Genomic DNA, 56,811 nt, shown 5'->3' with positions numbered 1-56,811 from the left:
GAGCCGCCGCCCGCCCGCACCACGCCGGTGGTGCCCGCCGCGCGGGTCCCGCCGCAGGACGAAGGGCCGCACGACCTGCCGCCGTACAGCCCGCCCGCGCTGGACGAGCCGGTCGAGACGCCGCTCTACCACCCGCCCGGCCGCGCCGCCGAGACCGCGCACGTGCCGACGCCGCGTACCGCGCCCGACGCCGACGCCGACGCGCTCGACGACTACCCGTGGCCGCCCGACGAGCCGGCCGACCAGCTGTGGCGCCCCGGCGCAGACCCGCTGCCGCCCACCGTGGTCGGGCTCACCGGCGACGAGCCGGACGGCGTACGCCGGGTGCCACCGGCCCCGCCCGAGCCGCCGTCGCGCTACCTGCCGGTGCACGTACCCCGGCCACCGGCCGCCGAGCGGCGCACACTGCCCTGGCTGCCGCTCGTGGTGCTCGGCGTGGTGGTGGCGCTGCTGCTCGGCACCATCGCGGTGATCGCCGGAGTGTCCCGGGTGGACGACCGCCGCGACACCCCGCCACCGGCCACCGGCGCACCGGCCTCCAGCGCGCCGCCGCCCACCTCCGCCGGTCCCGCGCCGTCCACTCCCGCCGCCGCCAAGCCCGGTACCCCGCCCGGCAGCTTCACGCTCACCGACCGCCGCGACAGTATCGTGCTGAGCTGGACGTACCCGCCGGGCGCGGAAGGACCGGTGGTGGTCGCCGGCGGCCGTGCCGGGCAGCCGCAGGGCACGTTCGCCACGCTGCCCGCCGGGTCGGCCGACTACATCGCCTACGGGCTCGACCGCACCACCGACTACTGCTTCACCGTCGCGCTCGTCTGGTCCACCGACACCGTCGCCCGCACCGGCCCGGTCTGCACCACACGCCGCCGCTGACCGCTCACTCCGGCTCCGGCTCGGCCAGCGCGGGCAGCCGTACCGTCGCCCGCAGCCCCGGCGCGGCGGCGCCCGGCGTCGCGTCGGCCAGCTCCACCGCGCCGCCGGCCCGGCGCACCAGCTCACGCACGATCGCCAGGCCCAGGCCCGCGCCGCCCGCGTCGCGGGCCCGCGCGTCGTCCAGCCGGGTGAACCGGGCGAACACCCGCTCCCGGTCCGCGGCCGGGACGCCCGGCCCGTCGTCGGTCACCGTGACCAGGTGGTACGCCCCGTCCGGCCCGCTCACGGCCAGCTCCACGCCGGTACGCGCGTGCCGCAGCGCGTTGTCCACCAGGTTCACCAGCACCCGGCGCAACTCCCCCGCGTCCCCCTCGACCCACAGCGGCCCGTCCGGGAGCGTCAGCCGCAGCGGCGGCGACGGGTAGCGGGCCGCCACCGCGTGCGCCAGCTCGCCCAGCTCCACCGGGCCCACCGGCGCCGGCCGGGCGTCCTGCTCGTCCAGCCGGGCCAGCAGCAGCAGGTCGTCCACCAGGCGGCTGAGCCGCTCGGTGTCGGCGAGCAGGTCGTCGGCGACCGCCGGCCAGTCGGTGTCGTCGCCGAGACGCCGGGCCACCTCCAGCTCGGTACGCATGTTCGTCAGCGGGCTGCGCAGCTCGTGCGCGGCGTCGGCGACGAACGCCCGCTGCCGGTCCCGGGACGCGGCCAGCCGGTCCAGCATGTCGTTGAGCGTGACCGCGAGCCGGTGGATCTCGTCCTGCCCGGCCGGTACGGGCAGCCGCTCCGCCCCGGCCCGCCCGGTGATCTCGGCCGCGCCGCTGCGCAACTGCTCGACCGGTCGCAGCGTCGCGCCCACCACCCGCCAGGCCACCACGCCCAGCCCGGCCACCAGCAGCGGGAAGCCCACCAGCAGCAGGTTGCGGACCACGCGCAGGCTGTGCCGCACGTCGGTGAGCGACTTGGCGACCAGCACCGTACGCGGCTCCTGCGGCGTGCCGGCCGGCACCGTGACCACCCGGACCGGGCCGGGCATGCCGACGCGCCGCCCGTCCACCACCAGCCGCTGCCGCTGCCCGGGCCGCAGCTCGTCCGGGCCGAGCATCGGCACCAGGCGGTCCGCGTCGATCGAGGCGGCCCGGATCCGGCCCTGGACGTCGACCACCTGCACCCGCAACTGCCCGCCGGCCACCGGCAGCGGGTCCGGCAGCGCGTCCTCGGCGGTCAGCAGCGCCACCGCGTCGGCGGTACGCAGCGCCTCCTCGTCGACCGAGCGCTGCAGCGTCCAGCCCAGCGCGCCGACCAGCAGCGTCCCGCCGAACGCGAACCCGACCGCCAGCCCCAGCACACCGAGCGCGAGCAGCCGGGCCCGCAGGCCGAGGCGCGGCAGCGGCCCGCGTACCCAGCGGCTCACGTGGCCAGCCGGTAGCCCGCGCCGCGTACCGTCTCCAGCCGCTCCCGGCCGATCTTGCGGCGCAGGTAGCCGACGTAGACCTCCACCGCGTTCGGGGCGGTGTCGACCGAGGCGTCCCAGACGTGGTCCAGCAGCTCGGTCTTGGAGACCACCTCGCCGGGGCGGCGCATCAGATAGTCCAGCAGCGCGTACTCGCGACTGGTCAGCACCACCTCGGCGTCGGCCCGGGTGACCCGGCGGCGGGCCGGATCGAGGCGCAGGTCGCCGACGGTGAGCACGGTCGGCCGGCGGGGCGCGCCGCGGCGCAGCAGCGCCCGCAGCCGGGCCAGCAGCACCACGTACGAGAAGGGCTTGGTCAGGTAGTCGTCGGCGCCGCAGTCCAGGCCGTCGGCCTGGTCGTACTCGCCGTCCTTGGCCGACAGCATCAGCACCGGCAGCCAGCGCTGCTCGGCGCGCAGCCGGCGCACCACCTCGTAGCCGGACAGGCCGGGCAGCATCACGTCGAGGATCATCGCGTCGTACTCGCCGTGCCGCGCCGCGTCCAGCCCGGCCGGGCCGGTCGCCGCCACGTCCACCGCGAAACCCTCCGCCGACAGACCCCGGCGCAGCGCCGCCGCGAGCCGCGTCTCGTCCTCCACCACCAGCAACCGCACCGGTCCAGCGTGCCACCATGGGGTCACCCGTAGGGGATCTCCTCAGCGTGGTCACAGCGACGCTCGCGCAGCATGGTGCGCAGGAGGTGCACACTATGTCCGTGATGAAGAACCGCGCCGTGCTGCGCTGGCTGGTCCCGGTGACCGCGGGGGTCGCCGTGATCGGCGGTGGCGCCGCCGTCGGCACGTTCGCCGCCGGCGCCGACCCCGCGCTGCCGCCGCGCAGCGCCGCCCAGCTCCTGGAAGACCTGCGCACGTCCCGCCTGGACGGGCTCTCCGGCACCGTGGTGCAGCGCGCCGACCTCGGCCTGCCGCCGATCGCCGCGCTCGCCGGCCGGGCCACCGGCAACGACCTGGCCGGCCTGGTCTCCGGTACGCACACGCTGCGCGTCTGGTACGGCGGCGAGGACCGGCAGCGGCTCGCGCTGGTCGACACGCTCGGCGAGCAGGACATCCTGCGCAACGGCCGCGACGTGTGGACCTGGAACAGCCGGGAGAACACCGCCACGCACCGGGTGCTGCCGGCCGACGCGCCGGACCGGGCCACCGTGCCGGCCACCCCGGCCGACGCCGCGGACCGGGCGCTGGAGGCGATCGATCCGACCACGGCGGTCACCGTCGGCCGCACCGCCACAGTGGCCGGCCGGGACGCGTACGAGCTGGTGCTCACGCCGCGCGACAAGGCGTCCCTGGTTCACCAGGTCCGGATCGCGCTGGACGCGAAGGAGCACGTGCCGCTGCGTCTGCAGGTGCTCGCCGACGGGCAGGACGAGCCCGCGTTCCAGGTGGCGTTCACCCAGGTCGACTTTCGCACGCCGGGGGCCGACCAGTTCCGGTTCAACCCGCCGCCCGGCGTGAAGGTCACCGAGGCGACCGAGGGCGAGCGGCCCGGACCGGCGGGTAAGCGGTTCGATCGCAAGGACGCCGAGAAGGCGGACGTGCGTACCGTCGGCACCGGCTGGACCACCGTGGTGGTCGCCAAGATCGGCGACGCGGCGACCGGCGACGGCGCGAAGCCCGGCGCGGACGCGCCGGACGCCCAGATGCTCACGCAGGTGCTCGGTGACCTGCCGAAGGTCAGCGGCGACTGGGGCAGCGGCCGGCTGCTCAGCGGCAAGCTGTTCAGCGTGCTGCTGACCGACGACGGCCGGGTGATCGCCGGTCTGGTCACGCCGGAGCGGCTCTACCAGGCGGCCAAGGGCTGAGAATCGCCGTGCCCGGGGCCCGGTCGGCTGACGTCGACCGGGCCCCGAGTCGTGTCCGGGCTTGGTCGGGTGCCGGCCGACGCGCTATCTTTCTCAGTTCAGGCACAAAAAAGGAATGGCTTCTGAATGCCATTCCTGCGGCAATTTTAGTCAATGAGGAGCCGGATTGTCAACGCACTCCGACGTGTCGGCTGACCTGCGCCAGGACGACGAGATCGGCCGCGAGCAGGAATACGTCTCGATGCTGTACGACCGGCTGGACGGCATGCGGGAACAGGCCGCCCGGCGGCTCGACGAGGAGTTGCGTCACACCGGCGGCACGCAGCAGGCCCGCTCCCAGCGCGACTCGACCGTGGCGATGTACGCCGACCAGGTCGAGCAGTTCTCCGCGGTGGAGAGCGGCCTGTGCTTCGGCCGCCTCGACGGCGACGACGGCGCGGTCCGCTACATCGGCCGGATCGGGATCTTCGACTCCTCCGGCGACTACGACCCGCTGCTGATGGACTGGCGCGCCCCCGCCGCCCGGCCGTTCTACCTGGCCACCGCCGCCAACCCGCAGGGCGTACGCCGCCGTCGGCACCTGCGTACCCGCGACCGGAAGGTGACCGGGCTCAACGACGAGGTGCTGGACATCACCGCCGCCTCCCCCACCGCCCACGAGGAACTGACCGGCGAGGCGTCACTGCTCGCCGCGCTCAACGCCGGGCGGACCGGCCGGATGCGCGACATCGTCGAGACCATCCAGGCCGAACAGGACCGGATCATCCGCGCCGACCTGCCCGGCGTGATGGTGGTGCAGGGCGGGCCCGGCACCGGCAAGACGGCGGTGGCGCTGCACCGCGCCGCGTACCTGCTCTACACCCACCGCCAGCAGCTCTCCACCCGCGGTGTGCTGCTGGTCGGCCCGAACGCCACGTTCCTGCGCTACATCTCCCAGGTGCTGCCCACGCTGGCCGAGACCGGCGTGCTGCTGCGTACCCAGGCAGACCTGTTCCCCGGCGTGCACGCGCGCCGCGCGGAGCCCGCCACCACCGCCGCGCTGAAAGGCCGCGCGGTGCTGGCCGACGTGCTCGCCGCCGCGGTCCGCGACCGGCAGTGGGTGCCCGACGAGCCGGTCACCATCGAACTGCCGCAGCGGGAGGTGCTGACGCTCGACCCGGACACCGTGCGGCAGGCCCGCGACCGGGTACGCCGCACCGGCCGCCCGCACAACCTGGCCCGCGCCCTGTTCGACGTGGAGATCGTCCACGCGCTCGCCGACCAGGTGGCCGAGCGGATCGGCGCCGACCCGCTCGGCGGGGAGAACCTGCTCTCCGAGGCCGACCGCGCGGAGATCCGCCGTGAGCTGCGCGAGGAGCCGGAGATCCGCGCGGCGCTGGACGAGCTGTGGCCGGTGCTCACCCCGCAACGCCTGCTCGCCGACCTGTACGCCTCGCCGGAGCGGATCGCCACCGCCGCGCCCATGCTCACCGACGCCGAACGGGCCGCGCTGCACCGCGAGCCGGGCGGCTGGACGCCCGCCGACGTACCGCTGCTGGACGAGGCCGCCGAACTGCTCGGCGAGGACGAACGCGCCGCCGTCGCCCGGCGGGAGCGGATCCGGGCGCTGGAACGCGAGTACGCCGAGGGCGTGCTGGAGATCTGGCGCGGCTCCCGCTCCATCGACGTCGAGGACGAGGCAGACGGCGGTGAGATCCTCGGCGTCACCGACCTGATCGACGCCGACCGGCTCTCCGAACGGCAGGAGGAGTCCGACCGGCTCACCACCGCCCAACGCGCCGCCGCCGACCGCACCTGGGCGTTCGGGCACGTCATCGTGGACGAGGCGCAGGAGCTGTCGCCGATGGCGTGGCGGCTGCTGATGCGCCGCTGCCCCAGCCGGTCCATGACGATCGTCGGGGACGTGGCGCAGACCGGCGCGCTCGCCGGCACGCCGTCGTGGGGCGAGGCGCTCGCGCCGTACGTGGCGGACCGGTGGCGGCTGGAGGAGCTGACAGTCAGCTACCGCACCCCGGCCGAGATCATGGCGGTCGCCGCCGACGTGCTCGCCGAGATCGACAGGGCGCTGCGGCCACCCCGCTCCGTACGCGCCACCGGCGTACCGCCCTGGGACCGGACCGTGCCGGCGGACCGCCTCGTGACCGAACTGGTCGAGGCGACCGCCCGGGAGGCCGCGTCGCTCGGCGACGGGCGGCTCGGCGTGCTGGTGCCCACCGGGCGGGTGGACGAGCTGGGCGGCGCGGTGGTGGCGGCGCTGCCGGAGGCGACAGTGGGTGAGCAGCCCGAGCTGGCGAACCGGGTGGTGGTGCTGACCACCGAGCAGGCCAAGGGCCTGGAGTTCGACTCGGTGCTGGTGGTCGACCCGGCCCGCATCGTGTCCGAGTCCCCGAGGGGCCACAGCGACCTCTACGTGGCCCTGACAAGAGCCACCCAGCGCCTGGGCATCCTCCGCACCCCCTGACCGCCTCCGCCTCCGCCCCGTTGATCATGAAGTTGGCGGCCTTGTCGATCTCCAAGTCGGCCGCCAACTTCATGATCGACGGGGTCGAGCACGTGCTGCCCCATGTCCCGCCGTGCCCACTCTCGCCCCTCGCCCCGCTCCGCGATCATGGAGTTGCGGCCCCGGAAAAGCGCCATCAAACGGATATTTTTCGGGTCGGAAGTGCAAGATCGGCGAGTGCGGGCTTGGGGGCGGCGGACGGGGGCGTGTGTCCGGGTGGCCTGTTCGCGCCAGTTCGCCGGAGTGGCGGTCACGCGCACCAGATCGGGGAAGTTGCTGCATCACACCCGCCCCGACCACACCACCCCGCCGAACTGGCGACCCTCGCACCAGAACGGGGAAGTTGCTACATCATGGCCGCGCTGACCACGCCACTTCGGCGAAGTGGCGCAGTCAAGACGCGGGTGCGCGAGGGCGGGGGTGGCCGGAGGCCGCCCCCGCCCTCGCGTGCTGCCTCGGTCAGCCCGGATTAGGGCGATTGTTGGTGAAGTTGCCCACCTGCGCGCCGGTGGCCGAATTGTCGCTCGTGGAGCCACCGGCCGGGGTGCTCAGGCCACCCGTACCCGCGTCCCCGGTCGTCGTCGGGGCCACCTTGCCCGGGTGCTTCTCGGGCTGCCGGGCCAACCGGCGCACACTGGCCGGGCCGGCCGTGCCACCGGTCGTGGTCACCGCGCCCTGACCCCGGGTCGGTCCGCCGTCGCGCAGCACCGTCGGGTCGACGGGTACGTCCGCCGGGTCGTCCGGGTCGAGTTCCTGCCGCATCCGTTCCACGTCGGTCTGCGGCACGGTGATCTCGTCCAGCGCGCCGTCGCCGTACACGCCGCCGGCGACCCGCTGCTCGGCCCGCCGGGCGGCGTCCTGCCGCATGTCGTCCTCACGCACGTCAACCACCTCGCAGCTCTCTCGGGGTATCGGTGTTGCGTGCCCGAGGGTGGGTGGCTGAAACCGGAACCGGCGGCGGGAGGACCGGTGTGCGCCCTCGTGTCCGGTTCCGGCTGCAAGGCCGAGCGTGGTGGCCATTCGACGGCGACCGGCGGTTACCTTGTCTCCGGCCTCGGGTAGACCCAGGGTGCCCCCGCCACAGAGCGCGAACCGCGCCGTGGCCGACCTGCGGTAGCGGGGCGAGGGTGTGCAGGTTAACGACTCATCAAATCCTGAGGAGGACCAGATGAGCACGCAGGCTGCATCCACCAGGCCGATGAACCGGCCGATGTCCGACGTCCAGAACCGGTCGAGCATGCAGGACACGTCGACCCGGCACATGCCGTCGATGCACGACGGTCACCGGGAGAACATGCCGTCCCCGGGTACGGAGACGAAGCAGGCGTTCCTGACCACCGAGTTCTGGGTGTACGCCGCAGCGGTCGCGCTCGTGGTGATCGCCGCGTTCTGGAAGGGCACCACCGCCAACGGCCTGAACATCAACAACCCGAACCAGGCCTGGTGGTACCTGACCGCGCTGACCGGCGCGTACCTGGTCAGCCGTGGCCTGTCGAAGGCGGGCAGCGCGCGCCGCTCCGGCAAGGAGCGCCGCGGACGTTGATCCGACGCCGCGCGAACGGCGACGCCCCCGGGATCCGTCCCGGGGGCGTCGTCGCGTCTGCTCACTCCTCGCCGAAGTCCCCGAAGTCGTCGCCGCCGCCGTCGAAGGCGTCGTCGAGCATCTCGCCGGCGATCATGCCGCCGGCGACGCCCAGCGCGGCGCCCGCGATGACGCCGCCCATGCCCGGGCCGCGCCGCCCGTGGCCGGCGTAGCCGTGGTGACCCGGGTAGCCGTGGCCGCCGTGGTGCGGCATGCCGAAGCCCTGGGCGCGCATGCTGCCGTAGCGGCCGGTGGTCTCCCGCAGCCAGCCGTCGACGACCTGCACCCAGTCGGTACGGGCGGCGTCGGTGTGCGGGACCGAGTAGCGGCCGATCACGTCGTGCCCGGGGCTGAGGAAGCCGCCCCGCTTGTCGCACTCCAGGATCACCTCGACGCCCTGCGGGCTGGTCACGAACGTCAGCTCGACCTCGGTGACGGTCTGCGCGTACTGCGGCGCGGCGAAGAACTCGATCTCCTGGTAGAACGGCAGCGTCTGCGGCACGCCGTAGATGTGCCCGCGCTCCAGGTCGGCGTGCTTGAACCGGAAACCGAGCGCCTGGAACGCCTCCAGGATGCGCTCGTGGACCGGCAGCGGGTGCACCGACACCTGGTCCAGGTCGGACTTGTCGACGGCGCGGGCCACCGCCAGCTCCGTACGCAGGCCCATGGTCATGCCGTGCAGGCGCTGACCGTAGACGTCGGTGATCGGGGTCTCCCACGGCACCGGCATCTGGAACGGGATCGACAGCTGCTGCTTCGGCGCCAGATCGAACGCGCCGCTGACGGGCAGCCGGTGGAACTCCATGACGCCCGCGTACTCGTGGTTGCCGCTCTCGATCTCGACGCGGGTGACCAGGCCGAGGTTGATCTGCTCGATCCGCGCCGGGCTGTCGCCACCGACCAGGTTGACGTGACCGTCCAGGGTCAGCCCGGGCCGGGTGTTCGGGTTGGTGAGCACCGTGTCCACGCTCGGACCGCCCACGCCGAACGCGCTCAACATCTTCTTGAAGACCATCGGTCACTCCCGCTGAACTGCATTCCGACATGGACCGTCGGACGCTTCGTCAGGGCACCCTAAATGCCGCGACTGAGAAGTGGCTGTGAGGCGCACCGGATCACAGGCCCTCCTCCTGGTGCTCGGTCTCCAGCGTCGGCGGGCTGTCGGCGTCGGGGGTGATACGGATCCGGCTGGTCTTGATCCGGTCGTCGAGTTTCGCGTAGCAGAACTGCGGCAGGGGTTTGCCGACCGGCACCAGCGCGACCTCCGGGAACTCGTCGCACCGCAGGTCGCTCCAGCGGTTGTCGCTCGTGTACTGGCGGTGGAACAGGGCGAGCAGCCCGTCCCGGGTGACCACCGTCCGCTCGGCGGTCGCCGTCCACTTGAAGAGCTGGGAGCCCGACGGTGTGGCGACGACCGTGTAGACCACGTCGAGTCCGGCGTACGTGACTGTGCAGTCGAACGTCGCCGCGTGTTCGCCGGTGAATCCCTTGTTGTCGCAGGAGCTCGTCATCGGCTTCAGCACACCGGCGGAGTCGAGCACGTTCTGCTCCAGCGTGTGCCGGATGCCCGGATCGGGTCGGCCGTAGAGGAGGTTGGGCTTGGGCCAGGTCGGTTTCGGCGACTCGGGCACCGCCGGTGACGTCACCGGGCGGCCGAGGCCCTCCCAGTCGTCCTGGTTGACCACGTTGGTGATGAGCTGACCGACGCCGCAGAGACCGCCGCAGACGAGCAGCGCGGCGAGCACGCCGAGCAGGATCTTCCGCCTGCCGGGTCTCGCCTGCTGCGGGCCTGCCGGCTGGGCTGGCGCCTCGGCGTACTGACGATCACCGTCCATGTTGTCTCCCCCGTCGGTCATGGCGAGGGCAGAGGGTAGCCGACGGCGGGCCGGCTGTCAGTCCGCCCGGACCACCACCAGTTCGCCGACCTGCTCGCCGAGTTGGCGTCGGGCCTCCGGCAACAGGCCGCTGTCGGTGATCAGCATGTCGGCCTCCTCCAGCGGCGCGATGGTGGCGATGCCGATCGTCTCCCACTTGGTGTGGTCGGCCAGCACCACTAGCCGCCGGGCGGAACCGATCAGCCGCCGGTTCACCGCCGCCTCCAGCAGGTTCGGCGTGGTGAACCCGGTACGCGGGCTCATCCCGTGCACGCCGAGGAAGAGCAGGTCGACGTTGAGCGCGGCTATCGCCGCCTCGGCGACCGGGCCGGTCAGCGCGTCCGACGGGGTACGGATGCCGCCGGTCAGCACGACTGTCTGATCGGCGCGGGGGTTCTGGTAGAGCGCGTCGGCCACCGGGATCGAGTTGGTGACCACAGTGATCCCGCGTACCTCGGCCAGCCGCGCGGCCAGCGCGGCGGTGGTGGTGCCGGCGGACAGCGCCACCGCCATCCCCGGCTCGACCAGGCCGGCGGCCCGCTCCACGATGGCGCGTTTCTCGGCCTGCTGGCGGACCGACTTGGCGGCGAAGCCGGGCTCCTCGGTGGAGCCGGGACCGGCGAGCGTCGCGCCGCCGTGCACCTTGTCGATCAGGCCGCGTTCGGCCAGCACCTCCAGGTCGCGGCGGATCGTCATGTCGGACACCCCGAAGCGGCTGACCAGGTGACTGACCCGGACGCCGCCACTCTGGCGGATCAACTCCAGGATGGCGCTCTGCCGTTGCTGGGCGAGCATGTGGACCTCCATCGGCGCGAACGGCAGGGTTGCGGTCAGGCGCTCACGGGCGCCGGCGCGGGCTCCTCGCGGACCACCGCCACCTCCCCCGCCGGCACCTCCAGCTCGCCGTCGCAGCGGGCGCCGCCGAGCAGCTCGACGCCGGTGACCGGCAACCGTACCGGCTCGGTGGTGTGGTTGATCAGGAACAGCCAGCTCCGGTCCGCCGCGCGGCGGCGGACCACCTCCACCCCGGTCGGCGCGCTCACCGGCGGCCGGACGCCGGCCTCGGCCAGCAACCGGGCCACCAGCCGGTCGGTGGCCTCGTCGTCGAGCCGGGTGCCGACGTACCAGGCCGCGCCCGCGCCGACGGCGTTGCGGGTCAGCGCCGGCACGCCGGGCAGGGGCCCGTCGGCGTACGCGGCCAGCACCTCCGCGCCCTCGGCGTGCAGCCACTCGGTCCACACGTCGGCGCGGGCGCCGTCGTCGAGGCGTACCGTCTCGCCGGCCCGCAGCGGGAAGAACTCCTCGACGTGTACGCCGAGCAGGTCGCGGTACGCGCCGGGGTAGCCGCCGAGCCGGATGTGGTCGTGCTCGTCGACGATGCCGCTGAAGTAGGTGACCACAGCGGTGCCGCCGGCCTCCACGAACCGGCGCAGCGCGTCGGCGTCGGCGTCGCGGACGAGGTAGAGCGTGGGAACCACGACGAGCCGGTAACGGGACAGGTCGGCCGAGGGGTGCACCACGTCGGCGGTGATCCCGGCCCGCCAGAGCGCGGCGTGCAGCGCGGACAACCGGTCGGTGTAGGTGACGTCGACGCTCGGGTGGGAGTCGAGTTCGGCGCCCCACCACGCCTCGTAGTCGAAGAGGATGGCCACGTCGGCGTCGACGCGGCTGCCGCGTACCTCGGCGAGCGCGCGCAGGTCGGCGCCGAGCCGGCAGACCTCGCGGAACACCTTGGTGTCCGGGCCGGCGTGCGGCACCAGCGCGGAGTGGAACTTCTCCGCGCCGGCCCGGGAGGCCCGCCACTGGAAGAACAGCACGCCGTCGGCGCCGCGCGCGACGTGGGCGAGGCTGTTGCGGCGCATCTGACCGGGTGTCTTGGCCACGTTGCGGGGCTGCCAGTTGACGGCGCTGGTGGAGTGCTCCATCAGCAGCCAGGGCGCGCCGCCCGCCACGCCCCGGGTGTGGTCGGCCGCGAGCGCCAGGTTGACCTGTGGCTGCGGGTCGGCGGCGGTGAGGTAGTGGTCGTTGGCGACCACGTCCACGTCGGCGGCCCAGGAGTGGTAGTCCAGGTACTTGATGCCGGTGCCGATCATGAAGTTCGTGGTGACCGGCTGCGGGACGAGCCGGTTCAGCAGTTCCCGCTCGGCGCGCAGCTGGGCGCGCTGCTCGTCGGAGGAGAACCGCAGGAAGTCCAGCTGCTGGGTGGGGTTGGCGAACGTCGGCGCGGTACGCGGCGGGTTGATCTCGGCCCAGTCGTGGTAGCGCTGGCTCCAGAACGCGGTGCCCCAGGCGGCGTTGAGCGAGTCCAGGTCGCCGTAGCGCTCGCGCAGCCAGCCGCGGAACGCCTCGGCGCTGACGTCGCAGTAGCAGTGCACGTTGTGGCAGCCGAGTTCGTTGGAGACGTGCCAGAGCACGACGGCGGGGTGGCGCGCGTACCGCCGGGCGACCGCCTCGACCAGGGCGAGCGAGTGGTCCCGGAACACCGGCGAGCTGGGGCAGTACGCCTGCCGGCCGCCGGGCCAGAGCACCGTGCCGTCGGCGCGGCGGGGCAGCGTCTCCGGGTGCCGGTGCGCCAGCCACGGTGGCGGGCTGGCGGTGGCGGTGGCCAGGTCGACGCTGATGCCGCCGTCGTGCAGCAGGTCGATCGCCCGGTCCAGCCAGTCGAAGACGTACCGACCGGGGGTGGGCTCCAGCAGGGCCCAGGAGAAGATGCCGACCGAGACCAGATTGACCCCCGCCCGTCGCATGAGTTCGACGTCCTCGGTCCACGTCTGCTCGGGCCACTGCTCCGGGTTGTAGTCGGCGCCGTACCAGATGCCCTCGCCGTGCCAGTTCCGCATGACAGCAGAGGTTGCCCCCCGAACAGCACCCAAGTCAACACTTTCCAACATCGACTGAAGTTCCAACGTTTACCGGCTCTTTGCCCCGCCTAACCGCCGACGGCGTCGCCTTTTTGCCCTCTTGACAGCGCCGCGCCAAGGGGTAGCTTCAAGCGCCACCGGCTGTTTGTGTTCGGACGTGTGGATTCTCGGTGGATCTACCGCGACCGACACGAACACCGCTCACCGCCAACGATCACGGTCCATGAGCGCAGCGCACCTCTTCCACGCAGGAGGCACCATGTCCCGTCCCCGCTCGCAAGCCGAATACCTCGCCCGGCTCGTACCCCCGTCCGTCGCCGGCCTGAACCGGCGCTCGCTGCTCGCCGGCGCGACCGGCGCGGGAGCGCTGCTCGGCACCGGTCTGCTCGCCGGCTGCGGCGACTCGGACTCCGGATCCGGCGGTGACGCCAAGAGCGTCTCGGTCGGCTCGAACCAGTCGGACCCGAAGCCCAAGGACGTCGTCGCGAAGGTGATGGACGGCTTCAAGACGTCCTCCGGGGTGACCGTCAACATCAACACGGTCGACCACAACACGTTCCAGGAGAACATCAACAACTACCTGCAGGGCAAGCCGGACGACGTGTTCACCTGGTTCGCCGGCTACCGGATGCGGTTCTTCGCCGCAAAGGGCCTGGCCGGTGACCTCAGCGACGTGTGGGGCAAGCTCGACGGCTACTCCGACGCGTTCAAGAAGGCGTCCACCGGCGACGACGGCAAGCAGTACTTCGTGCCCGCGTCGTACTACCCGTGGGCCGTCTTCTACCGCAAGTCGGTGTGGCAGCAGCGCGGCTACGAGGTGCCGAAGACGCTGGACGACCTGAACACGCTCGGCGCGCAGATGAAGAAGGACGGGCTGAACCCGATCGCGTTCGCCGACAAGGACGGCTGGCCGGCGATGGGCACGTTCGACATCCTCAACCTGCGGATCAACGGCTACCAGTTCCACATCGACCTGATGGCCGGCAAGGAGGCGTGGACCTCCGACAAGGTGAAGAAGGTCTTCGACACCTGGGCCGGGCTGCTCCCCCTGCACCAGCCGGACTCGCTCGGCCGCACCTGGCAGGAGGCCGCGCAGTCGCTGCAGCAGAAGAAGAGCGGCATGTACCTGCTCGGCCTGTTCGTCGGCCAGCAGTTCAGCGGCGCCGACCTGGAGGACCTGGACTTCTTCACGTTCCCCGAGATCGACTCCACCATCGGCGCGAAGGCCCTGGACGCCCCGATCGACGGCTACATGATGGCCCGCAAGCCGAAGTCCAAGGACGCCGCGCAGAAGCTGCTGACGTACCTGGGCTCGAAGGAGGCAGCGGACATCACGGTGAAGAACGACCCGAGCACGCTCGTCGCCAACAGCGGCGCGGACACCGGTGCCTACACCGCGCTGCAGAAGAAGGCCGCCGAGCTGGTCGGCTCCGCCACCGAGATCGCCCAGTTCCTCGACCGCGACACCCGGCCGGACTTCGCCTCCACCGTGATGATCCCGGCGTTGCAGCAGTTCATCAAGGACCCGAAGGACATCGGCGGGCTGCTCACCAGCATCGAGAACCAGAAGAAGTCGATCTTCACCAGCTGACGGCGGAAGGGGGAAGGACATCATGTCCGACCTGCCCCTGATCCAAGCGGATCGCGCCGTGCCGCCGCCGGCCGCGACCACCAGCAACGGTGGTCGCGGTCGCCGGCTACGGCTCCTGTCCCGCACCGACCGCGTGGTCATCACGCTCATGGTGCTGGTACCCCTGCTGCTCGTCGCCGGCCTGGTCTGGCTGCCCGCGGTGGCGACGGTGCTGCTCTCCGGCACGAACTGGGACGGCATCGGCCCGGTCTCCGAGATCGAGTGGGTCGGCCTCAAGAACTACGACGACGTGGTGAACATCTACCCGCCGTTCGTCCCCGCGGTGCAGAACAACCTGCTCTGGCTGGCCGCGCTGTTCGTGGTGGCCACCCCGTTCGGCATGTTCCTCGCCGTGCTGCTGGACAAGGAGATTCGCGGCAGCCGCTTCTACCAGACCGCGCTCTACCTGCCGGTGGTGCTGTCGCTGGCGCTCATCGGCTTCGTCTGGCAGCTCATCTACAGCCGCGACCAGGGGCTGCTCAACGGCGTGTTCGGCGGCGAGACCGACTGGTACGGCGACCCGAACGTCAACATCTGGGCCGTGCTGGTCGCGGCCGGCTGGCGGCACGTCGGCTACATCATGCTGCTCTACCTGGCCGGCCTCAAGGGCGTCGACCCGTCCCTGCGGGAGGCCGCCGCGGTCGACGGCTCCTCGGAGACCAGCACGTTCTTCCGGGTCGTCTTCCCGGTGATGCGCCCCATCAACATCATCGTGCTGGTGGTGACGGTGATCGAGTCGCTGCGCGCGTTCGACCTGGTCTGGGTCATCAACAAGGGCCGCAACGGGCTGGAGCTGATCTCCGCGCTGGTCACCCAGAACGTGGTCGGCGAGGCCAGCCGGATCGGCTTCGGCTCCGCGCTGGCGACGATCATGCTGGCCGTCTCGCTCGTCTTCATCACCATCTACCTCTGGACCGTGATGCGGGAGGACAAGCGATGACCGCCGTCTCCGCCGGCCGCCGCCGCCCCGTGCGGCCCGCCCGGGTCGTCCTGCACCTCTTCCTGGGTACGGTCGCAGTGGGCTGGCTGTTCCCGATCCTGTGGGCGGTGCTCACCTCGTTCCGCTCCTACGAGTACACCGCCGCCAACGGCTACGTGTCGCTCGGCGGCTGGACCGTCGACAACTACGTCACCGCCTGGCGTACCGCCGAGTTCGGCAAGCACTTCCTCAACTCGGCGTACATCACGGTCCCGGCGGTGCTGCTCACGCTCTTCCTCGCCTCGTGCGTGGCGTTCGTGATCGCCCGGTTCAGCTGGAAACTCAACATCGCGCTGCTCGGCCTGTTCACCGCGGCGAACCTGCTGCCGCAGCAGGCGCTGCTCATCCCGCTGTTCCGGATGTTCACCGAGATCCCGCTGCCGGCCTGGATGAGCGACTCGGAGCTGCTGTACGACAGCTACTGGGGGCTGATCCTGGTCAACGTCGCGTTCCAGTGCGGCTTCTGCGTGTTCGTGCTCAGCAACTACATGAAGGCGCTGCCGCACGAGCTGTACGAGGCAGCGATGGTCGACGGCGCGAACGTGTGGCGGCAGTACTGGCAGGTGACGATGCCGCTGTGCCGGCCGGCGCTCGCCGCGCTGGCGACGCTGGAGGTCACCTGGATCTACAACGAGTTCTTCTGGGCCACTGTGCTCATGCGTACCGGCGACAAGTTCCCGGTCACCAGCTCGCTGAACAACCTGCGCGGCGAGTTCTTCACCGACAACAACCTGGTCTCGGCCGGTTCGGTTCTGGTCGCGATCCCCACCCTGGTGATCTTCTTCCTGCTGCAGAAGCAGTTCGTCCGGGGTCTGACGCTGGGAGCCTCCAAGGGATGACGATCGTCCACCTGCGCCGCGCGCGGACCAGCCTGGTGCTCGACGCACGCGGCCCGGGGCTGCCCCGGGTCGTGCACTGGGGCGCCGACCTCGGCCCGCTGCCCGACGAGGACCTGCCGGCGCTCGCCGACGCGACGGTGCCGCCGGTGGTGCCGAGCAGCTTCGACGCACCCACTGTGCTGTCGCTGCTGCCCGAGGCGAGCGCCGGCTGGAGCGGGCGGCCCGGTCTCGCCGGTCACCGCGACGGCCGGGACTGGTCGACGGCGTTCCGCCTCACCGGCCTCGACGTGCACGACGAGCCCGCAGCGCCGCCCGATGGTGCCGCCGCCGGCGGGCCCGCGCGGTTAGGAGGGGCCCCTTTACATGCACCAGGCGTTAACAAGGGGCCCTTCCTTTCCTCCGGGCGGGTGGTGGTGCGGGCGGCGGACGCGGATGCGGGGCTGAGCCTGACCGTCGAGATCACGTTGGACCCGGCGGGCGTGCTCACGCTGCGGCACCGGCTGCGCAACGACGGCGACGGCCGGTACGAGCTGCGGGAACTGACGCCCGTGCTGCCGGTGCCGGCGGTCGCCACCGAACTGCTCGACCTGACCGGACGGTGGTGCCGGGAACGCGCGCCGCAGCGGCACCCGTGGCCGATGGGCGCGTGGGTGCGCGAGGGGCGGCACGGCCGCACCGGCCACGACGCCACGCTGCTGCTGGTCGCGGGCACCGCCGGGTTCGGCTTCCGGCACGGCGAGGTGTGGGCGGTGCACACCGCGTGGAGCGGCGACCACGTCACCGCCGCCGAGCGCCGCCCGACAGGTGAGTCCACGCTCGGCGGCGGTGAGCTGCTGGCGCCCGGCGAAATAGTGCTCGGGCCGGGCGAGGAGTACGCCACTCCCCTGCTCTACGCGGCACACTCCACCGACGGGCTGGACGGGCTCAGCGAGGCGCTGCACACGCACCTGCGGGCCCGCCCGTCGCACCCGCGCACACCGCGGCCGGTGACGCTGAACGTGTGGGAGGCGGTCTACTTCGACCACGACCTGGACCGGCTGCGGGCGCTCGCCGACGCGGCCGCCGAGGTCGGTGTGGAACGCTTCGTGCTCGACGACGGCTGGTTCCGGGGCCGGCGGCACGACCAGGCCGGGCTCGGCGACTGGTGGGTCGACGGCGAGGTCTGGCCGGACGGGTTGCAGCCGCTGATCGACCACGTACGCGGGCACGGCATGCAGTTCGGGCTCTGGGTGGAGCCGGAGATGGTCAACCCCGACTCCGACCTGTTCCGCGCCCACCCGGACTGGGTGCTCCAGACGCCGGGCCGGCTGCCACCGCCGTGGCGGCACCAGCAGGTGCTCGACCTGGCCAACCCGGACGCGTACGCGTACCTGCTCGAACGGCTCGACGCGGTGCTGAGCGAGCACGACGGGATCGCGTACCTGAAGTGGGACCACAACCGCGACCTCACCGAGGCCGGGCACGCCGGGCGGCCCGGGGTGCACGCGCAGACCCTGGCGGTCTACCGGCTGCTGGACGAGCTGCGCGCCCGGCACCCGGGCGTCGAGATCGAGAGCTGCTCGTCCGGCGGCGCCCGGGTCGACCTGGAGATCCTGCGCCGCACCGACCGGGTGTGGGCCAGTGACTGCAACGACGCGCTGGAACGGCTGTCCATCCAGCGCTGGACCGGCCTGCTGCTGCCGCCGGAGCTGATCGGCACGCACATCGGGCCGCAGCGCTCGCATACCACGCACCGCGTGCACGACCTGGGTTTCCGGGCGGTCACCGCGCTGTTCGGCCACCACGGCATCGAGTGGGACATCACCGCGATCGACGCGACCGAGCGGGCCGAACTCGCCGCCTGGGTGGCGCTGCACAAGCGGCTGCGCCCGCTGCTGCACGGCGGCCGGGTGGTCCGGGTCGACCACCCGGACCCGGCCGTGCAGGCCCACGGCGTGGTCGCCCACGACCGCGACCACGCGGTGTACGCGGTCAGCCGGGTCGCCACCTCGGCGGCTCAGGTGCCGGGCGTGGTGCGGCTGCCCGGGCTGGACCCGGCCCGGCGCTACCGGGTCCGTCCGCCCACCGAGGCGCCCGAGCCGGCGATGTTGGAGCTGTCCCCGCCGGGCTGGCTGGCCTGGCCGGGCGACGGCATCACGGTGACCGGTTCGGTGCTGACCTCGGTCGGCCTGCAACTGCCGGCTCTGCACCCCGAACAGGCCCTCCTGCTGGAGGTGGTCGCGGCCTGACCCCGCGCCCCACCCCGGTGATCAAGGAGTTTGTGTCACCGCAGGCGTCCGAACGGGACACAAACTCCTTGATCACGCACTAGAGGGTCAGGCGGAGGTGCAGGTCACCGCGGGGGTGGAATTCGTGCCCTGCCAGCTGCCGATGAAGCCGAAGGTGGTGCTCGCGCCCGCGCCGAGGCGGCCGTTGTAGTCGACGTTGCGGGCGGTGTACGCCGACCCGCTGTTGCTGACGCTCGCGTTCCACGCCTGGGTGACGGACTGGCCGTTGGCGTACGTCCAGCGCACCGTCCAGCCGGTGATCGCGGCCGCTCCGGCGGTCACCTTGACCTCGCCCTGGAAGCCGCCCTGCCACGAGTTCGCGACGGTGTAGGTGGCGGTGCAGCCACTGGACGGCGGGGGCGTGGTGGGCGGCGGCGGGGTCGGGCTGACGGTCGGGCTGGTCGTCGGGCTCGCGGTGGGGCTGACCGTCGGGCTGGCGGTCGGGGTGGTGCTCGCGTACACCGACGCCTCACGGGAGGTGGCGGCGATGCCGTTGGCGCCGTTGAAGATGCGCTGCCCCCAGCTGGTGAGCTGGGCCGGGTTGAACGACGTGGTCATGTCCAGGTACTCCACGCCGCCGCCGTTGCCGCTCCACGACCAGCCGAGGTAGCCGATGCCGTTGGCCTGGGCGTACGCCATGATGGCGTCCTCGTCCGGGTTGCCGTCGGAGTGGTTGAACCCGAACTCGCCGACCACGATGGGCAGCCCGGCGGTACGGAAGCGGCCCAGGTAGTCGCTGATCTCGGCGGCGGTGTCGAACACGCCGTACATGTGGATGGAGAAGACGGTGTTGCGCTGCGGATCGGCGGCGAACACGGTGCCGGCGTTGTCGCGCATGGTGAACGACCAGTCCTGGCCCCAGTTCGGCGCGTCCACCATGATCGTGTGGGTCAGGCCGGCGGCGCGCAGCCGCTTGATCGCGTTCGACGTGTCGGTAATCCAGGCGCTGTAGCCCTGGTTGCCGAACGGCTCGTTGCCGATGTTGACGATGACGTACCTCTCCTGGCCCTTGAGCACGTCGGCGATGCTCAGCCAGTAGTCGGTGGCCTTGGCCAGCGTGGTGGCGGCGCCGTCCTCGCCGTACCCGGTGGTGTCGTGCACCTCCAGCACGCAGATCATCCGGTTGCCCTTGCACAGGGAGATCACGTTGGCCACGTCGGCGGCGCTGTTCTTCGTCCAGCGGTCGCCGCTGGACAGCACCACCCGGACGGTGTTCGCGCCGAGCGCCTTGATGTTGGCGAACGAGCTGGTCTGCTGCGGGTACCAGGTGTGCGCGTGGTTGACGCCACGCATGACGAACTCGACACCGTTGGCGTCGTAGAGACGCCCGTTGGAGACGGAGAAGCCGGTGGCCGCCTGGGCCGGCTGCCCGAGGGCGAAGACGGCGGCGAGGGCCGTCAGCAGGGCGGCGCCCGCGACGGAGAGCAGTTTCTTCATGGCTGTCCTCAGGGGAAGGATCCCCCGTGCCCGAGCGGGGGTGCGGTGACGGTGAGAGGGTGGTGGCGACTGAGCCCGGTAGCCGCCGCCCGGTTCCCGAACGGACGCAGGCATCAGCGTAGGACGATGGAAGGCGTGAGGCAACCGGTTAAGCAGGATCGGCCGGGAGGCGACACCGCTTGGCGCGCCGCATGAACTGAACCGGTTAAGAGACGAATGCGAAAGCGGACAGCAGGGTTGACCCGCGCCGGGCGGGGTATCCGGGGACGATCCGCCCGGGAAGGAGACGTGCCATGGTCAACGTCGGTTACACCCTCATGTGCGAGCAGGCCGGCCCGAAGGAACTCGTCGACCACGCCGTACGCGCCGAGGCCGCCGGCTTCGACCACCTGGTCATGTCCGACCACTACTACCCCTGGCTGGAGTCCCAGGGCCACTCCCCGTACGCCTGGTCGGTGCTCGGCGCGGTCGCGCACGCCACCAGCCGGGCCGAGCTGATGTCGTTCGTGACCTGCCCGATCCGGCGGTACCACCCGGCCGTGGTGGCGCAGAAGGCCAGCACCATCGGGGTGCTCTCGGACGGCCGCTTCACGCTGGGCCTCGGCGCCGGGGAGAACCTCAACGAGCACGTGGTGGGCGGATGGCCGCACGTGCAGCAGCGGCACGAGATGTTCGAGGAGGCGTTGCAGATCATCCGGCCGCTGCTCAACGGCGAGACGCTGACGTTCTCCGGCAACCACTTCGACGTGCCCGACGCGTACGTCTGGGACCGCCCGGACCGGCCGGTGCCGATGGCGGTGGCCGCGTCCGGGCGACAGTCGGCCACGCTCGCCGCCGAGTACGCCGACGCGATGATCGCCACCGACCCGCTGTCGCACCTGATCGACATGTACGAGGAGGCCGGTGGCGCGGGCCGCCCCCGCTACGGGCAGGTGGCCATCTGCTACGGCCCGGACGAGGACGAGTGCCGCAAGATCGTGCACGACCAGTTCCGCTGGTTCGGCCTGGGCTGGAAGGTCAACGCCGACCTGCCCGGCCCGGAGTCGTTCGAGGCGGCCACCCGGTTCGTCCGCGAGGAGGACGTGGCCGAGGGCATCTCCTGCGGCCCGGACACCGACCGGCACGTGGAGGCGTTCAAGAAGTTCGTCGAGGCGGGCTTCACCCACGTCGCGCTGGTCCAGGTGGGCGGCGACACCCAGCCGATGTTCCTCGACTGGGCCCAGGAGGAGCTGCTGCCCCGGCTGCGGGAGCTGTGACCGCTGAGGAGTTGACGCCATGCGTATCGGGAACACCGAGATCCGGCCCGCCGGGGGCGGGCTCGGCTGCCTGCTGATGATCCTCTTCTCGATCGTCGCCTCGGTGGTGCTCACCGTGCTGCTCAACCTGGTCCTGTAGCACCCGGCCCGGCGCGCTCGGCGGCGACACCAGAACGGGGTGGCTGCGCCCCCGGCCCACGTACGCCTTCGGTCTGGGCTGGCGCGTCGTTCAGCCGGCCGTGAGGTCCACCTCGGCCAGCACCGGATAGTGGTCCGACGCCGAGTCGGCGTCACCGTCGCGGACCACCCGCACCGCGCGTACCCGGTCGGCCAGCACCGGGGTGGCGAGCAGATAGTCCAGCCGCATCCCGGCGAACTCGGCGCCGCCGTGCCGGGTCGGCACGGTCCGGCCGCCGGGCTCGTCGCCGCCGGAGCGCGGCCACAGGTCCACCAGCCCGGCGTCGAGCAGCCGGGCCACCGCGCGGGTGTCCACGGTACGGCCGTCGCGGCGCAGGTGCCGCCGCCGGTACGGAGTGGCCAGCCCGGCCAGCCGGGCGGTGTGGTCGACGGTGGGCTCCAGCGTGTTCAGGTCCCCGGCCAGCAGCGCCAGCTCTCCCCCGGTCCGCCGCAGCGCGGCGGCGAGCCAGTCCGCCTCCATCCGCCGCCGCCCACCCGAGTAGGGGTACAGGTGCGTGCTCAGCACGGTCAGCGGTCCCGCGCCGGTGGCGACCTGCACCCGGGCGGCGGCGTGGTGGAACGGGCGGCGGACCCGGCCTGCGCGCAGCACCCGCAGCGGCGGGCGGACCAGCACCGCCACCGGCTGGCCGAGACAGGACCGGGCCAGGTACGCCGCCATCCCGAGCCGGTCGGCCAGCCCGCCCAGCGTGGCGTCCATGCCGCGCAGCTCCTGCAACGCCAGCACGTCGGGGCGCTGCGCGGTGACGACCGAGACGATCCGGTCCCGGCGGTCGGCGCCGCCCGCGTCCCGCCCGCCGGTCCGGATGTTCCAGGTCATCACCCGCAGCATCGGCTCAGTCCGGCCGCGCGGCCTTGGCCAGCTCGTCGTCCAGCTCGTCCACCTGTTCGGACTCGATCGCCGGCTGGTTGCCCTCGTACACGTCGGCGTTCGGCTTGATCACCCAGTACAGCAGCGACAGCCAGAGCGCGCCGAGCAGGATCGCGCCCATGAAATCGGTCGGGTGGTGCATGCCCCGGTACATCCGCGAGGTGGCCACGCCGACCGGCATCAGCACGGCCATTCCCACGAACAGCCACCGCCACCACCTGTCGGTACGCGGGAACACGATGACCGCCATGGCCGCCCAGAGGCAGATGGTGGCCGCGATGTGCCCGGACGGGAACGACGAGGTGGGCATCTGCCCGTCCAGGTTCTCCACCGGCGGCCGGGGCCGGTCCACCACCCGGGCGCTGGCCAGGAAGAGGCTCAGCTCGCCGAACATCGCCAGCACCACGTACAGCACCGGCCGCCAGCGCCGCCACACGGCCAGCACGATCGGGCAGAACACCAGCGACACCAGCAGGATGGCGTGGGTGTCGCCGAACTTGCTCCACCACCAGCTCAGGTCGGTGAGCGCGTCGGTGTGCCGCTCGGCGAACCAGCGCGGCACCTTCGTGTCGAGCGTGTCGAAGAACGTGCCCTTGGCGTGGTAGCTGACGAACATGCCGAACGCGTAGAGCGCGCCGAAGACGAGCACCCAGCCGACCAGCAGCTCGGCCACCGCGGAGCGGGGGTGCTCCAGCACCTTCTCCTCGTCCGGCGCGAGCGCCAGCTCGTCGCCCGCCTCCGGTTCCAGGCCCTCGCGCAGCGGCGGCACCGGCCGGCCGCGCTCGCGCCGCCACAACCGGAAGGCGTACGCGGTGACGCCCAGCCAGGCCGCGCCGAGCAGCCAGCCGCCGATCACGTCGGACACGAAGTGCACGCCCAGCGCGATCCGGGTCAGCCCGACCAGGAAGACCAGCACGGCGGCGACGGCGATGGCGGGCTTGCGCCAGCGCGGCGACATGGCCGGCAGGAACACCAGCAGCAGCGCCCCGTACGCGACGAACGAGCCGAGCGCGTGCCCGCTGGGGAAGCTGTTGCCGGGAGCGTTGGCGATCGGCACGTCCACCACCGGGCGCAGCCGGCCGACGAGCGCCTTGAGCGACGGGTCGAGGATCAGCCCGCCCGCGCCGGTGACGATCAGGTAGACCGCCAGCCGGGACTGGCGGCGGATCAGCAGACCCACCACCGCGATGGTGACCAGCCAGATCAGCACCGGCCGGCCGCCCAGGTCGGTGATCGCCTGGAGCACTGTGACCAGCGGGCCGTGCGGCGCCACCAGGCCGTTGAACCACTCGGCCGCCGCATGATCGGCGTCGCGCAGCGGGCTCCAGCGGAACCGCACGAGCATCAGGAGCAGCCCGAACCCGACTCCCGCGCCGGCCACGGCGAGCAGGCCCGCCAGACTCCGCTCGGCGAAATGGCCCAGCGGCCGGCGCCCGGCTTCCTTGACCGCGGTCACACCGCACCTCCCTCGTTCCTCTGCGAGGCGCGCTGTACCCGATCGGCGTGTCCCGTACACGCCGGACCGGCGCGGCGTCAGAGCGAGGTCATCTCACCGGTGTCGAACAGGTCCTCGCGGTGCGCCTCCGGCTGCCACAGATCCGGCTGGGCCGGCTCCTCCACGCCGATGCGCATCGCCTCCAGCTGGGCGGCGAAGGCCAGCCCGCCGAAGAGCGCCATGCCGGTGAGGTTGGCCCAGAGCAACAGCGCCATCATGCCGGTCAACGCGCCGTAGGTCTGGCCGAATCCGCCGCTGTACTTCACGTAGGCGGCCAGCAGCAGGCTGGCCAGCCACCAGATCGCGATGGCGATGGCCGCGCCGAAGACGAGCCAGGACAGGCCGGGCTGGCGGCGTCGCGGCGCGTGCCGGAACAGCACCGCGACGGCGATCACCGTCAGGCCGAGGCTCAGCGGCCAGCGGATCACGTCCCATCCGGCCATCGCGGCGTCGCCCCACTCGTAGTGCCGCCGTACCGACTCGCCCATCGCCCGGCCGCCGACCAGGATGAGGAAGCCGGCCAGCGCGGGTACGCCGGCGACCACCGCGAGGACCGTGGCGCGCAGGTACTTGGCCAGGGCCGGGCGGTCCCGCTCGACGCCGTAGATCCGGTTCGCGCCCCGCTCGATCTGCGCCATCGTGGTGGTCAGCGCGACCAGCCCGGTGAGCAGGCCGAGGGTCAGCGCCAGCTCGCCGGCGTCCTCGCTGCGCTCGCTGTCGGTCAGCAGGTCCTGCACCATCGCCTCGCTCTGGCCGGGCGTGATGGCCAGTACGGTGTCCGCGACGACCTTGCCGCCCTCGTCCACCCCCAGGTCGGTGATCAGGCCGGTGAGCGCGATCAGGAACGGCACCACCGCCAGGCAGAGCTGCAACCCCAGCGCCCGGGAGTGGCTGAATCCGTCGCCGTAGCGGAACCGGACGAACGCGTCCCGCAGCAGGCACCAGCCGCCGTGCCGGCGCAGCGTGTGCCAGGCGTCGTCGGCGGACAGCTCGTTCTCGGTCATCAACCGGGTCTCGGGGACCAGCTTGGTGCTACTCACGGCGGGCCTCCTCGACCAGGTGCTCGCCGCGCTCGCCGACCGCGTCGGCGTCCACCGCCAGGTCGGGGTGCTCCTCGGGGCGCGGTACGCAGAGCCAGAGCGACTCGGGGCGGATGGTGGCCTTCAGCGAGCGGCCCGGCTCGATCAGGTCGCCGTCGAGCTGCCGGGGCTGCGCCCGGGTGCTGGTGATCTCGACCGAGCGGGCCCGGAACACCTCCATCCGGGGCACGCTGTCGCGGCGGCGCAGCACCGCCCAGCCCATGGCGAGCCAGTGACGCAGCGCGCGCGGTGTCAGCACCGCCACGTCGAGCCAGCCGTCGTCCGGCTCGGCGTCGGTGAGCAGGCGTACCCCGCCCTGCAGGCGCCCGACGTTGGCGACCAGGACCGACCGGGCCCGGCGGCGCAGCGGCGGGCGGCCGTCGATGCGCACCGAGACCCGCATCGGCCGGTCGCGCAGGTGGCGGGCGGCGCCCATCAGGTACGCCGGCCAGCCGATCCGCTTCTTGGTGGTCTCGGAGGTGGAGTCGAGCATCTGGGCGTCGAAGCCCATCCCGGCCATCACCGCGAAGCACTGGTCGCCGACCACGCCGACGTCGAGGCGGCGCATCCCGCGTTCGACGGCGACCTGGAGCCCGGCGGCCAGGTCGTTCGAGAGGCCGAGGTTGGCGGCGAGGAGGTTTCCGGTGCCCTGGGGCAGCACCGCCAGCGCCACGTCGGTGCCGGCCAGCGCGGTCACGCACGCCATCACCGTGCCGTCGCCGCCGCAGGCGAAGACGACCTCCGCGCCCGCCTTCACCGCCTCTTCCGTCTGCCCGCGGCCCGGGTCCTCGACTGTCGTCTCGTACCAGGTCGGGGCCGGCCAGCCGGCGGCGGCGAGCGCGCCCTCCACGGTCCGGCGGAACTCGTCCAGGTCGGCCACCTTCACCGGGTTGACCACCACTGCCGAGCGCGGGGTGCGGTTCTCCGCGTTCACCGGGCGCTTGTCGTCTGCACCGTCCACGGCGTCAGTGTGCAGGACACGGGGCGTGACGGCGACCCGGCGCAGCGGGACGTTGCGATGACCGCAAACAGGTTTGAAAACCGGGTACGGGTCAGGCGGCCTCGCGCAGCGCCGTGTCGATGCGGCGTCGCAGGTCGTCGATGTCCACCCCGGCCTCGGTGAGCACCGCGGCGGCCAGGCCGTCGCCCTCGCGCAGCAGGCCGAGCAGGATGTGTTCGGTGCCGATGTGCCGGTGGCGCAGCCGCAGCGCCTCGCGCAGCGACAGCTCCAGCACCTTCTTGGCGCGGGGCGAGAAGGTGCCGTGGTGCGTCCCGCGACGCCACCACCGGCGCGGGCGCGGGGTCGCCTCACGCAGCGCGTCCGGGCCGAAGGACTCCTCGATCCGGGCCACTATCGCGGCGAGGTCGATGCCGATCTCGCGCAGTGCCGCGGCGTCCGCCGCGCCGAGCCCGTCCACGCCCTGCGCGGTGTGGCGGGCCACCGCGGCGCGCAGGGCGTCGGCCTCGACGCCACCGGCCGCGAGCAGCCGTACCGCAAGGTTGTCGCGGTCGGCGAGCACGCCCAGCAGCAGGTGCTCGGTGCCGACCGGCCGCCGTCCCTCGGTGCGGGCCTCGTCGACCGCGTGGTGCACCACGGCACGGGCCCGGTCGGTGAATCGTTCGAACATCACGCCTCCCAGCTGTCGCGTACCGCCGGTCGCCCGGCGTGCTTCTTGTGGACCGCCTGCCGGCTGACCTCGAGGGCGTCGGCGATCTCCTGCCAGGACCAGCCCTGTCGCCGGGCGTTGTCCACCTGGATCACCTCCAGCCGCTCCAGCAGCCGGCGCAGGGCGAGCACGGCACGCAGGCCGACCTTGGGGTCGGTGCTGCCGGCCGCCGCCGCGAGTTCCGTCGCCTGACTCATGGTGTCAATGTAGGTTGACAGCACGACGGGTGTCAACCCTGGTTGACACCCGTCGTGGCCTGCCACCCGCGGCCCGCGGCGGTGCTACGGTCCGCTGGTGTTCCGCCGCCGTCCGCTGGACCGGCCGGTCGAGCCCGCGCGCCGGCTCACCGCCGGCCGCCTCACCCTGGAGATCGCCGGGGGCAGCGTCGTCGGGCACCGCTACCCGGAGAACTACGACGTGCTGCACGTCGACCCGGAGCTGCCGCTGGCGGTGGTCTGCGACGGCATGGGCGACGGCGAGGGCAGCCGGATCGCCGGCACCACCGCCGCCGAGACGTTCGTGGCGCGGGTCCGCGCCGACTGGCCCGCCGTCGGCCCCGCCGGGCTGCGCGCCGCCGTCGCCGAAACCCAACGGCGGGTACGCCAGGCCGGAGCGGCGCAGCCCGGCCTGACCGGATGCACGCTCACCGCGCTCGTCGTCCAGCCCGACGGCGACCAGGGCTGGCTGGTCCAGCTCGGCGACTCGCGGGCGTACCGGCTGCGCGACGGGCTGCTGGAGCTGGTGACGGTCGACCACACCATGGCCTGGCTGGGTCTGCTGCACGGCTGGTGGCCGCCGGACTCGCCGGAGGCGGCCCGGGCCCGCTACCAGCTGCTGCGCTACGTCGGACACCCGGACCGGCCCGAGCCGGACCTGCTCGCCGTGCCGCTGCGCCGGGGCGACACCTGGCTGCTGTGCACCGACGGGGTCAGCGACCAGCTCGGCTACCACCGGCTGCGCGACCTGCTCGCCGCCCGGCGCGACCCGGCGCGCACCGCCGAGGCCCTGCTCGCCGCCAGCCTCGACGAGGGCGGCGAGGACAACGCCACAGTCGTCGTGCTGCGCGTCCACCCCGCCCTGCCCGCCCCGCGCTGACCGCCGGTTTCCGCCGACCCGGTCCGGCGCACCCGGTCCCGCGACTACGGTGAGTGAAAAGCGGGGTCGGGAGGTGAGCCGGGGTGGCCGCACCCAGCCACGGTTCGGTGGTGGTCGGCGTGGGCCGGTCGGCGGAGGATCTGGCGGTGGTCCGCACCGCCGCCGCCGAGGCCGCCGCCCACCACCGGCCGCTGCATCTGCTGCACGCGTTCAACTGGGCCGCGACGCCCGGGCCCGCCCCGGCGGGCGGCAGCCGCACGGACGCGGAGAACCTGCTGGAGGCCGCCGGGCAGGCAGCCTCCGAGTGCGCGCCGGAGGTGCCGGTCAGCGGCGAGATCGTCGAGGGCTCACCCGTCGAGGCGTTGTTGCGGGCCGCCGACACCGCGTTCCTGATCGCGCTCGGTGACGGCGGCATGTCGACCCGCCCGCACTCGGTACCCACCGACACGCCGGCCGTGGAGGTGGCCGCCCGGGCGGGCTGCCCGGTGCTGGTCGGCCGCGCCGAGCCGGCCCCGCCCGGACCGTTGGTCGTCGGCTTCGACGGGTCGGCCAGCTCCCGCGCCGCACTCGGGTACGCCTTCGACTGCGCGGAGAGCCGCGGCGCCCGCCTGCTCGCCGTCCGGGTGATCGAGCCCGGGTGCGGCGACGGCGACGACGGGCTGCTGGAGGAGGCGGTGAACCGGCACGCCGTCCGGCACCCCCGGGTCACCACCGACTGCCTCACCGTCCACGGTGAGCCGACATCCGTCCTGCTCGACCGCTCCCGCGCGGCGCAGCTGGCAGTCGTCGCCGCCCGGGGCGACGGGCCGGTACGGTCGACTCTGGGCGCGGTCAGCCAGTCCCTGCTCTACCATTCGCCGGCCCCGCTGATCGTCGTACGGGGACTCGACACGGGCGCCGGGGACGGATCGTGACGCCCACCCGAGGCGGGACCTACGGCCCTGACCGGCGGCCCCGGACCGGGGCGAAGCTGAACCCGCCGGGGAAGAAGACGTGGTCCCCGAGTGGCAGCAGATCCCGAGCCACGAGAGGCTAAGGCAGCATGGACACCGCGGTGAACCTGCACAGCCCCCTGACCGAGGACGAGTTGCGCCGGCTGGACGCCTACTGGCGGGCGGCGAACTACCTGACCGTCGGCCAGATCTACCTGCTCGACAATCCGCTGCTGCGCGAACCGCTCAGACCCGAGCACGTCAAGCCGCGCCTGCTGGGCCACTGGGGCACCAGCCCCGGGCTCAACCTGCTCTACACGCACCTCAACCGGGTCATCGTCGACCGGGACCTGTCCGCCATCTTCGTCACCGGTCCCGGCCACGGCGGCCCGGCGCTGGTCGCGAACACCTGGCTGGAGGGCACCTACAGCGAGCTGTACCACCACATCCCCCGCGACGAGACCGGCATGCAGCGGCTGTTCCGCCAGTTCTCCTTCCCGGGCGGGATCCCGAGCCACGTGGCGCCGGAGGTGCCGGGTTCGATCCACGAGGGCGGCGAGCTGGGGTACGCGCTGAGCCACGCGTACGGCGCCGCGTTCGACAACCCGGACCTGCTGGTGGCCTGCGTGATCGGCGACGGCGAGGCGGAGACCGGCCCGCTGGCCGGGAGCTGGCTGTCGAACGTGTTCCTCAACCCGGCCCGCGACGGCGCGGTGCTGCCGATCCTGCACCTCAACGGCTACAAGATCGCCAACCCGACCGTGCTGGACCGGATCCCCCGTGCGGATCTGCGCGACATGATGCGCGGCTTCGGCTACCAGCCGTACGTGGTGGAGGGCGACGACCCGGCGGCAGTGCACCAGTCGCTCGCCGCCACGCTGGACCGGGCGGTCGACGAGATCGGCGAGATCCAGCGCCGCGCCCGCTCCGGTGAGCGCGTGGAACGCCCGCGCTGGCCGATGATCGTCCTGCGTACGCCGAAGGGCTGGACCGGGCCGTCCCGGGTCGACGGCAAGCAGGTCGAGGGCACGTTCCGCGCCCACCAGGTGCCGATCTCCGGCGTCCGGGACAACCCGGAGCACCTGGCCGAGCTGGAGCGCTGGCTGCGCAGCTACCGTCCGGAGGAGCTGTTCGACGCCACCGGCAGCCCGGTCGCCGAGGTGGCCGACCTGCCGCCGACGGGTGACCGCCGGATGAGCGCGAACCCGGTGGCCAACGGCGGCCGGCTGCTGCGCGACCTGGAGCTGCCCGACTTCCGCGACTACGCGGTCGACGTGCCGACGCCGGGCGAGCCGATGGCCGGCGCGACCGGTGTGCTCGGCCCCTGGGTCCGCGACGTGATCGCGTGTAACCCGGAGACGTTCCGCCTGTTCGGCCCGGACGAGGTCGCCTCGAACCGGCTCGGCGCGGCGTTCGAGGTGACCGGCCGCGCGTTCATCGGCGCGGAGGTGCCCGGTGACGACCATCTCTCCCCCGACGGCCGGGTGATGGAGGTGCTCTCCGAGCACCTGTGCCAGGGCTGGCTGGAGGGCTACCTGCTGACCGGCCGGCACGGCATCTTCACCAGCTACGAGGCGTTCATCCACATCGTCGACTCGATGGTCAACCAGCACGCCAAGTGGCTGAAGGTGACCCGGGACATCCCGTGGCGGGAGCCGGTGGCCTCGCTGAACTACCTGCTGTCCAGCCACGTGTGGCGGCAGGACCACAACGGCTTCTCGCACCAGGACCCGGGCTTCATCGACCACGTGATGAACAAGAAGGCCGAGGTGGTCCGCGTCTACCTGCCGCCGGACGGCAACACGCTCCTGTCCACCATGGACCACTGTCTGCGCAGCCGGCAGTACATCAACGTGGTGGTGGCCGGCAAGCAGCCCGCGCCGAACTGGCTGACCATGGACGAGGCGATCCAGCACTGCCGCCGCGGCCTGGGCATCTGGGACTGGGCCAGCACCGACGACGGCGTCGAGCCGGACGTGGTGCTCGCCTGCGCCGGCGACGTGCCGACGCTGGAGACGCTCGCCGCTGTCGACCTGCTGCGCCGGCACCTGCCGGACCTGAAGGTGCGGGTGGTCAACGTGGTCGACCTGATGCGCCTGCAACCGCCGTCGGAGCACCCGCACGGCCTGCCGGACAACGAGTTCGACACCATCTTCACCCGCGACAGGCCGGTCATCTTCGCCTACCACGGCTACCCGTGGCTGATCCACCGGCTCACCTACCGCCGGACCAACCACGAGAACCTGCACGTACGCGGCTACAAGGAGGAGGGCACCACCACGACGCCGTTCGACATGGTGATGCTCAACGACCTGGACCGCTTCCACCTGGTCATCGACGTGATCGACCGGGTACCGGGGCTGCGGTCGCGGGCCGCGCACCTGCGTCAGGACATGGTGGACGCCCGCCAGTCCTGCCGCGACTACACCCGGCGCTACGGCGAGGACGACCCCCGCGTCGCCGAGTGGCGCTGGGTCCGCGAGAACGATCCGGCGGTAAGGAGTGGCGAATGAACGAGGAGATCCTCGTCGGCTACGACGGCTCCCCTGACGCGGCTGTCGCCCTGAACTGGGCGCTGGACGAGGCGGGCCGCTCGGGCCGGCCGGTGCGGCTGGCGTACGTCTTCGAGTGGTTGACGGTGACCGGCTGGATCGGTCCCGGGGTGGCCCCGGGGGTGTGGCCGGACGAGGCCGCCCGCCGGCAGGTCGAGGAACTGGTCCGCAAGGCGGCGGCGGACGCCGCCGCCGACCGGCCCGGCCTCACCGTGCACGGCGAGGTGTTCGACGGCCCGCCCGCGCTGGTGCTGCAGGAACGGTCCGCCGAGGCCGGGATGCTGGTGCTCGGCAGCCGCGGCCACGGCGGCTTCGGCGGGCTGCTCGCCGGCTCCACAGCGGTCTCGGTGACAGCGCACGCCCACTGCCCGGTGGTGGTGGTCCGCGACGGTCAGGCCGCCACGTCCGGGCCGGTGGTGGTCGGCTCGGACGGCTCGGAGACGGCGCTGCGGGCGCTCGGCTTCGCCGTCGAGCGGGCCGCCCAGCGGGACGTGCCGCTGCGGGTGCTGCGGGCCTGGGAGCCGCCCGGCGACAGGTGGGTGCCGCCGGGCTTCGACCCGGAGGAGACCGCCGCCGCCGAGCGGGCCGCCGCCGAGGCGGAGCTGGCCACCTGGCGGGAGAGCTTCCCCGACGTGCCGGTGGAGGTCGAGGCCGTCCCCGGCAGCCCGTCGGCGCTGCTGGTGGAGGCGAGCCGGTCGGCGCAGCTCGTGGTGGTCGGCAGCCGGGGCCGGGGCGGGTTGCGCGGCATGCTGCTCGGCTCGGTCAGCCAGCAGCTCATCCAGCACTCGCACTGCCCGGTCGCCGTGGTACGCGAGCGCTGACCACCCTCAGCGGCCGGACGCGGTGGAGCCCTCCTCCGGGTTGAGCGAGAAGTAGTCCTCCTCCTCCTGCGCCAGGTGCAGGCGCAGCACCGCGTCCAGGCCGTAGAGCGCGGCGAGCAGGTCGGGCACCTCGTCACGGCGCAGCCGCCCGTCCGGCTGCGCCGTGAGATGCCCGCCGATCCGCTCCACCAGCCGCACGATCTCCACGTGCGCCCGGCTCATCGTGGAGGTCGCCTCGTCGCCGCCGAGCGGCCCGGCCAGCGCCGGGTACAGCTGCCGGTCCTCGGCCGCCTCGTGCGGCAGCACCTCGTCGACCAGACGCCGGTGCACCTCCCGCAGCGCCGGCAGGCACGCCGGGTCGTCCGGTCGGGTCGCCACCATGTCGGCGGTGTCCCGCAGCCGGGCCAGCACGTCCCGGATGCCACCGTGCTCGCCCGCGTACCTGTCGATCAGCTCCGCCGTGTGCGGGGGCAGGTCCCGCCGCCGCAGGCCACCGCCGAGCGCGCGCAGCGCATTGAGGATCACCAGGACGTCGATGCCCTCCTGCAGGAACGCGCCGGCCACCGGGGGCAGCCGGCCCGCGGCCGCCACCAGCATCGCCAGCACCGCCAGGCCCATCCCGACGGTGGCGCTCTGCACCGCGATGCGGCGGGCGTACCGGGCGATCTCGACGGCGTCCGCGAGCCGGTCCAGGCGGTCCACGGTGAGCACCGCGTCGGCCACGTCGGCCGAGGCGGTCGCCCCGGTCGCTCCCATCGCCACCCCGACGTGCGCCTCGGCCAGCGCGGGCGCGTCGTTCACGCCGTCGCCGACCATCACCGTGACCGCGTGCGCCGACTCCTCGCGTACCCGCTCGGCCTTCTCCTGCGGCGAGCAGCGCGCGATCACGTCGTCCACCCCCACGATCTGCGCCACCTGGCGGGCCGTGCCCGGACGGTCGCCGGTCACCATGACCAGCCGGGTCAGGCCCGCCTCGCGCAGCCGCCGCACGGTCCGCCGGGCGTCCGGGCGCACCGGGTCCTCCAGCAGGATCGCGCCCAGCGGGCCGTGGTCGTCGCTGACCCAGACCGCGGAGCGCCCGGCCCGTTCGGCGCGCTCACCGAGCCGGCCCGCCCACTCCGGCGGCTCGCCCGCGAACTGCCCGACGTGCACCGTCCGCCCGTCGACGCGCCCGCTCACGCCGTGCCCCGGCTCCTCGGTGACATCGGTCGGCTCAGCCAGCGGCAGCCCGCGCTCGCGGGCCTGCCGGACCAGCGCGGCGGCCAGCACGTGCGGGGAGAGCTGCTCGACCGAGGCGGCCAGGCGCAGCACCTCGTCCCGGTCGCCGCCCGGCGCCACCACCACCTCGGCCGCGCGGGGCCGCCCGGCGGTGAGCGTCCCGGTCTTGTCCAGCAGCAGCGTACGAGCGCGGCCGAGCTGCTCCAGCGAGCCACCGTCACGCACCAGCACGCCGCGCCGGGCCACCCGGGACAGGCCGGACACCACGGCGATCGGGGTCGCCAGCAGCAGCGGGCACGGGGTGGCCACCACGAGCACCGCCACCGCCCTGGTGAACTCGCCGGACAGCAGCCATGCCAGCCCCGCCAGCACCAGCGTGAACGGCACGAACGCGGCGGCGTACCGGTCGGCGAGCCGTACCATCGGCGCCTTGCGGGCGGTGGCCTCGCCGGCCAGGCGGACGATGCCGGCGTAGGTGCTCTCCGCCGCGTTGCGGCGGGCCCGCAGCCCGAACCCGGCGCCCGCGTTGACCACCCCGCTGGCGACCTCGTCGCCCGCCGCGCGGGTGACCAGCTGCGACTCGCCGGTGACCACCGACTCGTCGAGCGTGGCCGCCTCCTCGACCACGCCGTCGACAGGCACCACGTCGCCCGGCCCGACCACGAGGCGGTCCCCCACCTCGACGCGGTCCAGCGGCACCACCTCGATCCCGCCGTCCGGGGTCCGCCGCCGCGCCTGCCGCGGCGCGCGTTCCAGCAGCGCCCGCAGGTCACGGGTGGCGCGGCGCTGGGCGTACTCCTCCAGCGCCCGCCCGGTCGCGACCATCACCGCGATCACGGCGCCGGCCAGGAACTCCCGCACCAGCAGCGCGCCGAGCAGCGCCAGCACCGCGATGACGTCCACGCCGAACTGCCGCAGCCAGAGCTGGCGCAGCGTGGTCCAGGCGGCCGGGACGAGCGCGACCACCGTGACCGCCGCCCAGACCAGCCGGGCGGCGTCGTGCGCGCCCGCGAACCACAGCGCCGCCCCGGCCAGCACGGCCGCGGTGAGCAGCACCAGCGGCGCCCACTCGGCCCACGCCCACCGCCGGGCACGGGCCGGCTGCTCGGGTACGCACTCGCGTGGTTCGCTTCCCACGTGTGGATCGTCTCAGTCGGACGTGGGGCGGGCGGGCCGACACGGGTAATCCGGGGGATGGAACGGCGTCCCCACCCGGGCGTGGGGCACGATGGGGAAAACAGGAAAGGTCGTGACGATGAGCCACGAGACGCCGGCCGGCGATCGCCCGTTGACCACCGCGCTCGCGGAGGCCGCCGGAATGGCCGGCCACGCTCCCTCGGTGCACAACACGCAGCCGTGGCACTGGACGGTCCTGCCCGACGCGCTGGAGCTGCGGGTGGTACGCGAACGGCACCTCAGCGCCATGGACCCGGAGGGTCACCTGCTGGTGGTGAGCTGCGGCGCCGCGCTGCACCACGCCCGGGTGGCGCTGGCCGCCGAGGGCTGGACCCCGGTGGTGGAGCGGCTGCCCGACCCGGCCGAACCCGACCTGCTGGCCAGGATCACCAGTCTGAAGCACACCGGAGCCGACCCCGACGCCATGCGCGTCGTGCAGTGCATGCAGGTCCGGCACACCGACCGGCGTCCGGTCAGCGACGAGCCGATCCCGACCGCCGCGCTCGATGACATCGACCGGGCCGCCACCCGCGAAGGCGTGAACCTGCAACTGCTCGACGACACCCAGAAGATCCAGCTCGCCAGCGCCGCCCAGCAGGCCGCCGCCGTCGAGGCGGACAGCCCGGAACTGCGCGAGGAACTGGCGTACTGGACCAGCCGGGCCGGCACCGGCACCGGGCTGCCGCCGGAGGTGCTGCCCGAGCAGGCCCCCCAGACGACCGTTCCGGCCCGCGACTTCGGCCGCGCCGGATCGCTGCCGATCGGCCCCGGCCACGACAAGACCGCCGTGTACGGGATCCTCTGGGGCGCCGACGACGAGCTGATGAGCTGGCTGCGCGCCGGTGAGGCGCTTTCCGCCGCCTGGCTCACCGCCACCCGGCACGGGGTGTCGCTGGTGCCGCTGTCCGGCGTGGTGGAGGTCGAGGGCACCCGTGAGGTGCTACGGCAGATGCTCGCCGGCCTGGGGTTCCCGTACATCAGCATGCGGCTGGGTGTGGCCGACCCGAACCACGCCGGCCCGCCGCACACCCCCCGGCTGGACGTCGCGCAGACCGTCGACACCTCGGCGGTCCGCGACCGGCTCACCTGACCGGTCTCGATCAGGGCGGCCGCCGGGCGATACCATCGCCCGGTGGCCGCCGCACCCCAGCCCCAGCACGAGCACGTCGCGCCGTCGCTCGGGCTGACCCCGCTGTCCCGCGTCCGCCTGGACGAACTGCTCCAGGAGATGCTCGACCGCGTCGGCGAGGTGGTGACCAGCCGCGAGCGGCTCCGGGCGCTGCTGGACGCCGTCGTCGGCATCGGTTCCGACCTCGACCTGCGCAGCACGCTGCAGCGGATCGTGCAGTCGGCGTGCGAGCTGGCCGGCGCCCGCTACGGCGCGCTGGGCGTGATCGGCCCCGACCGGATGCTGCACGACTTCATCGTCCACGGCATCAGCCCCGAGCTGCACGCGAAGATCGGCGAGCTGCCGCACGGCCGCGGCGTGCTGGGCCTGCTCATCGACGAGCCGAAGCCGGTACGCATGCCGGACATCACCAAGCACCCCAACTCGTACGGCTTCCCGCCGCACCACCCGCCGATGCACAGCTTCCTCGGCGTGCCGGTGCGCATCCGCGACCACGTCTGGGGCAACCTCTACCTGGCCGAGAAGCAGGGCGCCGCCGAGTTCACCGAGGACGACGAGGAGATCGTGGTGGCGCTGGCCGCCGCGGCCGGCGTGGCGATCGAGAACGCCCGCCTCTACGCGCTGGCGCACCGGCGCGAACGCTGGCTCGCCGCCGCCGCCGAGATCACCTCGGTGCTGCTCGGCGAGGTACGCCGCACCGACGCGCTGACCCTGGTGGCCCGCCGCGCCCGCGAGGTCGCCGAGGCCGAGCTGGCCCTGGTGCTGCTCTACGACGAGGACGAGGCGCAGTTCACCGTCGAGGTGGTCGACGGCGCCGACCCGGTCACCCGGGAACTGGTCGGCGCGGTGCTGCCGGCCGCCGAGACCAGTTTCGCCGCGTCCGCCACGTCGGGCCGGCACGACCAGGTGGAGAACCTGGCCGCCGCGGCGCCCTGGCCCCGGCCCGTGGTCGCCGGCCCGGCAGTGGTCTCCCCCCTCGCCGCCGCCGACACGCTGCACGGCGTCCTGGTGATCGGCTACCGGCCCGACCACGGCCCCGCCGCCGACGACGACCTCGCGCTGCTGGCCAGCTTCGCCGGGCAGGCCGCGCTGGCCATGGAACGGGCCCGCGGGCAGGAGGAGCGGGAACTGCTGGTGGTCCTGGAGGACCGCGAACGCATCGCCCGCGATCTGCACGACGTGGTGATCCAGCGGCTGTTCGCCACCGGCCTGCAACTGCAGAGCGGCGCGATGAACGCCCGCCCCGAGGCTGCCAAGCGGATCAACCAGGCGGTCGACGACCTGGACGCCACCATCCGCGACATCCGCCGCACCATCTTCGAGCTGCGTACCCCGATGAGCGCGGCGCTGCGCACCGAGATCCGCGAGGCCATCGAAGTGGCCGCCGAGTCGCTCGGCTACCGGCCCGACCTGGAGCTGGTCGGCCCGATCGACAGCGCCGTGCCGGACGAGCTGCGCGGAGAACTCACCGCCGTGCTGCGCGAGGCGCTGTCCAACGCGGTACGCCACGCGCAGGCCGACCGCGTGTCGGTGCGCGTACGCGTCGACTCCGGCCGGGTCGAGATCACCGTCACCGACGACGGGATCGGCTGCGACCCGGAGGCGGCCCGCAGCGGGCTGGTCAACCTGCGGGAGCGGGCCGAGCGGCTGGGCGGCGAGTTCTCGCTGCGCCGGGCCGAGCCGCGCGGCACCGAGGTGCGCTGGAGCGTCCCGCTCGGCTGAGGCGGCGTCAGGTGTTCTTGCCGAGCAACCGGGTCGCCAGCACCGCCGCCTGGGTGCGCCGCTCCAGACCGAGCTTCGCCAGCACGCTGGAGACGTAGTTCTTCACCGTCTTCTCGGCCAGGAACATCTTCCCGGCGATCTCCCGGTTGGTGAGCCCCTCCGCCACGTACTCCAGGATCCGCCGCTCCTGCTCGGTGAGCGACTTCAGCTCCCGGGGCTGCTCCACGCCGCTGCGGATGCGCTCCAGCACGCGGGTGGTGATCGCCGGGTCGAGCAGGGACTGCCCGGCCGCCACCCGGCGGACCGCGTCCACCAGGTCGGTGCCGCGGATCTGCTTGAGCACGTACCCGGCGGCGCCCGCCATGATCGCCGCGAACAGCGCCTCGTCGTCCTCGTACGAGGTGAGGATCAACCCCTTGATCGAGGAGTCCACGGCGCGGACGTCCCGGCACACGTCGATGCCGTTGCCGTCGGGCAGCCGGGCGTCGAGGATCGCCACGTCGGGGCGCAGCGCGGGGATGCGGCGCGCCGCCTCCTGGGCCAGGCCGGACTCGCCGACCACCTCGATGTCGCCGCTGCTCTGCAGCAGGTCGGCAAGGCCACGACGGACGACCTCGTGGTCGTCGAGCAGGAACACCCGGATCATCAGTCCTTTCTACCCGCTTTCCCGCGTCAGTAGCACGGGTCGAAAGTCCCGTCCTGCACGCGCCGGCCGGGACCGACGGCCGGGCCCAGGTGGGGACCTCCGGCCCTGCTCACCGCGCCGCCCGCTGACGCACCGTAGTGGTGTACCGGACGGGGGAGCCGGCGCCGCACGAGAGGGAGCACCACCATGACGACCGAATACACCACCGCGGACCTGCGGGCCGCGGTCGCCGACGCGGTCCGGGCGCCGTCGCTGCACAACACCCAGCCGTGGCGGTTCCGGGTGGTCGACGGCGGCATCGAGGTGTCCGTCGACCCGCTGCGCGGCCTGCCCGCCACCGACCCGACCGGCTGGGGCGCGCGCATGGCGGCCGGCGCGGCGCTGTTCAACCTGCGGCTCGCGCTCGCCGTGGCGGGCACCCCGGCCACGGTGCGGCTGCGCCCGTACCCCTCCGACCCGGACGTCGTGGCCCGGCTCGTGCCGGACGTGCCGCGCCGCCCCACCCCGACCGAGCAGAGCCTGTACGGGGCGATCAGCCGCCGGTTCAGCAACCGCGCGCCGTTCTGGCCGGACCCGGTGCCGGCCGAGGCCCGCTGGCGGCTCGGCGAGGCGGCCCGCGCCGAGCAGTGCTGGCTGGAGCTGGTGATCGGCACCAGCGCGGTGAACGCGGTCGCCGAGGTCGCCCGCAGCGCCCACCGGGTGCTGGAACGCGACCCCGCGTACGTGGCCGAGCGGGCCGAGTGGATCCGCTCCGAGCCGGCCCCGGACGGCGTGCCCTCCGGTGCCGGCGGACCGCAGAGCGAGCCGCAGGACCTGCTTCCCCAGCGCGGCTTCGGCGGCCGCAACCGCGCCCCCGGCCGCGACTTCGAGCCGGAGCCGCTCGTCGCGGTGCTCGGCTCGGCCGGCAACACCTCCGCCGACCAGATCCTCGCCGGGCAGGCGTTGCAGCGGGTGCTGCTCACCGCCACCGACGCCGGGCTCAGCGCGTCGATGCTGTCCCAGCCGATCGAGGTGCCGGCCGCCCGGGAGGCGCTGCGGATGTCGCTGGGCCGGTTCGGCACCCCGCAGATGGTGATGCGGATCGGGTACGGCCAGCCGGGCCGCGCCACCCCGCGTCGCCCGGTCGAGGAAGTGCTCGACCTGCCGGTCGTGCCGGCCTGACCCGAACCCCTCCGCGGGTCAGGCCGGCCGCACGGCCCCTTCTGTGCCGGTTCAGGCCGGGAGCGAGGCCAGCAGGGTGGCCTCCCGCTCCGGCGCCAGGCCGACCGGCGCGCGTGTGGGCCGCCCCGCCCGGGCCGGCACCTGCCCCACCTCGCGCAGCCACCGCCAGGTGTCGGCGACCGTCTCGGTCACCGGCCGGCACACCAGCCCCGCCGCGTACGCCCGCTCGACGTTCCGCTCCTGCAACCACCGGTACTCGTGCCCCCGCGGCACCCAGACCGGCAGGTCGTTCCACGGCACCACCCCGGCCGCCAGGATCGGCTCCGGCGGCGTCCACCGCAGCGTCGCGCCCGACCCGGTCGCCGCCACCGCCGCGTCGAGCAGCTCACCCATCGTCGCGTGCCCGGTTCGACCGATCACGTTGTACGCCCCGCCGACGCCCTCGGCCCCCCGGTCCAGCAGCCAGGTCGCCAGGTCGCGGACGTCCACGTACTGGATCGGCAGGTCACGCGGCCCGGGCGCCAGCACGTCCCCGCCCCGGGCGATCCGGTTCAGCCACCACGGCAGCCGCCCGATGTCCTCCCCCGGCCCGAGGATCAGCCCGGCGCGCACGAGCAGCGCCCGGTCACCGAACACCCGCGTGGCGGCGAGTTCCCCGCCCGCCTTGTTCTCCGGGTAGTCGCCGTCGTCGGCGTCCGGGTCCGCCGCCACCGTAGGCGCCTCCTCGCCGGTGCCGAGCTCGACGGGTGGCGCGTACACCGAGCCGCTGGACACGTAGACGTAGTGCGGCACCGCGCCGACGAGCGCCGACGCCGCGTCCCGGACCGCCCGGGGCGCGCCGTCCCAGGTGTCCACCACCAGATCCCACTCGCCGCCGGCCAGCGCGGCCAGCCCGTCCGGCGCCGTCCGGTCACCCCGCAACCGGTGTACGCCGGGCGGCGCCTGCCCGTGTACGCCCCGGTTGAACACTGTCACCTCCCAGTCGCGGCGTACCGCCTCGGCCACCACGGCACCACCGACAAAGCCCGTACCACCCAGCATCAGCAGTCGCATGCGTCCCAGCCTGCCGCCGCCCGCCGGCCATGGCGCCCCTTGTTCACGGTGAGCGGATCTGCCAGCGGCAGAACCCGGTCCGAGGGCAGCTCGGCCCGGACGGGGCGGCGGCGCATGTCTTTGTCCGCCGATCTTGGAGTAATGGTGCCCAGTATGCCCGGTTGACACCCTTCGCAAAGCACCACAACTCCAAGATCGGCGCACCCGCCCAAGACCACGGCGGTTTCCGAGCCCTCTCAAACAGCCCTCGCCCCAGTCCTCCGCGATCTTGCACTTCGGTATCCCGCATAACGCGCAAACGGGGGCATCCGAAGGGCTGCACCTGCAAGATCGACGCGGTACTACGCCGCCCTTCGGTCCGATCCGGCCCCGCCCCGCCCCGCGCGAGCCGCCCCAAGGGCGTCGATCATGAAGTTGACGGCACTTGGTGTCCGGTTTGTCGCCGCCAACCTCATGATCAACCGATGGCGGGGTGCCTGGGGAGGGCTTGTTCGATCTTGGAGTTGTGGTGCCCAGGATGCCTGGCTTGACATCGTTCGTGAGGCGCCACAACTCCAAGATCGCGGTGATCAAGGAGTTTGTGTGCTCGTGGGTGCCGGAAAGGGCCGCAAACTCCTTGATCACCTGTGCAGAGCGAGGTGCCGGGTGGGGTGGGTGTGTCTGGTCGGTGGTGGGCGGGGTGTCGGGTTCGGGGGTGGTGGGCGGCACTCTGGTGGCGGAATCGTGGGCGGGTGCGGGGCGTTGTAACCGGGTGAACGACCGAGCAGGACCGCCCCCGAGCGGTCGGCTGAGGGAACACGGCCTGCGGGTCGTTGAGCCTGGTTCCGACGACGTGAGCCCCGCGCCGCACCCCCGACAGCGTGAGCTGGCCCGGGAATGATGCCGGGTCGCAGGTCGTTGGACATCCTTCCGGCGCCGCGTAGAGGCCCCCGCCCCGCGAGCAGCCGGGATCCCCTTGAGACTTTCTTGAGCGCCTGACGGTGCCCACGCACCCCCGGTCCCCCCGGGGGGTGTGTCGACCCCCGAATGGAGCCCCCATCATGAACACGATTCTGCGTAAGAGCGTTCTGGGTGTTGCTGGTCTGGCTTTCACCGGTGGCGTGTTCGCCGGCCCGGTCGCCGCTCACGCGGCCGACACCACCCACGCGGTCAAGCCGGTCACGGCCACGGTGCAGGGTGACAAGCTGATCCCGCACGGCGTGCAGGGCGCCCAGTCGCGTATCGACCTCAATGACGAGCAGACCAAGAACGTGAAGGCGATCATCGCGGCGACGAAGAAGGCCGGCATGGACGAGCGTGCCGCGGTCGTGTCGATCGCGACCGCGTTGCAGGAGTCGAAGCTGGAGAACCTCGGTCACCTGGGTGACCGTAACGACCACGACTCGCAGGGCCTGTTCCAGCAGCGCCCCTCCAGCGGGTGGGGCACGGTCGAGCAGATCACCGACCCCGAATACTCCACCACCGCGTTCCTCAAGGGCCTCAAGCAGGTCGACGGCTGGCAGGACATGCCCCTGACCAAGGCCGCCCAGACCGTCCAGGTCTCCGCCTACCCCGACCACTACGCCCAGTGGGAGCAGCAGGCCGCCGACCTCGTCGCCCAGCACTGGAACAAGTAAGAAAAAACGTGAAGGCCGGCACCCCGCACCAACGGGGTGCCGGCCTTTTCGCGTACCCGATGGGTCAGGCCGGGGGCAGGACGAACGTCCACGTGGTGGTGGTCGTGCTGGCCGCGGCGCCGGTGGCGGTGAGCCCGCCGTAGCTGCCGGTCGGCACGCTGCTCGCCGAGTCGGCGAGCAGGCCGGCCACCCGGCCGCCGCCGGTCTGCGAGGTGTTGCTGCGCACCGCCACGCCGGCCGGCGGGGTGAGCGCGGTGGAGGTGCTGTCGCCGTGCAGCCAGTACGACACGGCCCAGCTCTGCGCCGCGGTCACCGGCGCGTACGGGGTGATGCGGGTGGCGGTGCTCGCCGGATCGGTGGCCCGGGTGAAGACCGGCGCCCCGGGCGCGACACCCCGGTACGCGGCCAGCACCAGGTTGCCCTTCGCCTGACCGTCCAGTGTCACCCGGACCGCAGTGCCCGCGTCACCGGCGCTCGCGGTCTTCCACCAGGCGGTGGTGGTCGCGAAGCCGCCGTCGAGGCGGTCGAGCCGGCTCCAGCCGGTCACGCCGGCCGGCTCGCCGGTGCCGGTGTGCGTGTTCTGGCTGAGCAGGAGCAGCAGCATGTCACCGGCCTGCACGCCCGCCGGGACGGTCACGGTGTGGCTGGTCCAGTTGGCGTTCGCGGTGGCCTGGCCGACGTACGAGATCCGCTCCGGTACGGGCGCGACGGTAACCTCGACGGTCGCGGTGCCGGTGGCGCCCCGGTCGTCGGTGACGGTGAGCGTGACCGGGTAGGTGCCGGCCGCCGCGTACGTGTGGGACGCGGTCGGTACGGAGGCGGTGCCGGTGGTGTCGCCGTCGCCGAAGTTCCAGCTGTGGTCCTGGATCGCGCCGTCGGCGTCGGTGGAACCCGCGCCGGTGAACGTGCACACCAGCCCGGAGCAGGTGGGCGTCAACGCGGCCACCGGCGCCTGGTTCGCGGGGCCGCCCGATCCCTTCAGGATCTTCACGTAGTCGATGTCGCCGGCGAAGTAGTCGCAGGTGACCTTCGTACCGTCGCACTGGCTCTTGCCGCCGACGGACAGCGGCCAGGTGTTCGCGATGGTGCCGGTCGGCCCGTTGAGGCGGCTGGTCCGCACGCCGTCGACGTACATCTCCACGTACGCGGAGGTGCGGTTGCAGGTGATCGTGTGCCACTGGCCGTCGGAGATCGGCACGTCGGTGTAGCCGGTACGGGAGGCGCCGTCCGCGCCCCGGAACAGGCACTTCGGCTTGCCGTTCGGGGCCTCGAACTTCCAGTAGCCGCCGGCCGTGTTGCCCTGTCCCTTCTGGAGGATGTTGCCGAAGGAGTACGTGGTCCGGTAACGGATGGTCACCGAGAAGTCCCCGGCGTCCGGGTTGAAGTCGGTGGTGTGCGGCACCAGGTCGACGTGGCCCGGGACGTACTCCTTGTCGGTGGGCAGGTGCGTGGCGAAGCGGTGGCCGGTCGCCCCGGCGTAGAGCGCGCCGGTGACCACCTCACCGCCGATCGTGCCGTGGCGGCCGTTGCCGCTGTAGTCGGTCAGCACCGTCGACGACGACGCCGGCTCGTCCATGCTGTAGAACGCCACCGTCCGCGTCGCGGTGGCCTGCGCGGGCGCGGCCGATACCGTCACCCCGGCCGCCGCGACGACGGTCGCCACCCCTAATCGTGCGGCCGTCCGCCGCCACCGTCCCCGCTCGATCGTTGCCATGTGACCGCCTCCCTGCGCATCGGGCCTCACAGTGACACGCGCGGTGGCAGCGGCAGAATAATCCGCACGGTGGACCTGGGAGACCGATGTAGCCGGTGCCGGCTGTCCGGTGGGAGACGACCGCCTGTCGACCGGCGGCGTGGTGACTCTCGGTGGGCGATACTGGGTTTGAACCAGTGACCTCTTCCGTGTCAAGGAAGCGCGCTCCCACTGCGCCAATCGCCCGGGCAATCGCGAGCGGACGACGGGATTCGAACCCGCGACCCTCACCTTGGCAAGGTGATGCGCTACCAGCTGCGCTACGTCCGCGTGCCGCCGGTTCGCGCCGGCGACGGGGTGAACTCTACCCGATGCCAAGATCGCCGTGCGGCAGACCCCCGCCGTGCCGGGTGGCCGTGTGGTTGCGCCGCTCACCGCCGGGGTACTGAGGCCGGTGACAGCACAACCATCCCCCGAAGGAGGCTGTCGTGGGTATCGGTACGAGCATTTTCCTGATCGCGGTCGGCGCGATCCTCACGTTCGCGCTCAACGCCAGCGTCGGCGGGGTCGACCTCGACGTCGTCGGCTGGATCCTCATGGCGGCCGGCGTCCTCGGCCTGATCATGACCACGCTGGTCTGGGGCCGGCGCCGTCAGGTGGTCGCCACGACCGCCGACGAGCCGGTGGAGTACCGCCGGGTCGAGGAGCGCCGGGACGTCGCACCGCCCATGTGATCGTGAGCGGGGCCGACGGAGCTGATCGGTCCCGGGACCGGACCGGCAGGATCGAACATCCGGCCGGTCCGGTCTGCTATGCCCGCTCGCCGTCGGTAGCGGCACCATCGGTGGCGGCGCGCAGCCCGTACCAGCCGATCGCGGCCACCAGCGCCACCTGCGCCAGGTAGCTCGCGACGACCACCGCGCGAGCGGCGTCCTGCGGCACCAGCACGAACGCCACCACGTAGACGAGCGCGGCGACGACCAGCGGACGCGGCATGGTCCGGCCGATCAGGATCCCGACGAGCGCCAGGACCATGCCGAGGACGATCGCCACCTGGCTGCCGAGGACGGCCGGGAGCAGCCCGTCCAGTTGATCGTTGAACACGTCGAACAGCGCCCGTCCCTGCGCCTCCGGCACGACCGCCGGATCGGCGGCGTAGGCGAACGGCAGCACCTCCGCGGTGATCGCCAGCGCGAACACCACGCCGCCGAGGCCGGCCAGGAAGGCACCCACCAGGTTCAGCACGCCCGCGCGGCCCCGGGCCAGCCCGACGATGAACACCGCTGCGGCGATCCAGGACACCGCGTACGCGGGCCCGCCCAGGTAGAGGTTCATCGGCCAGTACGCGGACCCCAGCTCACGTACGTCGTCGTAGTGGATCGCGCCGTCGAACGGCGGCTCCCACAACATGAACACGGTCCGTCCGGCCAGGGACGCCAGGAGCAGGACGAAAAGGGCGACGAGCGCGGCACGGCGCAACTTCGGTACGGGCACGGTGAGAGCCTCCGTCGATTCAGGTGTCGCCCCACCGTGCCGAGGTACCGCCCGCGCGGGCATCGGCCTCAGCACCTATCTTCGGAAAATCCCTGCTCAATGCGACTGTCGGGCGTGCTCCAGCCAGATCCGCGCGGCCCGCACCCGACGGTTCGTGGCGCCGCCGGGCGTCAGGTCGAGCTTGACGAAGATCGCGCGCAGATGGGCGTCGACGGTCCGCTCGGAGACCACCAGCTGCGCGGCGATCCCCGCGTTGCTGGCGCCGTCGGCGAGCGCGGCGAGCACCTCGCGTTCACGCGCCGTCAGCCCGCCGACCGACACCGGGCCCGCGGCATCCACAACCGCCGTGGCCGGGGCCGCCGGCTCGATGACGTTCGTCGTCTCCGCCGCACCGCCTCCCGTCGTACCCTCTGCGCCGCCTCGCGGCGTCACCGGCGCTGTCGGCGCGGCGGTGAGCAGCGCCGCCAGCCGGCCGGTGCCGGCCCACGCCCCGCCGACGACGGCGACGGTCAGCGCCGACACGACCAGGGCGACCGAGGTCGGGCCGAGGGACGTCCCGGGAGCGGCCACGAGCGTGCCGACGCCGACCACCAGCAGGGCCGCGGCGGCCAGGCCCGCGCCGCGCACCACGGCGCCGACCCGGCGCGGCTCGGTGGCGCCGCGGGCGGCGGTGACCGCGCACGCGGCGGCGAACACGGCGGCCCCGGCCAGTGCCACCAGGAAGGCGACCGAGCCCAGCGACGGTTCGACGTCGCCGGGCGTGCGGGCGACGGCGAGCAGCAGGCAGAAGACGACTGTCAGCGGCGCGGCGGTGGTGGCCGCCGCGGCCACGCCGAGTCGCGCCCGGACGGCGTGGTGCGATCCGAGAGCGGCCCGCCAGAGCGTCACCGGGAGCAGGAACAGCGCCACCGCTGCCAGCAGGGTGACGGCGGCGCCGACCGGCGCGAGCGCGGTACGCCAGGACTCCGCGGCGATCGTCGGAACCCCCGCGAACGGCTGGGTCGCCGTGGTCAGCAGCGCGTTGACGAGCGTGGCCACGCCCAGGGTGAGGCCCACGAGCCGGTGCGTCCACGGGACGGCGTCGCCGGTGCGGACGGCGGCCGAGGCGGTCAGCTGAAGGAGTGCCAGCGGCGGGATCCACGCCGAGTTCCACGCCGCGACGGCCGGCCCGGCCCACGGATGCCCGGCCGCGACGGCGGCCACCGCGACGACGGCGAGCGCCAGATACGCCAGCAGCGACGCGGCGAGCCCGGCCGCCAGCCGGCCGGCGGCACGGTGACCCGACCGGCTGAGCCGGAGCGCGGCGAGCGCGGTGACCACGGCTGCCGTCGCGAGGGCCACGGCGCCGACCGGGTCGCTCGCGAAACCGCCGTGCCCGGCCGCGCCCAGGACGGCGAGCGCCGCGACGCCGAGGGTCGCCGTGGCGGCGGTGAGGACGGGCAGGCTCCGCAGCGCGGGCACCGGGCGGACGACCGCCGTCATCCGTGGTGATCCCGTCGGGACGGGTGCCGGGGACAGCCGGTCGCCGTCCGCCGGCTCGGACGCGGGACAACGGCCACCAGCACATTCAACCCGGTCCCCCGCCCGAGGTCGATCCCGTGGCCGGTCAGTCGCGCATCAGCTCGTTCAGCTCGCCGAAGTCGAGCCCGCCGGCGAGCGCCTCGTACGTCCCGGCGCCGAACACCTCCGCCGCCGCACGCCGGACCACCGCGTACGCCGTCTCGGCCAGCGCCGGGCCGAGGCTCACCCGGGCCACCCCGAGCCGCGCCAGCTCGGCCACCGGCGGCGCGCCCGGCCCGGCCAGCACGTTCAGCGGGGCCGGGATCGCCGCCGTCAGCGCGGCCACCGTCTCCGGCTCCACGGTTCCGGGTACGAAGATCCCGTCCGCGCCGGCGGCCAGGTACGCCTCGGCGCGCTCGACCGTCTCCGGTACGCCCCTGGCGCCCCGCAGGTACGTGTCGACGCGGGCGTTGACGTACAGCGGGATGCCGGCGCGGTCGGCGGCGGCCCGGACCGCGGCGAGCCGGGCGACCTGCTCGTGGATCGGGCGCAGCGGACCGCCGCCGTCGTGCCGGGCGTCCTCGACGTTGACGCCGACGGCTCCGGCGGCGAGCACGGCGGCGACGGTCTCGGCGACCTGGTCGGGGTTGTCGCCGTACCCGGATTCGATGTCGGCGGTGACCGGAAGGCGGACCGCGTCGGCGACGCGGCGGATGACGTCGACGGCGGTGTCGCGGGCGAGCAGGTCGCCGTCGGGGGCGCCGCGACTCCAGGCGACGCCGGCGCTGGTGGTCGCGATCGCGTGGGCGCCGGCCGCGGCGACGAGCCGGGCGCTGACCGCGTCCCAGGCGTTGGCCAGGATCAGTGGGTCACCGGGCCGGTGCAGGGCGCGGAACCGCTGGGCTCGGGTCTGTTGATCGTCCACCGGGCCAGTCTGGGTGGGGCACGCGGGTGCGGCAATGGCCAGCGGCGCGGCACTGGACTGATCAATGGCGACGAGAAAGGCCGTGTCGAATGATCGACACGGCCTTTCCGCTGGTGGGCGATACTGGGTTTGAACCAGTGACCTCTTCCGTGTCAAGGAAGCGCGCTCCCACTGCGCCAATCGCCCTCGTCTACTGCGAGGTGGAGACGGGATTTGAACCCGTGTACACGGCTTTGCAGGCCGTTGCCTCGCCTCTCGGCCACTCCACCGAGGTTGCCCCCGAACTGCGTGGCGGCATCTCCGAGCGGACGACGGGATTCGAACCCGCGACCCTCACCTTGGCAAGGTGATGCGCTACCAGCTGCGCTACGTCCGCACGCCCCCGGTGTTATCCGGTGACGGATGAGAACTTTAGCCGAGCCCGGGAACGGTTGCCAAATCGGGTTCCGTTTCCGGCGCGTCCGGTGGTGGCGGACCCCGCTCCCCCTCGGCTTCCTAGGAGCCTGGGTGGCTTCCGTCCGAGAGCACCGGCGAGCGCTCCCACCTGCGGAAGCAGACCGGCGCGTCGAGTGTCCGGCATCCGACTGCCCGCCCGCCGACCAGCCGCTTCGGTAACTCCCCGTGGTCATGCGGATGGGTTACCGTAACGCCGTGACGAGACGAGCCGCCGAGATCCGCCTGGACGCGCTGCTGCGTACGGCCTGTGAGGTGATCGCGGAACGAGGGCTCGCCAACACCCGCACCGCCGACGTGGCGGAGGCCGCCGGGGTGAGCCAGGCCCTCGTGTTCTACCACTTCGCCACCAAGGACCGACTGCTCGCGCAGGCGTTCGCGTACGCCGTCGAGCAGGACCTGGCCAAGCTCGACGCGGTGCTCCGCTCCTCCGCGCCGCCGCTGGCGAAGCTGCGCCGCATGCTGCGCCTGTACGCGCCGACCGGCCGGGCCACCTCCTGGTCGATGCGCATCGACGGCTGGGCGGAGTCGCTGCGTACCCCGGAACTGGAGAAGCTCTCCCGGCGGCTGGACCTGCGGTGGCGGCAGGACCTGGCCGCGCTGATCACGGACGGGGTCGCCGAGGGCACGTTCGACTGCCCCGACCCGGCCGGCGCGGCCTGGCGGATCAGCGCGGTGATGGACGGCCTCGCGGTCCAGCTCGCGGTGCACGAGCGGGTGATCACTCGCCGCCAGATCGCCGAGTGGATCCGCCTCGTCGCCGCCCGCGAACTGGGCCTCGAACCCAGTCAGCTCGACTGACCGGGCCCCGCCCCCGGCCCGCGCGGGCGGGTCCGCCGGTCAGGGCCAGGTCGGGCGGGGGCGCTCGAAGGGCGGTGGCAGGGTTTCCGGTTCGGTGACGGCGGCCGGGCGCAGCAGGCGGCGCATCCGCAGCAGCAACCCGGCGCCGAGGAACAGCAGCAGCCCGCCGAGCAGGAACGCGGCCTGCACGAGGCCGAAGCCGCCGCTGTCCGCGACCGGGCGTCCGGCCACACCACCGGGCGGCGGCGGCTCCACCACTGCCGCGTCGGTCGGCTCGTCGGTCACCGGGTCGTCGGTGGGTGGCTCCTCGCTCGGCGTCTCCGAGGGCTCCGCGCTGGTGGGCGCCGGGGTCGGCGAAGCCTCCTCCCCCACCACCTCACGCGAGGCGGTCCGCCGGGCCAGCAGCCGCAACTGCGGGTCGTACGCCTCGGCGGCGAAACTCACCCGGCCGCGCGCGACGTCCTCGGCGAACGCCACCCGGTAGCGGGCGGTCACGGTCCGGCCCGGGCAGAGCACACCCGGGTCGAGTTGCCGGTCGGTGAGCCGGGCGGTGTCTCCCTCGGTGCGGATCTCCAGCGGGAACGACCCGCTGTCCTCCACCCGGTCCACCTTGAGCTGGTCCAGCCGCAGGCCCTGCACCCGCACCAACATCGACCAGCGCACCTTGACACAGCCGCCCCCGTCGGAGCGGGACACCACGGCGGACAGCGTCTCCACCCGGTTCCCGGCGGTGAACTCGTCCGGCAGACCGCTCAACTCGGTGGAGAAGGCCGCCGCCGCCCGCGCGGGCAGGGCTCCCCCGTACCCGGTCCCGGCCACGAAGGTCAGCACCAGTCCGATCCGTAGCGTGTGCCGCCACCCGCTCACCACGCCTCCTCACCCTCGGTCGTGTCCACAGGCAACGCTAGGAGCGCGCCGGGCACGCCGGTAGACGGGCGTGTTCGCATCCAACGCCACAACACGGGGGCCATTTCACCGAGCGTGGTGAACCGGTCACGGCCCCGCCGCGACACGCCCGGGATCGGGCCCGGCCGGCGGGTGGGACACAATTCTCCGGTGTCCGAGCTGTCCGCCGCGTTCGTCCGGCTGCACGCCCGCCTCGCCCCCGTGGCGTTCGTACCCGAGGTGCGCCTGCACCAGGCCGACGAGCCGATCGGCCTGTGGGAGCTGACCGAGGGCGAGTTCCGCAGCGCCCAGCCGCCGCCGTTCTGGGCGTTCGCCTGGGCCGGCGGGCAGGGCCTGGCCCGCTACGTCACCGACCACCCCGAGGTGGTCGCCGGCCGCCGGGTGCTCGACCTGGCCTCCGGCTCCGGCCTGGTCGCCATCGCCGCCGCCCGCGCCGGCGCGGCCGCCGTCCGGGCGGTCGAGGTGGACGAGCGGGCCGTCGCGGCCGTCGCGCTCAATGCCGAGGCCAACGGGGTACGCGTCGACGCCGAACTCGGCGACATCCTCGACGCCGACGCGGGCGACGCCGAGGTGGTGCTGGCCGGGGACGTCTTCTACAGCGAGGCGATGGCCCGCCGGATGCTGCGCTTCCTGCTCCGGGCCGCCCGCGCCGGCGCCCGGGTGCTGGTGGGCGACCCGGGCCGGGCGTTCCTGCCCCGCGAGCGCTTCCGCGAGCTGGCCGCGTACGACGTGCCGGTGTCCGAGGCGCTGGAGAGCGTACGGGTGAAGCACACCACCGTGTGGGAGCTGGACCCGAACCCGCCCGGCGCCCGCCGCTAGCGTTACCGCGTGCTGTTCCGGGGCTGGGGGGAGTCCGTCGACGGGCAGTGGCCGGACACGGCCACCGTTGTCGACCACGTCGGCGTGCCACACCTGGTGGTGACCCGGCACGCGCTCGTCCGCCAGGTGCTCACCGATCCGGTGACGTTCCGGCCGGACAACGCGCTCGACGCGGTCACGCCGATCCCGGTGGCCGCGCTGCGGGTGCTCGCCGGGCACCGGTTCCGGCTGCCGCCGACGCTGGCGAACAACGGCGGCGCCAGCCACCCGGAGATCCGCGGCATCGTCGCCGACGCGCTGCACCCGCACCGGGTGGCCGCCCAGCGCCAGTGGCTGACCGGGCTGGTCCGGGAGCGGGTGGCCGGGCTGGCAGCGACGCTGGACGCGGGCCGCCCGGTCGACCTGTACGCGGGTCTCGCCGCCGACCTGCCGCTGCTGGTGCTGGCCCGGCTGGTCGAGCTGCCGGACGCGCCGGTCGGCGCGGTGAAGGACTTCGCCCGGGCGGCGCTGGAGCTGTTCTGGGCGCCGCTGGACTCCGCCCGGCAGCTCGCGCTGGCCGCCGAGGTGGGCCGGTTCCACACCGTGCTGCGCGAGTTCGCCGCCACCGGGGGCGGGCTCGCCGCGCGGCTGCGCGACGCCGGGCACTCCCCCGACGTGGTCGTCGGCGCGCTGTTCTTCCTGCTGGTCGCCGGCCAGGAGACCACCTCGCAGTTCCTGACCCTGCTGCTGCACCGGCTGTCCGGCGAACCGGCGGTACGGGCCGGCCTGCGCGCGGGCACGGTCGCCGTGGACGACGTGGTCGAGGAGGGGCTGCGGCTGGAGCCGCCGATCGTCACGTGGCGGCGGGTGGCGGCGGTCGACACCACGCTCGGCGAGCTGCCGGTGGCGGCGGGCACCAGCGTGGTGGCCTGGCTGGCCCGCGCCGGGCGCGACCCGTCGGTGGTCGGCGCGCCGGGTGAGTTCCGTCCCGGGCAGCCCGGCTCGCGGCGGCACCTGGCGTTCGGCGCCGGGCCGCACCGCTGCGTCGGCGCGCAGCTGGCCCGGATGGAGGCCGCCGTGGTGGTCGCCGAGGCCACCGCGCTGCTCGACGGCGTGACGGTGGTGCGTCCGCCGTGGTGCCCGGACAACCTGACGTTCCGGATGCCCGACGCGTTCGTGGTCCGTCGCACCTGACGAAAGTCGGTGTCGGCCGTTGCCGTTCGACGGCAGTGTGGCGCCACCGCCGCGCAATAGCGTCGCCGCATGATCACACTTCGTGGGTTGACGAAACGGTTCGGCGCCGTGACGGCCGTCGACGACCTGACCGTCGAGATCCGCCCCGGCCAGGTCACCGGGTTCCTCGGCCCCAACGGCGCCGGCAAGTCCACCACCATGCGGATGGTGCTCGGCCTGGACCGGCCCACCGCCGGGCAGGCGCTTGTCAACGGGCGGGACTACCGCACGCTGCGGCACCCGCTGTACGAGGTGGGCGCGCTGCTCGACGCCACCGGTGTGCACCCGGCCCGCTCCGGTGTGGCGCACCTGCGGGCGATGGCGCGCAGCAACGGCGTACCGGCTCGGCGGGTGACGCAGGTGCTCGACCTGGTCGGCCTGGACGCCCGCGCCGCCGGCAAGCCGGGCCGGGCGCTGTCGCTGGGCATGGGTCAGCGGCTCGGCATCGCGGGCGCGCTGCTCGGCGACCCGCCGGTGCTGCTGCTCGACGAACCGGTGAACGGGCTCGACCCGGACGGGGTGCGGTGGATCCGCGGGTTCACCCGCCGTCTCGCCGACGAGGGACGCACCGTCCTCGTGTCCAGTCACCTGATGAGCGAGATGCAGCAGACCGCCGACCGGGTGGTGGTGCTGGGGCGCGGCCGGCTGGTCGCGGATGCGCCGCTGGCCGAGCTGATCGCCGCCCGGCCCGCCGCGTCGGTCCGGGTACGCGGCCCCGAGCCGGCCGCGCTCGCCGCGCTCGGCGACCGGCTGGCCGCCGAGGGCGCCACAGTCACCGCCGACGAGGGCGGGATGTCCGTCGCGGGCAGCACCGCCGGCCGGGTCGGCGACCTGGCGCACGAGATGGGGGTACGCCTGCACGAGCTGACCCCTGTCGCCCCCTCCCTGGAGGAGGCGTTCCTGGAACTGACCGCCGACAGCGTGGAGTACGCCGCCGGCTCGACCGGAGGTGGCACCCGATGACCGCACAGTCCACGCTCGACCCGGCCCGTCAGTCCGCCCGGCCCGCGCCCACCGGGAATCCGCTCGCCGGGGCGGTGGCCGCCGAGTGGACGAAGCTCTGGTCGGTCCGCTCCACCTGGTGGACGCTGCTCGCGGCGGTGCTGACCATGGCAGCCACCAGCGCCCAGCTCGCCATCTACGCGCAGAACGCCAACACCGACGACGACCCGGCCAACAACCCGGGCGTGGTGGACGTCGGCGAGATCGTGGCCGGGTCGCTGGAGCTGACCCAGTACGTGGTGCTGGCGCTCGGCCTGTTCGCGATCACCAGCGAGTTCACCACCGGCACGATCCGCACCACGCTGCGGTGCACCCCGTCGCGGGGGCGGGTGCTGGCGGCCAAGGCAGTGGTGGTGGGCGCGGTGACGTTCGGCGTCGGGCTGCTGCTCGGCACCGTTGGCGCGGTGACGGCCCGGCCGGTGCTGGGCGAGTGGGGCCGCGCCCCGCTGGGCGCGACGGTGGCCGACGTGGTGGCCGCCGCGGCGTACCTGGCGCTGATCGGCGTGCTGGCACTCGGCCTGGCGGCGGCGCTGCGCGGCGCGGTGCTGGCCCTGACCGTCCTGTTCGCGCTGCTGATGATCGTGCCGCTGTCGTTGCAGGAGCCGGACATCACGGTGCTCACCCGGATCGCCGACGCGTTCCCCGGGGTGGCGGGCAACCACTTCCTGGCCGGGGACACCGAGCCGTACCCGGCGGTGGTCGGGCTGCTGCTACTCGCCGGCTGGGCCGCCGCCGCGCTGGCGCTGGGCCGGTGGGCGCTGGCACGGCGCGACGCCTGAACGGGGCGGGGCTGGTCAGCCGGTGGGCGGGACCAGCCCTGCCTCGTACGCGAGGATCGCCGCCTGCACCCGGTTGCGCACGTCCAGCCGGGTGAAGATGCTGGTCAGGTAGCTCTTCACGGTGCCCTCGACGAGGTGCAGCCGGCGGGCGATCTCGGCGTTGGACAGTCCCGCGCCGACCAGCGCCAGCACGTCGCGTTCCCGGTCGGTGAGCCCGGCCAGCCGGTCCCGCGCGTACGGGCCGCGGGCCAGCCGTCCCCCGCTCAGCTCGATCACCCGGCGGGCCACCCGTGGCGACAGGTACGCCCCGCCCTCGGCCACCGCCCGCACCCCGGCCAACAGTTCGCGCGGGTCACCTGACTTGAGCAGGAACCCGGCGGCGCCGTGGCCGAGCGCGCGGGCGATCAGGTCGTCGTCGCCGAACGTGGTGAGCATGACCGCCGCCGTCTCCGGCACCAGCCGGCGGATCTGCGCGGCGGCGCTGAGCCCGTCGCCGCGGGGCATCCGGATGTCCAGCAGCGCCACCCGGGGGCGGTGCGCGCGGACCAGCTCGACCGCGGCGAGGCCGTCGCCCGCCTCGCCGACCACCTCGATGCCGGGGTCGGCGGCCAGGATCGCCCGTACCCCAGCCCGGACCAGCGCCTCGTCGTCGGCGAGCACCACCCGCAGCGGGCGGTCGTGGTCGTCGCTCATGGTGCGATCTGCTCCTTGCTGACCAGCCGCCCGTCGGCGAAGCAGAGCCGCCAGGTCGCCTGGGCGAACGGGAAGTTGCCGTCGGTGTAGAACTCGCAGCCCGGCGCGGCGCCGGTCGCGGGCGGATCGGCCTGCCGGCGGGGCAGACCGAGCGCGTCGCGCGGCTCACCCAGCCGCAGCCGTTCGTAGCCGGACCGGTCCAGCACCGCGCCCGCAGTGGCGAGCGGGTAGTAGACGAGCGCCAGCACCAGGGCCAGCCCGGCGGGCGCGCCGATCGCCACGAGCAGGCTGCGTCGCGCCCGCCGCCGGGCCTCCCGCAGCCGCCGGGCCGCGTCCCCGTGTCCGTCCCGGCCGGGTACGCCGACGCGTCCGGCGTCGAGCGGGTCGATCTCCGCGAGGTCGTCGTCGCCGGATCGCGGGGCGGTCGCCCCGGAACCGTCAGCCGGGCCGGTGACCGGCGGACCGGCGTCGGCGAGGGCCGGCGTCCCGGAGGCTCGGATCGGGTCGGCGACCGGTGAACCGGCGCCCGCGCGGCCGGGCGGCAGCGTGCCGGGACGGGCCGCATCAGCGAGCGGGATGTGTGCGGTGACCGCCCAGCCGCCGTCGCACGGGCCGGCGTCCAGGGCGCCACCGGCGAGGCGTACCCGCTCGCGCAGCGCCAGCAACCCGGAGCCGTGCGACGGCGGCCCGGGCAGCGGACCGGCCGGCGGTGGCGCGTTCACCACCGCGACAGTCACCGCGTCGTCGTCGCGTGCCACAACGACGGTGACCGGAGCGCCGGGGGCGTAGCGGGCGGCGTTGGTGAGCGCCTCCCGGACCACCCGGTGCACCGCGTGCGCGGGCAGCGGCGGCAGGTCCGCCTCGTCGGCGCGCAGGTCGACTGTCATCCCGGCGTCGCGCGCGCCGTCGACCACGTCGGCGACCGTCTCCCCCGGCGGCCGCAGCGTGCGCTCCTCGCGCAGCACGCCGATCACGTCGTGCAGGCGTTCGGTGGCGGCGGCGACGCTGGCCCGCAGCTCACCGGCCGCCGCCCGGTGCGCCGCGGACAGGTCCGGCGCCAGTTCCAGCGCACCCGCCCGCAGCGCGATGAGGCTCAGGTCGTGGCCGAGCGAGTCGTGCATGTCCTGCGCGATGCGGGCCCGCTCGCGCAGGCGTACCCGCTCGATCTCGGCCCGGCGCTGCGCCTGCGCGTGCCGCAGTCCGGCGTCGGCGAGCGCGCGGTGCTGCCGCCGCAGCCGGCCCAGCAGCCAGGGGAACACCCCGGCGAATAGCAGCACCGAGGCGAGCAGGAACCAGGTGGACGGCTCGGTGCCGAGCAGCCCCAGGTTGAGCACCGAGCCGGTGACCGCGATGGCGGCGAAGACGGCGGCGGCCGGCGCGGCCCGGTCGCTGCGCCGCCCGGCGAGGTAGCCGAAGACCGGGATGGCGAACACGACGTTGCCGTCGACGAGCGAGCCCGCCACCACCGCGAGCACCGCGACCAGCGGCCACCGGCGCCCGATCCACACCGCCGTGCCGAGCAGCGCCAGCGCGGCGGCCAGCGGCGGCAGTTCGTCCGCGTGCCACGGCGGGGTGAGGCGGCCGTACGCCACGGGCGCCGCGAGCACGGCCCAGAGCAGCAGGTCACCGGCCCGGCGTTGTCGTTCGCGGGGTTCCACGGCGGTCACGCTACCCACGCCCGGCCGGTCCGGGCACCGACGAAAGTCAGGTCTCCTCGGCCCAGGCCCGCCAGTCGTCGAGCACGCCGTACAGGGCCGGCGTGAGCCAGCCGGGCGCGGACCGGCGGAACACGCCCGGGTCCATCCCGCCTGCCCCGGCGGGCACCGCGCCGAGCAGGTTCGGCACCAGCTCGGACAGGTTGAGCCAGTGCACCAGCTCCGGGTCGGCCGGCCAGGCGCCGATCACCACGCCGGCCGGTACGGCCCGCCGCTCCAGCGCCTCCAGCGTCAGCGCGGTGTGGTTGAGCGTGCCGAGCCCGGCCCGTGCCACGACCACCGCGGGCGCGCCGAGCGACACCGCCAGGTCGGCCACCGTCCACGGCTCGCCGGACGGGCGCAACCCCATCGGTACGAGCAGCCCGCCCGCGCCCTCGATCAGCACCAGGTCGTGCTTGTCGGCCTCCTCGCGGATCGCGTCGACCGCGTTGTACAGCTCCAGCGGCGGCAGGTCCGCCACCCGGGCCGCGGCCAGCGGCGCGAGCGGATCGGGATAGCTGGCGAGCGTCCGGCCGGTGAGCGGGGCGGCCAGCCGGGTCACCGAGTCGACGTCGCCGGGCTCGCCGGTGGCCGTACCGGTCTGGCCGGGCTTGACCACGGCGACCCGCAGCCCGGCGGCCTGCGCGGCGGCGGCGACGGCGGCGGTCACCACTGTCTTGCCGATCTCGGTGTCGGTGCCGGTCACCAGCACCGGCCCGGTCCAGGCGTCGCCGAGGCTCATGGCGCACACTCCACGATCACGTCCAGGGCCCGGTCGAAGCCGGCCCGGTCCACCCCGGCGCTGACGGTGAGCCGCAGCCGGGAGCGGCTGTCCGGCGTGGACGGGGGACGGAAGCAGCCGACCGCCACGCCCCGGTCCCGGCAGGCGGCGGCCCAGGCGGTCGCCTCCTGCGGGCCGGGCGCGGTCACCGAGATCACCGCGCCGTCCGGGGCGGACACGGACAGCCCGGCCCCGCCGAGCCGCCGCACCGCCGCGGCGACCCGGTCGGCCAGCTCGGCACGCAGCGCGTCACCGGTGCGGGCCAGG

The 56,811-nt window shown here is 73.6% G+C and carries 49 protein-coding genes and 5 tRNA genes (2 of these 54 only partly in view); 23 read left to right on the top strand and 31 right to left on the bottom strand.

Annotation, left to right across the window (positions count from 1 at the left end):
* On the top strand, positions 1 to 873 hold the 3' portion of the coding sequence (locus tag PVK74_RS29875; protein WP_064447221.1) for a tetratricopeptide repeat protein. It extends 720 nt beyond the left edge of the window; 873 of the gene's 1,593 nt are visible here — the last part of the coding sequence; its start codon lies beyond the left edge, outside the window; its stop codon occupies positions 871 to 873.
* Between the two features lie 4 nt (positions 874 to 877).
* Here PVK74_RS29875 and PVK74_RS29870 read toward each other — a convergent pair whose 3' ends face one another.
* Both PVK74_RS29870 and PVK74_RS29865 read right to left on the bottom strand, forming a co-directional pair.
* On the bottom strand, positions 878 to 2,281 hold the full coding sequence (locus tag PVK74_RS29870; protein ID WP_274477715.1) for a sensor histidine kinase: 1,404 nt from the start codon (positions 2,279 to 2,281) through the stop codon (positions 878 to 880).
* The gene (locus PVK74_RS29865; RefSeq protein WP_043325535.1) at positions 2,278 to 2,934 is read right to left on the bottom strand and encodes a response regulator transcription factor; all 657 of its coding nucleotides are present in this window, start codon (positions 2,932 to 2,934) and stop codon (positions 2,278 to 2,280) included. The genes PVK74_RS29870 and PVK74_RS29865 overlap by 4 nt, the downstream gene beginning before the upstream one ends.
* Before the next feature lie 95 nt (positions 2,935 to 3,029).
* Between PVK74_RS29865 and PVK74_RS29860 the strand changes: the two genes are divergently transcribed.
* Together PVK74_RS29860 and PVK74_RS29855 are read left to right on the top strand one after the other, a co-directional pair.
* Positions 3,030 to 4,139: a LolA family protein gene (locus PVK74_RS29860; RefSeq protein WP_274477714.1), complete on the top strand. Its 1,110-nt coding sequence runs from the start codon at positions 3,030 to 3,032 to the stop codon at positions 4,137 to 4,139.
* A gap of 241 nt (positions 4,140 to 4,380) precedes the next feature.
* Positions 4,381 to 6,600, top strand: coding sequence for a HelD family protein (locus PVK74_RS29855; protein WP_233514720.1), 2,220 nt, complete (start codon positions 4,381 to 4,383; stop codon positions 6,598 to 6,600).
* Between the two features lie 498 nt (positions 6,601 to 7,098).
* Here PVK74_RS29855 and PVK74_RS29850 read toward each other — a convergent pair whose 3' ends face one another.
* Positions 7,099 to 7,521 (bottom strand): hypothetical protein, encoded by a 423-nt coding sequence (locus PVK74_RS29850; protein WP_043325539.1) that lies wholly within the window; start codon positions 7,519 to 7,521, stop codon positions 7,099 to 7,101.
* A gap of 286 nt (positions 7,522 to 7,807) precedes the next feature.
* Here PVK74_RS29850 and PVK74_RS29845 point away from each other — a divergent pair, with 286 nt between their 5' ends.
* Entirely contained in the window at positions 7,808 to 8,182 is a 375-nt protein-coding gene (locus PVK74_RS29845) for a hypothetical protein (RefSeq protein WP_043325541.1), read from the top strand.
* Positions 8,183 to 8,243: 61 nt separating this feature from the next.
* Here PVK74_RS29845 and PVK74_RS29840 read toward each other — a convergent pair whose 3' ends face one another.
* The 4 genes from PVK74_RS29840 to PVK74_RS29825 form a co-directional block, all read right to left on the bottom strand.
* A complete protein-coding gene (locus tag PVK74_RS29840) occupies positions 8,244 to 9,236 on the bottom strand; it encodes a sporulation protein (protein WP_104114908.1) in 993 nt (330 codons plus the stop codon).
* A 100-nt stretch (positions 9,237 to 9,336) separates the two neighbouring features.
* Positions 9,337 to 10,056 carry a hypothetical protein gene (locus PVK74_RS29835; RefSeq protein WP_104114909.1) on the bottom strand — a complete coding sequence of 240 codons (720 nt, stop codon included), beginning with the start codon at positions 10,054 to 10,056 and terminating at the stop codon, positions 9,337 to 9,339.
* 57 nt (positions 10,057 to 10,113) lie between these two features.
* A complete protein-coding gene (locus PVK74_RS29830) occupies positions 10,114 to 10,890 on the bottom strand; it encodes a DeoR/GlpR family DNA-binding transcription regulator (RefSeq protein ID WP_030501763.1) in 777 nt (258 codons plus the stop codon).
* Positions 10,891 to 10,925: 35 nt separating this feature from the next.
* Positions 10,926 to 12,935, bottom strand: coding sequence for a beta-galactosidase (locus PVK74_RS29825; RefSeq protein ID WP_274477712.1), 2,010 nt, complete (start codon positions 12,933 to 12,935; stop codon positions 10,926 to 10,928).
* 280 nt (positions 12,936 to 13,215) lie between these two features.
* Here PVK74_RS29825 and PVK74_RS29820 point away from each other — a divergent pair, with 280 nt between their 5' ends.
* The 4 genes from PVK74_RS29820 to PVK74_RS29805 are packed head-to-tail and all read left to right on the top strand — an operon-like array spanning position 13,216 to position 18,632.
* On the top strand, positions 13,216 to 14,547 hold the full coding sequence (locus PVK74_RS29820; RefSeq protein WP_274477711.1) for an ABC transporter substrate-binding protein: 1,332 nt from the start codon (positions 13,216 to 13,218) through the stop codon (positions 14,545 to 14,547).
* A gap of 22 nt (positions 14,548 to 14,569) precedes the next feature.
* On the top strand, positions 14,570 to 15,526 hold the full coding sequence (locus tag PVK74_RS29815) for a carbohydrate ABC transporter permease (RefSeq protein WP_064447215.1): 957 nt from the start codon (positions 14,570 to 14,572) through the stop codon (positions 15,524 to 15,526).
* Entirely contained in the window at positions 15,523 to 16,404 is an 882-nt protein-coding gene (locus PVK74_RS29810) for a carbohydrate ABC transporter permease (RefSeq protein ID WP_013284905.1), read from the top strand. The genes PVK74_RS29815 and PVK74_RS29810 overlap by 4 nt, the downstream gene beginning before the upstream one ends.
* Positions 16,401 to 18,632, top strand: a complete 2,232-nt coding sequence (locus PVK74_RS29805) for an alpha-galactosidase (RefSeq protein ID WP_274477709.1) — start codon at positions 16,401 to 16,403, stop codon at positions 18,630 to 18,632. Before PVK74_RS29810 ends, PVK74_RS29805 begins: the two co-directional genes overlap by 4 nt.
* A gap of 87 nt (positions 18,633 to 18,719) precedes the next feature.
* On the opposite strand, the gene PVK74_RS29800 is transcribed toward PVK74_RS29805, so the two are convergent.
* Complete coding sequence (locus PVK74_RS29800; protein ID WP_274477708.1) at positions 18,720 to 20,108, bottom strand: cellulase family glycosylhydrolase; 1,389 nt, start codon at positions 20,106 to 20,108, stop codon at positions 18,720 to 18,722.
* A 293-nt stretch (positions 20,109 to 20,401) separates the two neighbouring features.
* On the opposite strand from PVK74_RS29800, the gene PVK74_RS29795 reads away from it, so the two are divergent.
* Complete coding sequence (locus tag PVK74_RS29795; RefSeq protein WP_043325553.1) at positions 20,402 to 21,364, top strand: TIGR03557 family F420-dependent LLM class oxidoreductase; 963 nt, start codon at positions 20,402 to 20,404, stop codon at positions 21,362 to 21,364.
* A gap of 229 nt (positions 21,365 to 21,593) precedes the next feature.
* Here PVK74_RS29795 and PVK74_RS29790 read toward each other — a convergent pair whose 3' ends face one another.
* The 6 genes from PVK74_RS29790 to PVK74_RS29765 all read right to left on the bottom strand — a co-directional run bounded on the left by PVK74_RS29790 (position 21,594) and on the right by PVK74_RS29765 (position 26,868).
* Entirely contained in the window at positions 21,594 to 22,391 is a 798-nt protein-coding gene (locus PVK74_RS29790; protein ID WP_274477707.1) for an endonuclease/exonuclease/phosphatase family protein, read from the bottom strand.
* A 4-nt stretch (positions 22,392 to 22,395) separates the two neighbouring features.
* On the bottom strand, positions 22,396 to 23,886 hold the full coding sequence (locus PVK74_RS29785; protein ID WP_274477706.1) for a phosphatase PAP2 family protein: 1,491 nt from the start codon (positions 23,884 to 23,886) through the stop codon (positions 22,396 to 22,398).
* A gap of 77 nt (positions 23,887 to 23,963) precedes the next feature.
* Positions 23,964 to 24,965: a YihY/virulence factor BrkB family protein gene (locus PVK74_RS29780; RefSeq protein WP_043325557.1), complete on the bottom strand. Its 1,002-nt coding sequence runs from the start codon at positions 24,963 to 24,965 to the stop codon at positions 23,964 to 23,966.
* Positions 24,958 to 25,965: a diacylglycerol/lipid kinase family protein gene (locus PVK74_RS29775; RefSeq protein WP_274477705.1), complete on the bottom strand. Its 1,008-nt coding sequence runs from the start codon at positions 25,963 to 25,965 to the stop codon at positions 24,958 to 24,960. Before PVK74_RS29775 ends, PVK74_RS29780 begins: the two co-directional genes overlap by 8 nt.
* 91 nt (positions 25,966 to 26,056) lie before the next feature.
* The gene (locus tag PVK74_RS29770; protein ID WP_274477704.1) at positions 26,057 to 26,632 is read right to left on the bottom strand and encodes a Clp protease N-terminal domain-containing protein; all 576 of its coding nucleotides are present in this window, start codon (positions 26,630 to 26,632) and stop codon (positions 26,057 to 26,059) included.
* A complete protein-coding gene (locus PVK74_RS29765; RefSeq protein ID WP_043325563.1) occupies positions 26,632 to 26,868 on the bottom strand; it encodes an HTH domain-containing protein in 237 nt (78 codons plus the stop codon). The genes PVK74_RS29770 and PVK74_RS29765 overlap by 1 nt, the downstream gene beginning before the upstream one ends.
* 97 nt (positions 26,869 to 26,965) lie before the next feature.
* On the opposite strand from PVK74_RS29765, the gene PVK74_RS29760 reads away from it, so the two are divergent.
* The 4 genes from PVK74_RS29760 (at position 26,966) to PVK74_RS29745 (ending at position 32,071) form a co-directional block, all read left to right on the top strand.
* Complete coding sequence (locus PVK74_RS29760; RefSeq protein ID WP_274477703.1) at positions 26,966 to 27,766, top strand: PP2C family protein-serine/threonine phosphatase; 801 nt, start codon at positions 26,966 to 26,968, stop codon at positions 27,764 to 27,766.
* 83 nt (positions 27,767 to 27,849) lie between these two features.
* On the top strand, positions 27,850 to 28,680 hold the full coding sequence (locus PVK74_RS29755) for a universal stress protein (RefSeq protein WP_064447207.1): 831 nt from the start codon (positions 27,850 to 27,852) through the stop codon (positions 28,678 to 28,680).
* Positions 28,681 to 28,808: 128 nt separating this feature from the next.
* The gene (locus PVK74_RS29750; RefSeq protein WP_274477702.1) at positions 28,809 to 31,211 is read left to right on the top strand and encodes a phosphoketolase family protein; all 2,403 of its coding nucleotides are present in this window, start codon (positions 28,809 to 28,811) and stop codon (positions 31,209 to 31,211) included.
* On the top strand, positions 31,208 to 32,071 hold the full coding sequence (locus PVK74_RS29745; protein ID WP_274477701.1) for a universal stress protein: 864 nt from the start codon (positions 31,208 to 31,210) through the stop codon (positions 32,069 to 32,071). The genes PVK74_RS29750 and PVK74_RS29745 overlap by 4 nt, the downstream gene beginning before the upstream one ends.
* Positions 32,072 to 32,077: 6 nt before the next feature.
* On the opposite strand, the gene PVK74_RS29735 is transcribed toward PVK74_RS29745, so the two are convergent.
* Entirely contained in the window at positions 32,078 to 34,426 is a 2,349-nt protein-coding gene (locus PVK74_RS29735; protein ID WP_338020352.1) for a heavy metal translocating P-type ATPase, read from the bottom strand.
* Positions 34,427 to 34,544: 118 nt separating this feature from the next.
* Here PVK74_RS29735 and PVK74_RS29730 point away from each other — a divergent pair, with 118 nt between their 5' ends.
* Together PVK74_RS29730 and PVK74_RS29725 are read left to right on the top strand one after the other, a co-directional pair.
* Complete coding sequence (locus PVK74_RS29730) at positions 34,545 to 35,555, top strand: Acg family FMN-binding oxidoreductase (protein ID WP_064447203.1); 1,011 nt, start codon at positions 34,545 to 34,547, stop codon at positions 35,553 to 35,555.
* Positions 35,556 to 35,648: 93 nt separating this feature from the next.
* On the top strand, positions 35,649 to 37,316 hold the full coding sequence (locus tag PVK74_RS29725; RefSeq protein WP_176722880.1) for a sensor histidine kinase: 1,668 nt from the start codon (positions 35,649 to 35,651) through the stop codon (positions 37,314 to 37,316).
* Between the two features lie 7 nt (positions 37,317 to 37,323).
* On the opposite strand, the gene PVK74_RS29720 is transcribed toward PVK74_RS29725, so the two are convergent.
* Positions 37,324 to 37,962, bottom strand: coding sequence for a response regulator (locus PVK74_RS29720; protein ID WP_013284884.1), 639 nt, complete (start codon positions 37,960 to 37,962; stop codon positions 37,324 to 37,326).
* Positions 37,963 to 38,148: 186 nt separating this feature from the next.
* Between PVK74_RS29720 and PVK74_RS29715 the strand changes: the two genes are divergently transcribed.
* The gene (locus tag PVK74_RS29715; RefSeq protein WP_030501785.1) at positions 38,149 to 39,123 is read left to right on the top strand and encodes an Acg family FMN-binding oxidoreductase; all 975 of its coding nucleotides are present in this window, start codon (positions 38,149 to 38,151) and stop codon (positions 39,121 to 39,123) included.
* A gap of 51 nt (positions 39,124 to 39,174) precedes the next feature.
* On the opposite strand, the gene PVK74_RS29710 is transcribed toward PVK74_RS29715, so the two are convergent.
* Positions 39,175 to 40,176, bottom strand: a complete 1,002-nt coding sequence (locus tag PVK74_RS29710) for an NAD-dependent epimerase/dehydratase family protein (RefSeq protein WP_274477700.1) — start codon at positions 40,174 to 40,176, stop codon at positions 39,175 to 39,177.
* Between the two features lie 1,040 nt (positions 40,177 to 41,216).
* On the opposite strand from PVK74_RS29710, the gene PVK74_RS29705 reads away from it, so the two are divergent.
* Complete coding sequence (locus PVK74_RS29705) at positions 41,217 to 41,792, top strand: hypothetical protein (RefSeq protein WP_274477699.1); 576 nt, start codon at positions 41,217 to 41,219, stop codon at positions 41,790 to 41,792.
* Positions 41,793 to 41,856: 64 nt separating this feature from the next.
* On the opposite strand, the gene PVK74_RS29700 is transcribed toward PVK74_RS29705, so the two are convergent.
* The 3 genes from PVK74_RS29700 to PVK74_RS29690 all read right to left on the bottom strand — a co-directional run bounded on the left by PVK74_RS29700 (position 41,857) and on the right by PVK74_RS29690 (position 43,815).
* Positions 41,857 to 43,506, bottom strand: a complete 1,650-nt coding sequence (locus PVK74_RS29700) for a PKD domain-containing protein (RefSeq protein WP_274477698.1) — start codon at positions 43,504 to 43,506, stop codon at positions 41,857 to 41,859.
* A gap of 153 nt (positions 43,507 to 43,659) precedes the next feature.
* Positions 43,660 to 43,731 (bottom strand) — tRNA-Val (locus PVK74_RS29695).
* Between the two features lie 11 nt (positions 43,732 to 43,742).
* Positions 43,743 to 43,815, bottom strand: a tRNA-Gly gene (locus tag PVK74_RS29690).
* A gap of 158 nt (positions 43,816 to 43,973) precedes the next feature.
* Between PVK74_RS29690 and PVK74_RS29685 the strand changes: the two genes are divergently transcribed.
* Complete coding sequence (locus tag PVK74_RS29685; RefSeq protein ID WP_158559994.1) at positions 43,974 to 44,219, top strand: DUF6458 family protein; 246 nt, start codon at positions 43,974 to 43,976, stop codon at positions 44,217 to 44,219.
* Positions 44,220 to 44,295: 76 nt separating this feature from the next.
* Here the strand turns inward: PVK74_RS29685 and PVK74_RS29680 are convergent, their stop codons facing one another.
* The 6 genes from PVK74_RS29680 to PVK74_RS29655 form a co-directional block, all read right to left on the bottom strand.
* Positions 44,296 to 44,979 (bottom strand): hypothetical protein, encoded by a 684-nt coding sequence (locus PVK74_RS29680; RefSeq protein WP_069089414.1) that lies wholly within the window; start codon positions 44,977 to 44,979, stop codon positions 44,296 to 44,298.
* Between the two features lie 96 nt (positions 44,980 to 45,075).
* Positions 45,076 to 46,461 (bottom strand): response regulator transcription factor, encoded by a 1,386-nt coding sequence (locus tag PVK74_RS29675; protein ID WP_274477697.1) that lies wholly within the window; start codon positions 46,459 to 46,461, stop codon positions 45,076 to 45,078.
* Positions 46,462 to 46,585: 124 nt separating this feature from the next.
* Complete coding sequence (locus PVK74_RS29670) at positions 46,586 to 47,404, bottom strand: isocitrate lyase/PEP mutase family protein (protein ID WP_274477695.1); 819 nt, start codon at positions 47,402 to 47,404, stop codon at positions 46,586 to 46,588.
* Positions 47,405 to 47,515: 111 nt separating this feature from the next.
* A tRNA-Val gene (locus tag PVK74_RS29665) sits at positions 47,516 to 47,590 on the bottom strand.
* 12 nt (positions 47,591 to 47,602) lie between these two features.
* Positions 47,603 to 47,673, bottom strand: a tRNA-Cys gene (locus PVK74_RS29660).
* Between the two features lie 34 nt (positions 47,674 to 47,707).
* Positions 47,708 to 47,780, bottom strand: a tRNA-Gly gene (locus tag PVK74_RS29655).
* A gap of 275 nt (positions 47,781 to 48,055) precedes the next feature.
* Here PVK74_RS29655 and PVK74_RS29650 point away from each other — a divergent pair.
* Positions 48,056 to 48,658 (top strand): TetR/AcrR family transcriptional regulator, encoded by a 603-nt coding sequence (locus tag PVK74_RS29650; RefSeq protein ID WP_069089527.1) that lies wholly within the window; start codon positions 48,056 to 48,058, stop codon positions 48,656 to 48,658.
* Between the two features lie 39 nt (positions 48,659 to 48,697).
* Here PVK74_RS29650 and PVK74_RS29645 read toward each other — a convergent pair whose 3' ends face one another.
* Complete coding sequence (locus tag PVK74_RS29645) at positions 48,698 to 49,525, bottom strand: hypothetical protein (RefSeq protein ID WP_043330513.1); 828 nt, start codon at positions 49,523 to 49,525, stop codon at positions 48,698 to 48,700.
* Between the two features lie 189 nt (positions 49,526 to 49,714).
* Between PVK74_RS29645 and PVK74_RS29640 the strand changes: the two genes are divergently transcribed.
* From PVK74_RS29640 to PVK74_RS29625, 4 genes are all read left to right on the top strand, one after another.
* Positions 49,715 to 50,383: a class I SAM-dependent methyltransferase gene (locus PVK74_RS29640; protein WP_274477694.1), complete on the top strand. Its 669-nt coding sequence runs from the start codon at positions 49,715 to 49,717 to the stop codon at positions 50,381 to 50,383.
* Between the two features lie 9 nt (positions 50,384 to 50,392).
* Positions 50,393 to 51,556 carry a cytochrome P450 gene (locus PVK74_RS29635; RefSeq protein WP_274477693.1) on the top strand — a complete coding sequence of 388 codons (1,164 nt, stop codon included), beginning with the start codon at positions 50,393 to 50,395 and terminating at the stop codon, positions 51,554 to 51,556.
* Positions 51,557 to 51,625: 69 nt separating this feature from the next.
* Positions 51,626 to 52,558, top strand: coding sequence for an ABC transporter ATP-binding protein (locus PVK74_RS29630; RefSeq protein ID WP_274477692.1), 933 nt, complete (start codon positions 51,626 to 51,628; stop codon positions 52,556 to 52,558).
* Complete coding sequence (locus PVK74_RS29625; protein WP_274477691.1) at positions 52,555 to 53,376, top strand: ABC transporter permease; 822 nt, start codon at positions 52,555 to 52,557, stop codon at positions 53,374 to 53,376. Before PVK74_RS29630 ends, PVK74_RS29625 begins: the two co-directional genes overlap by 4 nt.
* Before the next feature lie 15 nt (positions 53,377 to 53,391).
* Here PVK74_RS29625 and PVK74_RS29620 read toward each other — a convergent pair whose 3' ends face one another.
* The 4 genes in view from PVK74_RS29620 to PVK74_RS29605 are tightly spaced (at most 46 nt apart) and all read right to left on the bottom strand, a layout consistent with a single transcriptional unit that may run on beyond the window.
* Positions 53,392 to 54,069: a response regulator gene (locus tag PVK74_RS29620; protein ID WP_064447190.1), complete on the bottom strand. Its 678-nt coding sequence runs from the start codon at positions 54,067 to 54,069 to the stop codon at positions 53,392 to 53,394.
* Entirely contained in the window at positions 54,066 to 55,727 is a 1,662-nt protein-coding gene (locus tag PVK74_RS29615) for a sensor histidine kinase (RefSeq protein WP_274477690.1), read from the bottom strand. The genes PVK74_RS29620 and PVK74_RS29615 overlap by 4 nt, the downstream gene beginning before the upstream one ends.
* A 46-nt stretch (positions 55,728 to 55,773) precedes the next feature.
* Entirely contained in the window at positions 55,774 to 56,505 is a 732-nt protein-coding gene (bioD, locus tag PVK74_RS29610) for a dethiobiotin synthase (protein WP_174537886.1), read from the bottom strand.
* Positions 56,502 to 56,811: the 3' portion of an 8-amino-7-oxononanoate synthase gene (locus tag PVK74_RS29605; protein ID WP_274477689.1), read on the bottom strand. Its footprint extends 827 nt past the window's final position; 310 of the gene's 1,137 nt are visible here — the last part of the coding sequence; its start codon lies off the right edge, out of view; its stop codon occupies positions 56,502 to 56,504. The genes bioD and PVK74_RS29605 overlap by 4 nt, the downstream gene beginning before the upstream one ends.

The sequence above is a fragment of the Micromonospora chalcea genome (assembly GCF_028768405.1).
GTDB classification, from domain to species: domain Bacteria; phylum Actinomycetota; class Actinomycetes; order Mycobacteriales; family Micromonosporaceae; genus Micromonospora; species Micromonospora chalcea.
Note: the sequence above shows the minus strand (reverse complement) of the source record. Positions and strands in the feature narration are given on the sequence as shown.

Bases quoted from the DNA above. Each gene is read 5' to 3' on its own strand.
- PVK74_RS29860 (WP_274477714.1), top strand. From the start codon at position 3,030: ATGTCCGTGATGAAGAACCGCGCCGTGCTGCGCTGGCTGGTCCCGGTG.
- PVK74_RS29855 (WP_233514720.1), top strand. From the start codon at position 4,381: ATGCTGTACGACCGGCTGGACGGCATGCGGGAACAGGCCGCCCGGCGG.
- PVK74_RS29845 (WP_043325541.1), top strand. From the start codon at position 7,808: ATGAGCACGCAGGCTGCATCCACCAGGCCGATGAACCGGCCGATGTCC.
- PVK74_RS29840 (WP_104114908.1), bottom strand. From the start codon at position 9,236: ATGGTCTTCAAGAAGATGTTGAGCGCGTTCGGCGTGGGCGGTCCGAGC.
- PVK74_RS29835 (WP_104114909.1), bottom strand. From the start codon at position 10,056: ATGGACGGTGATCGTCAGTACGCCGAGGCGCCAGCCCAGCCGGCAGGC.
- PVK74_RS29830 (WP_030501763.1), bottom strand. From the start codon at position 10,890: ATGCTCGCCCAGCAACGGCAGAGCGCCATCCTGGAGTTGATCCGCCAG.
- PVK74_RS29825 (WP_274477712.1), bottom strand. From the start codon at position 12,935: ATGCGGAACTGGCACGGCGAGGGCATCTGGTACGGCGCCGACTACAAC.
- PVK74_RS29820 (WP_274477711.1), top strand. From the start codon at position 13,216: ATGTCCCGTCCCCGCTCGCAAGCCGAATACCTCGCCCGGCTCGTACCC.
- PVK74_RS29815 (WP_064447215.1), top strand. From the start codon at position 14,570: ATGTCCGACCTGCCCCTGATCCAAGCGGATCGCGCCGTGCCGCCGCCG.
- PVK74_RS29810 (WP_013284905.1), top strand. From the start codon at position 15,523: ATGACCGCCGTCTCCGCCGGCCGCCGCCGCCCCGTGCGGCCCGCCCGG.
- PVK74_RS29805 (WP_274477709.1), top strand. From the start codon at position 16,401: ATGACGATCGTCCACCTGCGCCGCGCGCGGACCAGCCTGGTGCTCGAC.
- PVK74_RS29800 (WP_274477708.1), bottom strand. From the start codon at position 20,108: ATGAAGAAACTGCTCTCCGTCGCGGGCGCCGCCCTGCTGACGGCCCTC.
- PVK74_RS29795 (WP_043325553.1), top strand. From the start codon at position 20,402: ATGGTCAACGTCGGTTACACCCTCATGTGCGAGCAGGCCGGCCCGAAG.
- PVK74_RS29790 (WP_274477707.1), bottom strand. From the start codon at position 22,391: ATGCTGCGGGTGATGACCTGGAACATCCGGACCGGCGGGCGGGACGCG.
- PVK74_RS29770 (WP_274477704.1), bottom strand. From the start codon at position 26,632: ATGTTCGAACGATTCACCGACCGGGCCCGTGCCGTGGTGCACCACGCG.
- PVK74_RS29765 (WP_043325563.1), bottom strand. From the start codon at position 26,868: ATGAGTCAGGCGACGGAACTCGCGGCGGCGGCCGGCAGCACCGACCCC.
- PVK74_RS29750 (WP_274477702.1), top strand. From the start codon at position 28,809: ATGGACACCGCGGTGAACCTGCACAGCCCCCTGACCGAGGACGAGTTG.
- PVK74_RS29745 (WP_274477701.1), top strand. From the start codon at position 31,208: ATGAACGAGGAGATCCTCGTCGGCTACGACGGCTCCCCTGACGCGGCT.
- PVK74_RS29730 (WP_064447203.1), top strand. From the start codon at position 34,545: ATGAGCCACGAGACGCCGGCCGGCGATCGCCCGTTGACCACCGCGCTC.
- PVK74_RS29720 (WP_013284884.1), bottom strand. From the start codon at position 37,962: ATGATCCGGGTGTTCCTGCTCGACGACCACGAGGTCGTCCGTCGTGGC.
- PVK74_RS29715 (WP_030501785.1), top strand. From the start codon at position 38,149: ATGACGACCGAATACACCACCGCGGACCTGCGGGCCGCGGTCGCCGAC.
- PVK74_RS29710 (WP_274477700.1), bottom strand. From the start codon at position 40,176: ATGCGACTGCTGATGCTGGGTGGTACGGGCTTTGTCGGTGGTGCCGTG.
- PVK74_RS29705 (WP_274477699.1), top strand. From the start codon at position 41,217: ATGAACACGATTCTGCGTAAGAGCGTTCTGGGTGTTGCTGGTCTGGCT.
- PVK74_RS29700 (WP_274477698.1), bottom strand. From the start codon at position 43,506: ATGGCAACGATCGAGCGGGGACGGTGGCGGCGGACGGCCGCACGATTA.
- PVK74_RS29675 (WP_274477697.1), bottom strand. From the start codon at position 46,461: ATGACGGCGGTCGTCCGCCCGGTGCCCGCGCTGCGGAGCCTGCCCGTC.
- PVK74_RS29630 (WP_274477692.1), top strand. From the start codon at position 51,626: ATGATCACACTTCGTGGGTTGACGAAACGGTTCGGCGCCGTGACGGCC.
- PVK74_RS29625 (WP_274477691.1), top strand. From the start codon at position 52,555: ATGACCGCACAGTCCACGCTCGACCCGGCCCGTCAGTCCGCCCGGCCC.
- PVK74_RS29620 (WP_064447190.1), bottom strand. From the start codon at position 54,069: ATGAGCGACGACCACGACCGCCCGCTGCGGGTGGTGCTCGCCGACGAC.
- bioD (WP_174537886.1), bottom strand. From the start codon at position 56,505: ATGAGCCTCGGCGACGCCTGGACCGGGCCGGTGCTGGTGACCGGCACC.